The sequence below is a fragment of the Pedobacter sp. AW31-3R genome, assembly GCF_052180285.1.
In the GTDB taxonomy this organism is placed as follows: domain Bacteria; phylum Bacteroidota; class Bacteroidia; order Sphingobacteriales; family Sphingobacteriaceae; genus Pedobacter.
In genome coordinates, this window is the sequence record NZ_CP197475.1 from 2,825,906 (window position 1) to 2,883,576 (window position 57,671).

The 57,671-nt window shown below is 41.5% G+C and carries 49 protein-coding genes and 1 pseudogene (1 of these 50 cut by a window edge); 37 read left to right on the forward strand and 13 right to left on the reverse strand.

What is annotated here, in order from left to right; translation table 11 throughout:
- Positions 1-1,280: the 5' portion of a TonB-dependent receptor plug domain-containing protein gene (locus tag ACSBL2_RS11570; protein WP_442591856.1), read on the reverse strand. 586 nt of this gene lie to the left of the window's left edge; only the first 1,280 of its 1,866 coding nucleotides appear in the window; it begins with the start codon at positions 1,278-1,280; the stop codon falls past the left edge of the window.
- A gap of 64 nt (positions 1,281-1,344) precedes the next feature.
- Here ACSBL2_RS11570 and ACSBL2_RS11575 point away from each other — a divergent pair, with 64 nt between their 5' ends.
- From ACSBL2_RS11575 to ACSBL2_RS11635, 13 genes are all read left to right on the forward strand, one after another.
- On the forward strand, positions 1,345-2,853 hold the full coding sequence (locus ACSBL2_RS11575) for an aminotransferase-like domain-containing protein (RefSeq protein WP_442591857.1): 1,509 nt from the start codon (positions 1,345-1,347) through the stop codon (positions 2,851-2,853).
- Positions 2,854-2,864: 11 nt separating this feature from the next.
- The gene (locus tag ACSBL2_RS11580) at positions 2,865-3,437 is read left to right on the forward strand and encodes a Crp/Fnr family transcriptional regulator (RefSeq protein ID WP_442591858.1); all 573 of its coding nucleotides are present in this window, start codon (positions 2,865-2,867) and stop codon (positions 3,435-3,437) included.
- A gap of 66 nt (positions 3,438-3,503) precedes the next feature.
- The gene (locus ACSBL2_RS11585) at positions 3,504-4,475 is read left to right on the forward strand and encodes a quinone oxidoreductase family protein (RefSeq protein ID WP_442591859.1); all 972 of its coding nucleotides are present in this window, start codon (positions 3,504-3,506) and stop codon (positions 4,473-4,475) included.
- Positions 4,476-4,565: 90 nt separating this feature from the next.
- A complete protein-coding gene (locus tag ACSBL2_RS11590; RefSeq protein WP_442591860.1) occupies positions 4,566-5,192 on the forward strand; it encodes an RNA polymerase sigma factor in 627 nt (208 codons plus the stop codon).
- A gap of 61 nt (positions 5,193-5,253) precedes the next feature.
- On the forward strand, positions 5,254-6,348 hold the full coding sequence (locus ACSBL2_RS11595) for a FecR family protein (RefSeq protein WP_442591861.1): 1,095 nt from the start codon (positions 5,254-5,256) through the stop codon (positions 6,346-6,348).
- Between the two features lie 114 nt (positions 6,349-6,462).
- Positions 6,463-9,777, forward strand: a complete 3,315-nt coding sequence (locus ACSBL2_RS11600) for a SusC/RagA family TonB-linked outer membrane protein (protein ID WP_442591862.1) — start codon at positions 6,463-6,465, stop codon at positions 9,775-9,777.
- Positions 9,778-9,786: 9 nt separating this feature from the next.
- A complete protein-coding gene (locus ACSBL2_RS11605; protein ID WP_442591863.1) occupies positions 9,787-11,181 on the forward strand; it encodes a RagB/SusD family nutrient uptake outer membrane protein in 1,395 nt (464 codons plus the stop codon).
- Between the two features lie 231 nt (positions 11,182-11,412).
- Positions 11,413-12,372, forward strand: coding sequence for a TlpA family protein disulfide reductase (locus ACSBL2_RS11610; protein WP_442591864.1), 960 nt, complete (start codon positions 11,413-11,415; stop codon positions 12,370-12,372).
- A gap of 16 nt (positions 12,373-12,388) precedes the next feature.
- The gene (locus tag ACSBL2_RS11615) at positions 12,389-13,060 is read left to right on the forward strand and encodes a hypothetical protein (RefSeq protein ID WP_442591865.1); all 672 of its coding nucleotides are present in this window, start codon (positions 12,389-12,391) and stop codon (positions 13,058-13,060) included.
- Entirely contained in the window at positions 13,047-14,468 is a 1,422-nt protein-coding gene (locus ACSBL2_RS11620) for a trypsin-like peptidase domain-containing protein (protein ID WP_442591866.1), read from the forward strand. The genes ACSBL2_RS11615 and ACSBL2_RS11620 overlap by 14 nt, the downstream gene beginning before the upstream one ends.
- A gap of 373 nt (positions 14,469-14,841) precedes the next feature.
- Complete coding sequence (locus tag ACSBL2_RS11625) at positions 14,842-17,379, forward strand: ATP-binding protein (protein ID WP_442591867.1); 2,538 nt, start codon at positions 14,842-14,844, stop codon at positions 17,377-17,379.
- Positions 17,380-17,459: 80 nt separating this feature from the next.
- Entirely contained in the window at positions 17,460-17,831 is a 372-nt protein-coding gene (locus ACSBL2_RS11630) for a response regulator (protein WP_442591868.1), read from the forward strand.
- A 133-nt stretch (positions 17,832-17,964) separates the two neighbouring features.
- A complete protein-coding gene (locus tag ACSBL2_RS11635) occupies positions 17,965-18,609 on the forward strand; it encodes a hypothetical protein (RefSeq protein ID WP_442591869.1) in 645 nt (214 codons plus the stop codon).
- 109 nt (positions 18,610-18,718) lie between these two features.
- On the opposite strand, the gene ACSBL2_RS11640 is transcribed toward ACSBL2_RS11635, so the two are convergent.
- A complete protein-coding gene (locus ACSBL2_RS11640) occupies positions 18,719-19,153 on the reverse strand; it encodes a VOC family protein (RefSeq protein ID WP_442591870.1) in 435 nt (144 codons plus the stop codon).
- A 365-nt stretch (positions 19,154-19,518) separates the two neighbouring features.
- Here ACSBL2_RS11640 and ACSBL2_RS11645 point away from each other — a divergent pair, with 365 nt between their 5' ends.
- The gene (locus ACSBL2_RS11645) at positions 19,519-20,085 is read left to right on the forward strand and encodes a Crp/Fnr family transcriptional regulator (RefSeq protein ID WP_442591871.1); all 567 of its coding nucleotides are present in this window, start codon (positions 19,519-19,521) and stop codon (positions 20,083-20,085) included.
- A 68-nt stretch (positions 20,086-20,153) separates the two neighbouring features.
- Complete coding sequence (locus ACSBL2_RS11650; RefSeq protein WP_442591872.1) at positions 20,154-20,606, forward strand: carboxymuconolactone decarboxylase family protein; 453 nt, start codon at positions 20,154-20,156, stop codon at positions 20,604-20,606.
- Between the two features lie 154 nt (positions 20,607-20,760).
- Here the strand turns inward: ACSBL2_RS11650 and ACSBL2_RS11655 are convergent, their stop codons facing one another.
- Together ACSBL2_RS11655 and ACSBL2_RS11660 are read right to left on the reverse strand one after the other, a co-directional pair.
- Positions 20,761-21,810 (reverse strand): NAD(P)-dependent alcohol dehydrogenase, encoded by a 1,050-nt coding sequence (locus ACSBL2_RS11655; protein WP_442591873.1) that lies wholly within the window; start codon positions 21,808-21,810, stop codon positions 20,761-20,763.
- Positions 21,811-21,817: 7 nt separating this feature from the next.
- Positions 21,818-22,336 carry a (R)-mandelonitrile lyase gene (locus tag ACSBL2_RS11660; RefSeq protein WP_442591874.1) on the reverse strand — a complete coding sequence of 173 codons (519 nt, stop codon included), beginning with the start codon at positions 22,334-22,336 and terminating at the stop codon, positions 21,818-21,820.
- 150 nt (positions 22,337-22,486) lie between these two features.
- Here ACSBL2_RS11660 and ACSBL2_RS11665 point away from each other — a divergent pair, with 150 nt between their 5' ends.
- The 3 genes from ACSBL2_RS11665 to ACSBL2_RS11675 all read left to right on the forward strand — a co-directional run bounded on the left by ACSBL2_RS11665 (position 22,487) and on the right by ACSBL2_RS11675 (position 25,659).
- Positions 22,487-23,383: a helix-turn-helix domain-containing protein gene (locus tag ACSBL2_RS11665; protein ID WP_442591875.1), complete on the forward strand. Its 897-nt coding sequence runs from the start codon at positions 22,487-22,489 to the stop codon at positions 23,381-23,383.
- Positions 23,384-23,582: 199 nt separating this feature from the next.
- A complete protein-coding gene (locus ACSBL2_RS11670; RefSeq protein WP_442591876.1) occupies positions 23,583-24,632 on the forward strand; it encodes an NADP-dependent oxidoreductase in 1,050 nt (349 codons plus the stop codon).
- Between the two features lie 115 nt (positions 24,633-24,747).
- Entirely contained in the window at positions 24,748-25,659 is a 912-nt protein-coding gene (locus ACSBL2_RS11675) for a helix-turn-helix domain-containing protein (protein ID WP_442591877.1), read from the forward strand.
- Positions 25,660-25,736: 77 nt separating this feature from the next.
- On the opposite strand, the gene ACSBL2_RS11680 is transcribed toward ACSBL2_RS11675, so the two are convergent.
- On the reverse strand, positions 25,737-26,750 hold the full coding sequence (locus ACSBL2_RS11680; RefSeq protein WP_442591878.1) for a zinc-dependent alcohol dehydrogenase family protein: 1,014 nt from the start codon (positions 26,748-26,750) through the stop codon (positions 25,737-25,739).
- A 130-nt stretch (positions 26,751-26,880) separates the two neighbouring features.
- Here ACSBL2_RS11680 and ACSBL2_RS11685 point away from each other — a divergent pair, with 130 nt between their 5' ends.
- On the forward strand, positions 26,881-27,723 hold the full coding sequence (locus ACSBL2_RS11685) for an AraC family transcriptional regulator (RefSeq protein ID WP_442591879.1): 843 nt from the start codon (positions 26,881-26,883) through the stop codon (positions 27,721-27,723).
- Positions 27,724-27,826: 103 nt separating this feature from the next.
- Here ACSBL2_RS11685 and ACSBL2_RS11690 read toward each other — a convergent pair whose 3' ends face one another.
- The 3 genes from ACSBL2_RS11690 to ACSBL2_RS11700 form a co-directional block, all read right to left on the reverse strand.
- Positions 27,827-28,306 (reverse strand): hypothetical protein, encoded by a 480-nt coding sequence (locus ACSBL2_RS11690; protein WP_442591880.1) that lies wholly within the window; start codon positions 28,304-28,306, stop codon positions 27,827-27,829.
- 8 nt (positions 28,307-28,314) lie between these two features.
- Entirely contained in the window at positions 28,315-29,175 is an 861-nt protein-coding gene (locus ACSBL2_RS11695) for an AraC family transcriptional regulator (protein ID WP_442591881.1), read from the reverse strand.
- A gap of 336 nt (positions 29,176-29,511) precedes the next feature.
- Positions 29,512-30,267 carry a LuxR C-terminal-related transcriptional regulator gene (locus tag ACSBL2_RS11700; protein WP_442591882.1) on the reverse strand — a complete coding sequence of 252 codons (756 nt, stop codon included), beginning with the start codon at positions 30,265-30,267 and terminating at the stop codon, positions 29,512-29,514.
- Positions 30,268-30,629: 362 nt separating this feature from the next.
- Here ACSBL2_RS11700 and ACSBL2_RS11705 point away from each other — a divergent pair, with 362 nt between their 5' ends.
- Positions 30,630-32,225 carry a hypothetical protein gene (locus ACSBL2_RS11705; RefSeq protein WP_442591883.1) on the forward strand — a complete coding sequence of 532 codons (1,596 nt, stop codon included), beginning with the start codon at positions 30,630-30,632 and terminating at the stop codon, positions 32,223-32,225.
- Positions 32,226-32,271: 46 nt separating this feature from the next.
- On the opposite strand, the gene ACSBL2_RS11710 is transcribed toward ACSBL2_RS11705, so the two are convergent.
- Positions 32,272-33,099: a hypothetical protein gene (locus ACSBL2_RS11710; protein WP_442591884.1), complete on the reverse strand. Its 828-nt coding sequence runs from the start codon at positions 33,097-33,099 to the stop codon at positions 32,272-32,274.
- Positions 33,100-35,493: 2,394 nt separating this feature from the next.
- Here ACSBL2_RS11710 and ACSBL2_RS11715 point away from each other — a divergent pair.
- A complete protein-coding gene (locus tag ACSBL2_RS11715; protein ID WP_442591885.1) occupies positions 35,494-35,886 on the forward strand; it encodes a hypothetical protein in 393 nt (130 codons plus the stop codon).
- Positions 35,887-36,602: 716 nt separating this feature from the next.
- A complete protein-coding gene (locus ACSBL2_RS11720; RefSeq protein WP_442591886.1) occupies positions 36,603-37,019 on the forward strand; it encodes a hypothetical protein in 417 nt (138 codons plus the stop codon).
- A 58-nt stretch (positions 37,020-37,077) separates the two neighbouring features.
- On the opposite strand, the gene ACSBL2_RS11725 is transcribed toward ACSBL2_RS11720, so the two are convergent.
- Positions 37,078-37,752 (reverse strand): hypothetical protein, encoded by a 675-nt coding sequence (locus tag ACSBL2_RS11725; protein ID WP_442591887.1) that lies wholly within the window; start codon positions 37,750-37,752, stop codon positions 37,078-37,080.
- A 591-nt stretch (positions 37,753-38,343) separates the two neighbouring features.
- On the opposite strand from ACSBL2_RS11725, the gene ACSBL2_RS11730 reads away from it, so the two are divergent.
- From ACSBL2_RS11730 to ACSBL2_RS11785, 12 genes are all read left to right on the forward strand, one after another.
- Entirely contained in the window at positions 38,344-38,535 is a 192-nt protein-coding gene (locus ACSBL2_RS11730; RefSeq protein ID WP_442591888.1) for a hypothetical protein, read from the forward strand.
- A gap of 188 nt (positions 38,536-38,723) precedes the next feature.
- A complete protein-coding gene (locus ACSBL2_RS11735; RefSeq protein ID WP_442591889.1) occupies positions 38,724-38,978 on the forward strand; it encodes a RidA family protein in 255 nt (84 codons plus the stop codon).
- A gap of 217 nt (positions 38,979-39,195) precedes the next feature.
- On the forward strand, positions 39,196-39,798 hold the full coding sequence (locus ACSBL2_RS11740; protein ID WP_442591890.1) for an RNA polymerase sigma-70 factor: 603 nt from the start codon (positions 39,196-39,198) through the stop codon (positions 39,796-39,798).
- Between the two features lie 77 nt (positions 39,799-39,875).
- Positions 39,876-41,027, forward strand: coding sequence for a FecR family protein (locus ACSBL2_RS11745; protein WP_442591891.1), 1,152 nt, complete (start codon positions 39,876-39,878; stop codon positions 41,025-41,027).
- A gap of 215 nt (positions 41,028-41,242) precedes the next feature.
- Complete coding sequence (locus ACSBL2_RS11750) at positions 41,243-44,569, forward strand: SusC/RagA family TonB-linked outer membrane protein (RefSeq protein WP_442591892.1); 3,327 nt, start codon at positions 41,243-41,245, stop codon at positions 44,567-44,569.
- An 11-nt stretch (positions 44,570-44,580) separates the two neighbouring features.
- The gene (locus tag ACSBL2_RS11755) at positions 44,581-46,023 is read left to right on the forward strand and encodes a RagB/SusD family nutrient uptake outer membrane protein (RefSeq protein WP_442591893.1); all 1,443 of its coding nucleotides are present in this window, start codon (positions 44,581-44,583) and stop codon (positions 46,021-46,023) included.
- 34 nt (positions 46,024-46,057) lie between these two features.
- Positions 46,058-46,822: a DUF4843 domain-containing protein gene (locus ACSBL2_RS11760; protein WP_442591894.1), complete on the forward strand. Its 765-nt coding sequence runs from the start codon at positions 46,058-46,060 to the stop codon at positions 46,820-46,822.
- Between the two features lie 8 nt (positions 46,823-46,830).
- Positions 46,831-48,300, forward strand: a complete 1,470-nt coding sequence (locus tag ACSBL2_RS11765; RefSeq protein WP_442591895.1) for a PKD-like family lipoprotein — start codon at positions 46,831-46,833, stop codon at positions 48,298-48,300.
- Positions 48,301-48,304: 4 nt separating this feature from the next.
- A complete protein-coding gene (locus ACSBL2_RS11770; protein WP_442591896.1) occupies positions 48,305-49,615 on the forward strand; it encodes a TlpA family protein disulfide reductase in 1,311 nt (436 codons plus the stop codon).
- Positions 49,612-50,871: a thioredoxin family protein gene (locus tag ACSBL2_RS11775; protein WP_442591897.1), complete on the forward strand. Its 1,260-nt coding sequence runs from the start codon at positions 49,612-49,614 to the stop codon at positions 50,869-50,871. The genes ACSBL2_RS11770 and ACSBL2_RS11775 overlap by 4 nt, the downstream gene beginning before the upstream one ends.
- A gap of 66 nt (positions 50,872-50,937) precedes the next feature.
- A complete protein-coding gene (locus tag ACSBL2_RS11780) occupies positions 50,938-52,029 on the forward strand; it encodes a redoxin domain-containing protein (protein ID WP_442591898.1) in 1,092 nt (363 codons plus the stop codon).
- A 25-nt stretch (positions 52,030-52,054) separates the two neighbouring features.
- Positions 52,055-53,734, forward strand: a complete 1,680-nt coding sequence (locus ACSBL2_RS11785) for a trypsin-like peptidase domain-containing protein (protein WP_442591899.1) — start codon at positions 52,055-52,057, stop codon at positions 53,732-53,734.
- A gap of 101 nt (positions 53,735-53,835) precedes the next feature.
- Here ACSBL2_RS11785 and ACSBL2_RS11790 read toward each other — a convergent pair whose 3' ends face one another.
- Both ACSBL2_RS11790 and ACSBL2_RS11795 read right to left on the reverse strand, forming a co-directional pair.
- The gene (locus ACSBL2_RS11790; protein WP_442591900.1) at positions 53,836-54,495 is read right to left on the reverse strand and encodes an HAD family hydrolase; all 660 of its coding nucleotides are present in this window, start codon (positions 54,493-54,495) and stop codon (positions 53,836-53,838) included.
- Positions 54,495-55,091 (reverse strand): sugar O-acetyltransferase, encoded by a 597-nt coding sequence (locus ACSBL2_RS11795; RefSeq protein WP_442591901.1) that lies wholly within the window; start codon positions 55,089-55,091, stop codon positions 54,495-54,497. The genes ACSBL2_RS11790 and ACSBL2_RS11795 overlap by 1 nt, the downstream gene beginning before the upstream one ends.
- Positions 55,092-55,224: 133 nt before the next feature.
- Between ACSBL2_RS11795 and ACSBL2_RS11800 the strand changes: the two genes are divergently transcribed.
- Positions 55,225-55,431: a hypothetical protein gene (locus ACSBL2_RS11800; protein WP_442591902.1), complete on the forward strand. Its 207-nt coding sequence runs from the start codon at positions 55,225-55,227 to the stop codon at positions 55,429-55,431.
- 124 nt (positions 55,432-55,555) lie between these two features.
- Here ACSBL2_RS11800 and ACSBL2_RS11805 read toward each other — a convergent pair whose 3' ends face one another.
- Positions 55,556-56,611 carry an SDR family oxidoreductase gene (locus ACSBL2_RS11805; protein WP_442591903.1) on the reverse strand — a complete coding sequence of 352 codons (1,056 nt, stop codon included), beginning with the start codon at positions 56,609-56,611 and terminating at the stop codon, positions 55,556-55,558.
- Between the two features lie 150 nt (positions 56,612-56,761).
- Between ACSBL2_RS11805 and ACSBL2_RS11810 the strand changes: the two are divergent.
- Positions 56,762-56,920, forward strand: a pseudogene (locus tag ACSBL2_RS11810) (AraC family transcriptional regulator); the annotation flags it as partial.
- Between the two features lie 69 nt (positions 56,921-56,989).
- Positions 56,990-57,553, forward strand: a complete 564-nt coding sequence (locus ACSBL2_RS11815) for a hypothetical protein (protein ID WP_442592269.1) — start codon at positions 56,990-56,992, stop codon at positions 57,551-57,553.
- Positions 57,554-57,671: the final 118 nt, after the last annotated feature.

Sequence of the window (57,671 nt, forward strand, 5' to 3'; positions counted from 1 at the left end):
CTTTGGTTCAGGTACAGGTCTGTAAAGGAAGGCAGCCGCTGACTGGTTCCAATATTACCAACAATCTTTAATCCCTCAGTAAGGGCATAGCTGGCATCAAGTCCCGGATAGACCTGCCATTTGTAATCTGAATTGTAATTGACATAAGTACCGATATTGACATTCAGGTTTTCCGTTAAATAAGTTCTGTATTGTCCGAAGATGCCCAGGTTCCGGCGGTCGTGCTCTCCAATATTCGATGAATTGATCTCATCGTTCCGTACTTCTGCACCGAAGCCCAATTCTCCGCTGTTCATTTTATATGTGGAGTTGATTTCCGCAGCAAGGGAATTGGTAAAATGGCGGCTTCTTCCTGCATTTGGATTTGTGGAGCCAAAATAACGGTAGTCATCATCATTATACCGGTAGCTCAGTCTTGGCATGAGCGTCCATTTATCCGACAACATATGTTTTGACTGAACAGCAGCAATGGTCGTCTGTATGCTTTCCGTTGAATTTCTGTCGCCCGGAGCAGCATAGAACCCATTGGCTCCAAAAGTATTGTTGATATAACCAAATGAGGTCATGATTTCATCTGAGGCACCCAGCTGATAGTTTCCCTGGTAAAACAATTTATTGTTCTCAAACTGTGTGTTGTAGCGATAGCCATTGCTCTTGTCATGCGATCCGAAAATCGAATGCTGCTGTTGTTTTTTGCTCAATGCCGCGCCAAGCTGAACACCCCTGCCATAAAAGGTATCACCCGTACCTTCGGTATCTTTCTTGAAATTAGAACCTCCGTAGGCATTCACTAAGAATCCCGATTGTTCCGGTTTTTTGGTGATGATATTAATGGCACCTGTCAGGCTGTTAATCCCGTAGATCCTGGCTGCCGGTCCGCGGATAATTTCAATCCGCTCAATGGCCTCCACCGGGATGGGCATATTTAACATGTTATGCGCAGTTTGGTTATCGATGATTTTTGTGCCGTTCAGCAACACTACCGTTTGCTCAAAACTTCCTCCATCGATGCTGATGTCTACCTGGCTTCCGAAAGGACCTCTTTGTCTTAAATCCACCCCGTTAGCATATTGTAATATTTCCTGGAGTGACCTTGCCGGTAACTTGGCGATCATCTTTTTATCGATGACATATACATTTCTATTCTGTTTAGAGATGGGGGTGCTGAACCGGTTCTCGTTGATGACCACCTCATCTATCGTGATGGCGGTGTCACGACCATCCTGAGCGCTTGCTTTTGTGCACACTAAAACCAAAAGCATAAAAAAGATTATTCTCATTATTTTCAAATTTTGCCAAAAGTAGTATCTTGCCGTACCACTAAGGTATACCAGTTTTTATATAATGGATAGTCCGGTTCAAATTCCCTTTAAAAGTTTTATCCATCTCAAACCAGAGGAGCCCACGGCACTCTATCTCCAGTTGGTCTTTGAATTTATCAAAGCGATACAAACGGGCAGACTTCCTGAAGGTACAAAACTTCCGGGAACGCGCGTATTGTGCCGTTTATTGTCCATCAATAGAAATACACTGATCAAGGCATTCGAAGACCTGTCCCTGCAGGGGTATGTGGAAATCAGGGCCAATATCGGTACTTTTATATTAGCTGGCCAGCAGCAGAGAAATGGGATCAAAGCCGGTCAGTCAGATGGGCAGCCCGGTTCAGGAGGCCTTACTGCATTCGATTTCCGGCGTTCATCCTTATTGGATGACCCCATAGAAGCCAGTGACCTTCCACTTCAGTTTAATGATGGGTTGCCGGATTTGCGCCTGGTCTATACGGATGTGCTCGCCAGGCTTTACACCTCAAAACTAAAGAAAAGAAAAAATGCCGGAAGCTGGGAACAGATCCAAAGTTATGCGCATTCAAATTTCAAAAACCACTTTTCGAATTTTCTGAACTTGACGCGTTGCCTGCGGATTTCAACCTCAAACCTGCTCACAGCCAGCAGTCATGAAATCAGTCTTTTTCTGGTGACGAGGCTGCTGATTGCTAAAGGTGATCGGGTGGTTGTGGCTTCCCCCGGATATTATCGTTCCAATATGACCTTGTCGGATACGGGTGCACAAATCATTCCTGTCGCTGTGGACGGGGATGGGATGAATACAGATCAGCTGAGGCAAATTTGCGAAAAACATAAAATCAGCGTAGTGTACCTGACCTCCAACTATCATTATCCTGCAACTATTGCCCTGAGTGCAAAAAGAAGGGTAGAGATGCTGAAACTGGCCAATCAGTATGGGTTTGTTATTGTGGAAGACGACTACGATTTCGATTTCCATTATGACAACAATCCGGGTCTTCCCCTGGCTGCATTTGATAACCATGAAAGGGTGGTCTATATCGGATCATTTGGGAAATCCCTGCCATCAGGCTTCGGATATGGCTTTATTGTTGCGCCTGCAGCATTTATCAGAGAGTTGGAGAAACACCGGAACTTCCTGGAGCCGGGAACAGATGTCGTCAAAGAACAGGTGCTCACCGATTGGATTGAGGATGGTGAAGTACACCGGCTTTCCAAGAAAAATAAAAAAATCTACAGGGAGCGGAGAGATCTTTTTGTGTCCTTGCTGCATACCCATCTGAAAGCTCACATCAGGTTCCGGGTTCCAAACCGTGGACTTGCCGTTTATGTAGAATGGCTGGATCCTTTCAACCTGATCAATCTGCAGAAGGCTTGTGCTGCAAATGGACTGTTTCTTCCCAAAACTATTTTATACCAGACAAAAACCAGCACGGCTACGCGTTTAGGATTCGGGCATCTTGACCAGGAAGAAATGAAAAAAGCAGTTGAAATTCTGGCGCTGTCGTTGCATAGGGTATTGACTGGTGATGATCATTCACTTCAATAAATGGGATACCGATGATTGAACAATTCAGAAATCAGTTTCAACTGGAGGACAGTAAATTTGATGCTTATGCAAGCTGCTTTAACCGAATTGAAGTCCCGGCCAAAACCACGCTGCTAAATGAAGGTGAAATCTCAAAAAGGATGTTCTTTATAGAAAAGGGCTGCATTCGTGAGTGGTTTAACAATGACGGAAAAGATATCACCTGTCAGTTCTTCTTCGAGCAACAGGCCGTAGGGGCTATTGAAAGTTTCAAAAAAAATATTCCTGCGCTCACTACCATTGAAACGATCGAGCCCAGCGTATTGTGGTGGATTCATCAGCAAGATGCCTATATGATCATCGCAGAAATTAAGGAGATACCCCATCTGCGAGATCTGTTTATTGATAAAATATTTGAGCGTACGTTCGATTACATGAAGTACTTCTTCTCGGTTATCAAAGATAGTCCTCAGGAACGCTATCTGCGCTTATTGGCGGAAAGACCAGAATTGATCAGGCGGGTGCCCCAACACTATATTGCCTCTTACATGGGCATCTCTACTGTTCATCTGAGCCGGATAAAAAGCAAACTGTCAAGGTCATAAATTTGATAACAAATGTTATCGTCGCCAGCAGCTACCCGGCTGTAGTTTTGTGTAAAATTTAACAGCATGAAAGCAGCAGTAGTATTTCAAAAAGGCGAAATGCCAAAATATGTAGAAGATTTTGTAGTTCCAGCATTGCAAAATGAAAATGAGTTGTTGATTTCGGTAAAGGCATCAGCCGTCAAAAACCTGGATAAAATGCAGGCTGCCGGAAAACATTATTCCACGGAAAATAAAGAATGGAAACCCAAAATAGTGGGTGGAGATGGTGTGGGATTACTGGCAGACGACACAAGGGTGTATGCGATTGGGGTAAGTGGTATGGTGGCCGAAAAGGCAATTGTCAGAAAAGACCGGATGGTTAAACTGCCTGAGGGGATTGACGACGCTACTGCTGCTGCACTACCGAATGCGGTAATGGGCTCGGCTTTAGCACTGCGTTTCCGCGCGCAGCTGCAGAAGGGCGAAACGGTTTTAATCAACGGCGCCACTGGTGTAACCGGAAAAATTGCCGTACAGATCGCCAAACATTATGGGGCAAAAAAAGTAATTGCAACGGGTAGAAACCAAGAGGCACTGGAGGAATTATTAATGCTGGGTGCCGATGAAATCATACTTCTTCATCCAAATGAGGAGTTTGTGTCCCGGATAAAACACATCCACCATCAGACTCCGGTGGATGTCGTGATGGATTACCTGTGGGGACAAAGTGCGGAGTGTATTTTAACGGCATTGAAAGGAGATGGTGGATTTTCGCAGCGCACGCGTTATGTGACCATTGGTGGCATGAGCAGTGATACCATCACCTTATCTTCCTCTATTTTGCGCGGCACGGATATCCAGATTTCCGGTTCGGGATTAGGGAGCTGGACACCGGCAGAATTGGGTTTGTTGATTACAGAAATACTTCCTGAAATGTTTCAGCTTGCTGCTGATGGTCGACTGAAATTAGCTACTATGGCCGTCAATTTGGAGGATATTGAAAGTGTTTGGCAGCATAAACCGGATGGAGGCAAACGTTTGGTTATTTTGATTTGACCGAACAAACCTTTAAAGCAGGCTAATGAATTTTAGGGAAACAGTAGCTGAACCATCCCTCTATTTCATTTTAAATATTATATTTGGTTGATGGCGCAAAAGACAAACACCGAGGTTTGGAAAGACTTTATTGCTGGGGATGGAAGTGGACTTGTTCAACTATACGAGCAAAATTATGTCGGCCTTATGAATTACGGACTCAGGTTGATCAACAACCGTGATGAAGTAAACGACCATATCATGGAAATGCTGCTTCATTTATTTGAAAGGCGTAACCATCTTCCTGCTCTCCAAAATGTGCGGTCCTATCTTTTAACCTGTCTGCGCAGAAAGATCCTGAACCGGACAAAACAAGAGATGTGGGAAGACCTGGCCGAAAAACCTGTTGAAGAAATTGAAGAGGAGCAAAGTTCCTATGAAGATCAGCTGATCAGGATACAAAGTAACCAGCAACTCACAAAGAAATTGATGAAAAGCTTTGAAAAGTTAACCGCGCGGCAGAAGGAAATGTTACAATTAAAGTTTTTTGAAGACCTGAGCTATGATGAAATTGCTGAAAAATGTAATGTCACCAAACGTACGGCCTATAATATTGTACACGATGGGCTAAAAGTACTCAGGGACGATTTAAGTGACGACCAAAACCACTTTTCTTTCTATCAGATCGGTTTAATTCTGTCCAGTATTTCATTCGTATTGGAAACAGCACAGAAATAATTCTATTTTTCATAGTAAATGCAGATGGTTAGCCCCTCTATAGTATATAAACAGGGAGAAAATGGAAAGATCCATCTATACTATAGAAGATTTAGCAGCAAATGAAAGCTTTCAGCAGTACTGTACCGGTCGTAATTTGCGGGATGTCGACTATTGGAAAGCCTATTTCGAAAAATATCCTGAACAAAGGCCTACTGCTGAGGCGGCAAAAAAGCTTTACCTCGCGCTGTCTGGAAACCACCGGGCTGAACAATATGAAAAACACCTGCACCTCTTTTTATCAAAGATACCTGCGCATGATCTGCGGGTAGCACACCGCAGCGCGCATCCTAAAATCCTACAGCGAAAGCTTTGGTATGCTGCTGCGGCCTGTATAGTGCTGATGGGTATTTTTATGCTGCTGCTGCTGTTCCGGAATCAATACTTTCAGAAAGGAATATTTGCTGCAGATCCAGCCGGCATCTCCTTTAGCAGCAAAGCCGGAGAAAAGAAAACCTTTACACTGAAGGATGGTACAATCATCACCCTCAATGGTGCAACAACGATCACGCTTGACCCGGAATTTAATGTTAAAAATAGAAAGCTCAGCCTGAAGGGCGAAGCTTATTTTACGGTAAAACATGATGAGAAAATGCCTTTCCAGGTGGAAACTTCCCTCTTGTCTATAAAAGATCTGGGAACCATCTTTAATGTCAGGGCATTTCCCGAAGATCCGTTCACGGAAACCACCGTGATAGAAGGAAGTGTTGAAGTCTCTGCTTTGACCCAGCCCGAAAAACAGGTGATCCTGAAACCGAGCTATAAGCTTAAATTCAGAAATGCAGTTCCGCAAGCTGCTGCCTCCGTATCTCCCGGTCGTATCGATACCACCTCATTTATCGTCACGGAGCTGAAAATCAATACCGGAGCCAAAACATTCATGGAAACAGAATGGGTGCAGAACCGGCTTGCCTTCAATGATGAAAGCTTTGCGGTTATCGCCCTCAAACTGGAACGCTGGTACAATGTGAAAATTGAATTCGAAAATGAAAGGGTAAAAGCCTATAAGTTTGTGGGGACTTTTGAGAACCAATCCCTTCAGGAAGTCCTGGATATACTTCAAATTTCCCGTCACTTTAACTATAGAAAGGAGGGAATGCGTATGATTATTTACTAATACTAAAATTGAAGGGGATAGATGAATACCCCCTTCAGATAGATTTAAACCATAAGCAGGTGTCAATTGGCGTTGGATCCTGCTCATTTCAACTTCTAAACCTAAACCACAAATATGCAAAAAAATATAGTGGGTGGCTGTCCTATGCGCAGCTATCCGGCGATTAAATATTTGGTAATTATGAAATTATCCATTGTGTTCCTCATGGCTACTGCATTACACGTTTCTGCCGCTGCATTTTCGCAGGACAAACTCATGAGCATAGACATCAACAATGAATCTATCCGTAACGCATTTAAGCAGATTGAGCTGAAGACCGACTACCGGTTTATTTACAGTTCCGATCTCTTTCCGGCGGATATGCCTGTGAATGCGCATTTTAAAAATACCCCGGTATCAACCATTCTTAACCACCTGTTGAGCCGTACCAACTTTACATACGACTACCTTAAAGGCAACACCATTGTGCTCCATGCCAGAAAGCGAAAGGAGGACTATATAACCATCAGAGGCAAGATCACCGATGTCAATGGCAAACCAATCCCCGGAACAACAATCAATGTGAAAGGAACGGGGATCAGTGAAATTGCCAATAGCGATGGTGGTTATGAAATCATTGCCGATGAAAACAGTATCCTGAACTATTATTTCATAGGTTTCAAAAGAGTAGAAGTTCCGGTGAAAGGGCGTGAGGTGATTAATGTCACGCTGGAGGAAGACATTTCCAAAATGGATGAAGTGGTGATTATCGGTTATGGTACAACCACGCAACGTTTAAATACAGGTTCTGTCAGCAGGATTACTGCTGCAGACATCGCAAAACAACCCGTAGGAAATATCCTGCAGGCTTTAATGGGGAAAATTCCGGGAGTGGAGATCTCCCAGTCCTCAGGATATGCCAGCGGTAACTTTAATCTCAATATACGGGGGCAAAAAAACCTCCTGAACCAGGGCAATGCCACACCGCCATTGTACATTGTTGATGGGGTGCCGATTTCTGTCAGTACCGGCGACCTCAATAATTCCGGATTAAATCAGAATGGCTTTCTCGGCAGTAACTCAGGCCAGAGTCCATTGTATCACATTAACCCTTCAGATATTGAAAGCATTGAAGTGCTAAAGGATGCTGATGCCACAGCCATCTACGGATCAAGGGCAGCCAATGGTGTGATCCTGATCACAACCAAAAAAGGAAAGACCGGTACCGCTGCGTTCGACCTGAATTTTTATACAGGACTCACCACCAATCCGGGGAAGATGAAGCTGCTGAATACAGCACAATACCTGGAAATGAGAAAGGAAGCCTTTGCAAATGATGGGATTACTCCTGACGAGTTTAATGCACCCGACCTCGTGAAATGGGACCAGAACAGGTATACTGACTGGCAGAAAGAACTTGGGCGTTCCGCGCGTACCTATGATATGCAGCTGGGGTATTCCGGTGGTAATGAGTTTACCACCTTCCGTTTTAGCGGTGGTTACCATAGGGATAGTCCCCCGGTACCTGAGGCTTTTTCCGGAGATTTCAGGGATCAGCGAATTTCCAGTATGTTAAGTGTAGACCACAGCTCTAAAGACAGGCGACTGAAAACCACTTTCATGGTCAACTATGGCCTCACTTCCAGTAAACTGCCGGGAGCTTCTCTTTACGAATTCGGCCTGGCACCCAATGCCCCGGCATTATTGAACAGTGCAGGGCAACTTAATTTCGAAGAATATGGCGTTGACATGCCTGATGTCATACGCGGATTTTTCCAGGGATACAAAGCGAATACCAGTACCTTTAACAGTAACATCTCCCTGAGCTATCAGTTGCTTAAAAGTCTAAGTTTTACAGCGAACTTTGGTTACACGGAATCCAGGATGGATCAGTTGCAAACTATTCCAAAATTTACCCAGGGGCCGAATCCCAATGACTATACGGGAATTGCCCGGTATGGAAAGAATAATACCAGGGGCTGGATCACTGAACCAAGGATAAACTACAGTACGGAACTTGGGAAGGGTAACCTTCAGTTGTTATTGGGGGCAACGCTGCAAAGCAATACCATCACAGGGGAAGATACCGATGGCCGCGGGTTTGTCAATGACAACCTGCTGGAAGACCTCCGGTATGCGCAGTCTGTTTTCTCTATGTATAAGTTTCAGGAATACAAATTCCAGGGATATTTCAGCCGTATCAACTATAACCTGGGCAACAGGTATATCTTTAACCTGTCAGGAAGGCGTGATGGTTCTTCCCGTTTCAGGGGTGGCGACCAGATGGGGAATTTTTGGTCTGCCGGCGCGGCCTGGGTTTTTTCTGAAACGGAATTCATCAAAGATCATCTGCCTTTCCTGAGCTTTGGTAAGTTAAGGGGAAGTATTGGAACCACTGGCAGTGCCGCAGCCGGTGATTACCAGTATTTAAAGTTATGGCAATCGTCCCAGGGCGGCGGTGGTTATGACGGTTCCCCAATAATCAATCTCATCCAGCCTGAAAATCCGGGATTTAAATGGCAGGTGAATAAAAAGATGGAGGCGGCACTGGAAATCGGCTTGCTTGACGACCGTCTGTCGCTGATTGCAGGGGTTTATCAGGAACGAAATCATGATATGCTGGTGAACAATGCCTTGCCGGGATACACCGGTTTTCAATCTGTTGTTGCTAATATCCCGGGTGTTCTTCAGAACAGAGGATTTGAGCTCAGCTTAAACACCGTGAATATCAGGAGGGGAACATTCAACTGGACCACTTCTTTTAACTTCAGTCTCAACAGAAACAAATTGCTGTCTTTTCCGGGGCTTGAAAACTCTTCCTATGCCGACCAGTATCTAATCGGACAGCCTTCCAATATCTACCAGTTACTTCGTTACACCGGACTGGATGCACAAACCGGCTTATACACTTTTGAGGATAAAAATGGTAATGGGATGATTGAAGGGTATGGTGTCAACTCAGACAGGTATGCGTTTAACCTCAACCCCGATTTCATGGGAGCCATGCAGCATACCATTTCCTGGGCGAACTGGTCGCTCGCTTTTTCACTGGATTATAAGAAACAGAAAGGTTTTTATCCGGCTTTTAATCGCGTGCCCGGTGGTTTGTACAACCAGCCAGTGGAGGTACTGTCAAGATGGAGAACACCAGGAGACCTCAGTCAGACACACCGGTATACAACAAATAGTTTTGACCTCAGCGATTACAGGAACTCCGATGCCAGTATCACTGATGCCAGTTATGTGAGGTTGCAAAATGTTTCCCTATCCTACAACCTGCCACAGAAGGTTGCAGATAAAATCAAAGCAAAAGGTCTCCGTATTTATGCGCAGGGACAAAATTTGGTGACGTTTACCAGCTATAAAGGGCAGGACGCCACCAACCCGTCGTTGGATTATGGTTTTATCCCGCAGCGGATATTCACCTCAGGTTTACAGCTCACTTTTTAATTTAAGACTATGTTATCAAACGTATATAAAAATACAATTTGGCTGGCAATCATCCTGTTGCTGGCTTCCTGTAAGAAGTTTACAGAAGTTGACCCTCCAAAAAATGCCATTGGAACGGAACAGGTCTTTGCAGACGACCAAAGTGCGAATTCTGCTGTGCTTGGCATATACACCACACTGAACAGTGTAGGTTTCGGATATGGAAATGTAACGTTATACCCTGGTATTTCTGCTGATGAGCTGATTCGCCTTGATCCGCCACAGGATGAACAGCAGCTCATGGACAACCAGATTCTGCCTTCCAATGAAGCCATTGCCGGTCTGTGGTCCGATGCCTTTAAAGTAATTGCCCAGGCCAATGCCTGTATAGAAGGGTTGAACGCTCAAAATGGGGTGACAGCAGTAAAGAAGACAGAGTTGTTGGCGGAATCGAGGTTCCTGAGGGCTTTCTGTTACCATTACCTGATCAATTTGTATGGTAAAGTACCGCTGATCACCACCAGTAACTGGATATTGACGAAGCATGTGGTGAGGACTGAAGTGGAGGAGCTGGATCAGCTGATTATGGAAGACCTGCAGTTTGCCTATGCCAACCTTCCCGCAGCCTATGCTTCAGGAACCACTGCCAGAGCTGGTAAATGGGCTGCCGCGGCCATGCTGGCCAGGGTAAACCTTTACAACAGGAACTGGGGGGAAGCGGAAAAATATGCGAATAGTGTACTTGATGAATCTGGTCTATTCCAGGGGGAATTGCCAGAGTTGGAAGGTGTATTTTTAATTGGCAGTGCGGAAGCGATTTGGCAGATGGCAGTCCCAGCATACTGGATAAATACCTATGAAGGAACGGCATTCAACAACTTTGGATTCCTGCAATACGTGATCAGTGATGACCTGAAATCGACTTTTGAATCCGGAGACCGAAGGGCAGCAGCCTGGCTGGATATCATCAACTCAAACGGGATAGATTATGCTATACCCGCCAAATATAAGGCAAATACATATGCAGGTGTTCCAACGGAAAGATATGTAATGTTAAGGCTGGCCGAACAGTTGCTGATCCGTGCGGAAGCCGAAGTCATGTCCAACAATAATGCTGGTGCCATTGCTGATCTGAACATGATTCGTAGCCGTGCCGGACTGACCCTGCTGGACACAGGTCTATCGGCTGCGGAAATCCTCGCCGCCATAGAAAAGGAAAACAGGATAGAATTTTTCGCCGAATGGGGTCACCGTTGGTTCGATCTGAAACGCCGGCCGGCACTGACAGGAGCAGGCAACCGAGTGGATGAAGTGCTTTCTGCCTTCAAACCCGGAAAATGGCAACCCGCAGATGCCCTGTACCCGGTCCCTCAAAAGGAAATTTCACTTAACCCTAATCTCGCACCCAATAATCCAGGTTATTGAGTTTTAAGACCTTTAAAAAGCAATTAAATAGATGATGAAACCATCATAAGCCTATCGCTTACAACGAGCTAATGAAAAACCGAGTTTTCGAGTTCTTGAATGCAAATGAAGAACAATAAGAGCTAATGAAAAACCGAGCATGCGAGTTCTTGAATGCAAATGAAGAACAATAAGAGCTAATGAAAAATGTTTATGACAGCTTCATCACCTTTAAATAACAAATAAATACATATGAAAAATAACAATTTGATAGGTGCTTTCCTGGCACTTACAGGAATCCTTTGTCTTAATTTTAGCGTAAAGGCGCAATTTCCAGGGGATATGGAGGAAGCTCCACAACCACTTGGCTGGGATGATACCTTTTACGGAAAGCCAGTCGTTCCCTTTAAAATGGTCACTCCTGGGGGACTGACTTTAAGCAGTGATGAACTGAAAGGCAAAATTATTGTGCTCGACTTCTGGGCTACCTGGTGTAAGCCCTGTCATCTGCTTACGCATGAACTGGACAGTGCGCTTAAAAAATACAGTTCAGACCAGGTCCTCCTGATCGGTGTGAACCACCAGGAGGAAAAAATCAAAGGTGGAAATCCGCTGCAGTACTGGAAAGACAAAGGATATCAATTTCCGATGACGCTGCACAATGATGATTATGGCAAGGCTGTAAATGCAGGATTCCCATCAGTCATGGTCGTGGATCGCGAAGGTATCGTAGCTGGTAACTTCAGCTCCTGGACACCCACAAGGGCAGGTGAAGTAGATATCCTGATCTGGGAGATGCTCGAAAAGCCTAAGGCCGATCGTACGGAATTTATGAAACTGTTGCGTTTGGGAGAACCCTTAAAAGCACTGTACATCTACGAAAAACTGATCAAAGCGCATCCCGGCCTGAAAGCGGAATTACAGCAGGAGCACCTTTACGCTACCTTTCTCACCAGTCCCTGGAATGGCGTCAACCTGTCAAAATCCTGGATAAAAGGTGCTGGAGAGACTGAAGAAGTCCTCTTTACCATAGGGAAATTTATTGTGGCTTCAAAAACAACCGAACAGGGGGTAAATGAATATGGTGTCGGGGTACTTAAAACGCTGATGGCGAAGTATCCGGCCTACAGATCAAATAAAGAAGTCAGTGCTTTCCTGCTTAGCCTGGCCAAAAGAATTAACGAAGCAGCAGTTGTCCATTCTTCACATTAATCAATTATAAAAAATCATGAACAAACACACAAAACTTACAGCAATGGCATTCGCCATCTTTTTAACCAGTACTGCATCCTTTTCATATGCTAAATCATCCGCTGATCATCAGGTTCATGCGGGCCTTCACTGTACAACTGATTTGATAAATGGGCAGGTAGTATTCTCTGCACAGGATTCATTAACTCTTCAGGATGCCATTAACCTCAACAGAAGTAAGAAATATGCGGAAGCCTACAAAATCAGCAGTAAACTGACTGCAACAACAGGGGAAGATCTCAATAATCTCGTACAGGTACAGGTGGAATCTTTGCTGTTTATCGACCAGAAAAAAGCGGTGGAAATGGTAAAAAAACGATTGGTGGAGAACGATTACGATTATGGTTTTTTATCGAATATTGCTGCTGACATCGCAGAAACTCAGACCCTGGATAAAGCTACCTATCTGTATGGGGCAACGCTTTTTACTAAACTTCTGGAAGGTACACAGGAAACACCTGGTGGATTTTTAATCATCTATGACCTGGGTGGACGCTGTTATTACAGGGGAGGTGAAGTATCCAAGGCAATAGACTATGCTGAAAAGTCGCTGGCGGATGCAAAGGCAGCTAATTCTGCTCCTGAAACGATCACTTATCTGGAAGGTGTGCTGCAGGCATATAAAGCGGGAACCTATGGTAAAAATTAAATGGAGAACTCTCCGAACAACTTTGTGCCTGTTCCTTTTTTCTTTTCCTGTCTTCAGTCAGACCAAAAACACCGCACTCTTGCAGCAAAGCATCAACTTGGCTATCGCAAAGGCATATGCTGCAACGGTGAAGATTGTAGCATTTGATACCTTGACGGCTACTGCGGGCGAGGGCTTCTTTACCGGAGTCGTGGTGAGTAAGGATGGAAAGATCCTTACTGCCGCCCATGCGGTAAGCACCAAAAATGTTTACCAGGTCATCTTTGCCGATGGTAAAACCGTCACAGCGAGATGCATGGGCAGGATCGGTGCATATGATGCTGCACTGCTCAGCATCATTCAGAAAAACAATTATCCTTTTGCCGAGCTGGGCTGGTCTTATCCTTTGAAAAGGGATCAGCCCTGTATCAGCATGGGCTTTCCATTTGAACTGAAACTACAGCGTAATCCATTTATTCGTTTTGGATACGTCATCAATCCTTCGGGATATGGCGGATACATTCAATCCTCCTGCCTGATGGAGCCGGGAGATTCAGGAGGGCCATTGTTTGATCTTCATGGCAGGGTGATCGGCATTCATTCCTATATCACCGATAGTGAAAAAGACAATTTTGACATCCCGATAGACCTGTTCCGGAAACACTGGACCATGCTGGCTAAAAAAGGCAATCATTTTAAAAGTGACCTGAGCGATACACTGCCGCTGGGAAAAGATCCACTGGAGTACAAATTATCCGGTTATCCATCAATGGCAAATCTGGCTGAGGCATTTCAGTCGGTGCAAACACAGTTCAAGGCGGCGATTGTTCCCGTTAACAGTCAGATTGACAATGAAGAAGTACAGGTCAGCGGAACCATCATTCAACTGAATGGGATTTTTGGACATCCGGAAACAGATGGTACAGGATATGTGCTGAGCAAAAGTTCGATGGTAGGCTCCCGGCCCTTTGTCAGGGGCCGGAATGGGCAGTCTCTGGCTGCCAATATCATAGCCAGGGAGGTAAAAAGCGATTTGGTATTGTTATCCGTAAAGGGATTGATGCCGGTAAGGGCCTTGAAAGGAGAAATCACTGCGGTTGATATTAGCCCCCGTCAGCATGCTCATCCAGCACAGTTGGGGGCTTTTATGGTGAGTTTATCAGGATATCATCCATCAGCTGTTGTAAGTGTTGCAGGTACCCAGTCTTTCCACATGGAAACTACAGCATTAAGCGGAGGCCCTGCTATTTTTCTTCATGATGCCATCCTGAGGAAAGAAGATTTAGGTGCTGCCGTATTCAATGCATCTGGAGTATTCATAGGCATAAACATCGCAAAGCCGAGCAGAACAAGTGTGATTGCCGTTCCTGCAGATGCGGTTAACCGGTTTGTAAGAAAAGCAATTCAAACAGCTGCTGCTACAAAATAGACATTTGTGAATGGGTACGGCACAAATTTGATGGATGTTTGATTTGAACTGATCCGTTAACCCCGTAATTTGCAAGCTCCTGTAAGTTATTCCTTATTTTGGATAACCTACAGGGGCTTTTTGCATAGAAGAGTTAAACATTTGAGATAACCTATTTTTAAGTCTTTCAAGGCTTAAATCAATTATTCCAGGGTATATGTTGATTGGAGATATAATAGCATGAGTGATCTTTAATTGTTATGGGTGTGTGCATATAGCCATTGATATCTCTTCATTGATCCGTAATTGACCTTTATTTTTTAGCTACGGAAGCTTTGTTGCTTTGGATTTACTTCATTATGAACTATATTTGGAGTTATTCCCTTTACTATTTATGAATGCACCTGATTTTATCCGGGCAGAAGAATTACTTCAGGTACTTTTTCAATCACCAAATGCAACTGCTGTCTATTCCGGTGAATCCATCACTATACTCAGTGTAAATGCCGCCATGTTGTCCCTCTGGGGTAAAGATAAAACGGTGGTTGGCAAATCTTTTCGGGAGGCTATTCCTGAACTTGCCGATCAGCCTTTCTTTGGGATTTTGCAGCGGGTCTGGAGATCTGGAGAGACCTACGTGGACAGGGATCAGCCTGCCTCACTAAATATAGATGGCAACATCCAGCTTTTATATTTTGATTTTGAATACAAGGCCATATTGGATGAGAATGGAAAAACCAAATATATTCTCCATACTGCTTTCGAGGTTTCCCAGCGCAGGAAAGCATGGAAACTGGCGGAAGAAAAATCTATAGCCGAACAAAAACTGAGTGAAGAACTTACAGCAATCAACGAAGAGTTTCAGACAGCCAATGAAGATCTTTCGGCGCTCAATGAGGAGTATCATGCTGCTAATGAGAACCTCGCTGCACTCAATGAGGAATATCAGGTAAGCAATGAGGAATTGCAGCGCACCCAGGAGCAGTTGCAAAAACTGAACCATCACCTGACAGAAAGTGAAGAGAAATTCCGGTCCCTCGTGGAGCTGGCACCAGTTGCCATTGCGATCTATACGGGACCGGACATGATTATAGAGCAGGCCAACGAACAGATGTTAAAGATCTGGGGACAGGACAAAGGCGCGATTGGCCAGCCGTTGCTGGTGGCCAGACCAGAATTAATCGGACATGAATACATCGCTATTATACGAAATGTAATTACGAGTGGGAATTCGCATATCGCTTATGGGGTAAAAGGACCTGTGACAATCAACAGGGAAGTCGTTGATGGTTATTTCGATGTCATTTATAAACCATTCCTTGTCAAAGCTGGCAACATACCAGGAATAATTGTTGTGGCCAGCGATGTCACTGAGCAGACATTGGCGAGAATGCGGGAGGAAGAAATTAATGAGGAAATTACGGCTATCAATGAAGAGCTGACTGCTTCCAATGAAGAGCTTATAGAATCGCAGCAACGTTTGATGGAATTAAACGACTCGTTGAACCTGAGTGAGCAGCGTTTCAGGAAAATGGTGGAACACTCCCCCGTAGCTATGGCCTCATTGAAAGGGAGTGATTTTGAAGTAGATGTAGTCAATGAAATGGTACTGGAAATCTGGGGGAAAGACCATTCCGTTCTCGGCAAACCACTGGAACAAGCCCTTCCTGAACTGGATGGTCAGCAGTTTATAGGTTTGCTTCGTGAGGTTTTTGATACCGGGATTCCTTTTTATGGAAAAGAGCTCAAGGCCATCATTAACACACAGGGAACATTAAAAGACCGGTATCTGAATTTTGTCTACCAACCCGTAGCCGGGAGTGACGGAATGACTGACTCAATTCTCATCGTTGCCAACGACGTAACCGATCAGTTCCTCGCAAGAAAATCTGTCGATGACCTTAACACCAGGCTGGAGATTGCCCTGGATGCCAGTAAACTGGGATCTACTGAAGTCGTAGTTTCGACAGGGAAAATGGAGAGTACTGCGCAGTTCAAGCGCAACTATGGTTATGAACCTGAAGAGGACTTCAGTTATGCCGATCTGTTTGCCTCGATGTTTCCTGAACACCATGAAAGAGTAAGGGGACTGGTGAGGGAGGCTATGGCAACCAATGGTGTATACAAAACTGAATATCCTATCCGTTGGCGTGATGGCTCTGTACACTGGATACAGGCACATGGACGTCCGAGATATGACGAAAATGGAAAGGCCGACAGAATGGTAGGAATGACGCTGGATATCACCGAGGCCAAGCTTTTTGAGCAGCGAAAAGATGACTTCTTAAGTATCGCCAGTCATGAACTTAAGACTCCCATCACTTCCCTTAAGGCCTCTATTCAATTATTAGACAGAATAAAGGACAAGCCCTTTTCTGATATGCACATCAGGCTAATAGAGCAAGCCAATAAAAGTGTGCATAAGATGAGTTTCCTGGTTGGCGAATTATTAAACTTAAGCAGGCTTAGCGGAGATCAGCTCAATCTGGAAAGGACAAGTTTCAACCTTCATGACATGATGACGATGTGTTGCAGCCATGTGAGGCTGGAAGGAAAATATAAGCTGATACTTAAGGGAGAAAATGAGCTTTGTGTATATGCTGATGAGCACAGAATTGACCAGGTCATCGTGAACTTCGTCAATAATGCAGTGAAGTATGCTCCTGAATCGCTTGAAATCCATATGCAAATAAGTTCACTGGGCAACGCTGCGAAGGTTTCGGTAACTGATTTTGGTCAGGGAATTGATGAGAAGATCCTGCCAAATCTCTTTGACCGGTATTACAGGGTAGATCGTTCCGAGAAATCATACAACGGGCTCGGACTGGGACTTTACATCTGCAAGGAGATTATTGAGAAACATGGCGGAGAGATTGGAGTGGAGAGTACTATTGGTCAGGGGAGTACATTTTGGTTCACCTTACCACTATAACAGCAGAATAACATTTAATTATTTTTTCAAATTTAAACAAAGATCGATTTTAAGCGTTGTCTTTCATACCTCTATAACTAATGGATTCAATAATAAAAAGAATATGTGTACTGGAAGACGATGAGTCCATAAGGGAAGTGCTGGAAATTTTGCTTACAGAAGAAAACTATCAGGTGAATGGATTTGCCTCTGTGTCTGATTTTCTGAAAGGTAATAAGGGCAATGAGCCAGACCTGTTTCTACTGGACATCATGTTGCCGGATGGAAACGGAATCGACCTTTGCAGTATGCTAAAATCGTCTGAGCGAACCAGGAATATTCCCGTGCTGATGATGAGTGCACATTCAAATCAAATGAAGGTTGAAGAAACCTGCAGTGCCGAGGGCTTTGTAAAAAAACCTTTTGATATCTATGATCTGCTGCTAAAGGTGGAATCAGTCCTGGCGGGTTAGTCTTTTCTTTTGTAACAAGCTTATATCATCTATTAAATATGATATTCTTTATTTACTAGATCTATGATTTTAAAAAACAATGTTCTTTAGAAAAAGTAGTATATTGAAATTGTTGTATCATAGATGTATAAAAATGAAAAGAGTTATCTCTAAAATCACAGCTTCCTTTTTTATCTGTTTTCTTTTTTTGGGACTATCTCAGCCTGTACAAGCGCAAACTCAACCTACAAAATTCAGGGTAGTCAACAGAACGCTTAGTCTGGACAAAAACTTAAAAGTAATCCGCCTGAACGAAATTGATAGTGTTGGCATAGCCTGGATCCTGAATGAGGAATTCTCCAGGGGTGAAATTGAATTTGATGTAAAAGGGATCGATAAATATCAGGGCAGTTTTTTAGGATTGGCATTTCATGGGGCAGATGATAGAACTTATGAAGCAGTCTATTTCAGGCCTTTTAATTTTAGGGCAAGCGATACGCTGAGAAAATCACATGCGGTACAATACATGTCCAATCCGAACTATGACTGGCCAGTTTTACGTGAAGGCTTTCCAGGTAAATATGAGAAGGAGATGCCGGGTAATGTGGATCCAAATGGATGGTTCCATGTGAAGTTGGTGATATTAGCTGAATCAGTGCGTGTTTATATCAATAACAGTAAAGTTCCGGTTCTGGTGACCACCCCGCTGGGTAATATGCAGGGAAAGATGATCGGCTATTGGGTTGGAAATGGTTCCGGTGGGGAATGGAAAAACCTCCATATCAAAAAACAGAAATAATAGCCTAATCATCTTTCCATATATATTCCTACTTTTGCCGGCAAATGTGGAACAGGGATTCCAATCGGATTCAGCAACATCTGGGAGGTCAATATTTCTTTGATTAAACTTACCCGGTGTAATTTGGGTCAAATTCCACAATCCATTCAATCCCATATTTATCCCTAAACATTCCGGCGTAGGTACCCCAGGGACTGTCGCCAATAGGCCCTTCAACCTCTCCGCCTGCTGATAGTCCGTTAAAAATCTGGTCTGCTTCTTCCCGACTTTCTGCACTAATTGATATTTTGGACCTGTTTTCGTTTTCACTTACCTGTCCCATAAATTCCGGAACATCATTGGCCATTAACACATTGTGTTTTCCTACAGGCAAAGCAATGGTCATTATTTTATTTGCTTCTTTTTCATCTATCGGAAATTCAGGGCATGACAGGTCTTTGAAACGAATGATTTTTATGAAATCTCCGCCAAAAACTGATTTGTAAAAAGTGAATGCTTCTTCAGCATTTCCATTGAAGTTGATCCAGGGGTTGATTGTTCTCATGGTATTATTTTTAAGGTTCTATTTTTCTTCTTGTATTTTCTGTGATAAAGTGGTGAACAGCTAGGCAGCCTGTGTGTTGTACAAATATATATTCCTAACCGTATCATTTTCAAATAATTATAATGAATTTACACGGGCTCTTTATGAACAAAAGATAATTTAAAGAGAAACACCCTTTTCAGGACAATAATTGAGCAGTCTATTTTATGCAAAATAAAGGATCTTAGTCTTCTTGTATAAGTAACTTATTTTATAATACTAATTTTATTATCTTCTTATGTAATACTTTAAATTTTACCAATACATTTGGTGGTGTTTTTATGTTTACCTAGTAAAAGGTCGGGTGGTGATAAGGTTAAAAACGAATGATGAAAGAAATTTTAGACTACTTAAACAAAGTGATGCCACTTGATACACTGGCAACCGAAGACTTTTTAAATGCATTTGAACTTAAAATTTTCAAAAAAGGCGATCTTATTCTGCGAGCAGATCAAGTTTGCAGGCATTTTTATTTTATAAAGGAAGGGCTTACTAAATCCCATTTTTACAACGATGGAAAAGAGTTTATCATGACTTTTTTTAAAGAAAATACGTTATTTACAGAAATAAGCAGTTACGTCAACGAGCAACCTTCAAAATACATGATTATGGCTTTAGAGGACACCACTGTATATTCCATAAGCAAAGTTAAAGTTCTATTGTTGTGCAAAAAACATCACGTAATTGAAACATTGTTTAGCAAACTGTTTTCGTTTGCTACTTTGGGCATGATGAAACGTATAAGCGAAATGCTTGAAGAAGATGCCACCAAACGCTACAATAATTTTATCAGGGAGAATAATCAAGTGCTTCAACGCATTAGTCTGGGAGACCTCTCCAGCTACTTGGGTATCACCCAAGTATCATTAAGCAGGATCAGAGCAAAAAAATGATTATTTATCATATGTTAAAAGAAGTCTTTCCTTCCGAAAATATCTTTGATCTATAAAAAGATCAAAACATGGAATCAAGAATGAAAAACCCCGCGCTGGTCCTGGGTGTAAATCCAGCCATCCAATCAGTTATGGGTGCAATTTACCAAAGTGGCTTGTCTTATGAATTGCTCGAATACGTCGGTTTAAGAGTAGGGCAAATGACAAGCTGTGAATTATGTATAGGCGAAGCCTTGGTAAAAGCCCAAAGTAATCCGGTGACAAGAGACAGAATTGAACACGTATTGACCTGGAGAGAATCAAATGTGTTTGACGAATTAGAGCAGACCGCTCTCGAACTTACCGAGGTTGTTACCCGGTTAGAAGCCAAATATGAATCCGTCTCAGACGAACTTTGGCTTAAGGTTGAAAGTTATTTTGGTGAAAAGGAGAGAGCAGCATTGGTCCTCTTCATTTCTATCATGAATATGTTTACCCGTATTAATGTTTCTACAAGGCAGTTAACTGCGGAATGGGCTTAATAATAGTAGCGTCTTCATCTAACCACCGGCAAAATCACGAATGAACCCTTTAGTGATGAAATCCTATAAATCCACAAGCCCATTGAAAGATGAGCTTGTGGATCGGTGAACCTGCTGTGCTTATTCACTTACATTCTTGATTAATATGTAGGTATTATGCGGTTAATGTTTTCATATCAATTACAAAACGATACTTGACATCACCTTTCTCCAGTCTGTCGAACGCCTCATTGATTTGACTTGCCTGAATCAGTTCGATATCGGCCGTTACCTGATGCTCAGCGCAGAAATCTAATACTTCCTGTGTTTCGGCGATGCCACCAATATTGGAACCCGAGAAACTTTTGCGACCATTAACCACATTAAAGGCACCAATTTCTAAGGGTTGGTTTGGCAAACCTACAATGACCACAGCGCCATCAACTTTTAGTAAATTGAGATAAGCATTCACATCATGCTTTGCAGAAACGGTATCCAAAATCATATCCTGTTTTGGACAGTTACTCATTTGTGCCACATCGGTAGATAAAACTACATGGTCTGCTCCCAGGCGGTTGGCATCATCAGCCTTGCTTTGTGTCGTTGTAAAAACGGTAACCTCAGCACCCATGGCTTTGGCAATTTTAATCGCCATATGTCCCAATCCGCCGATACCAATAATACCTATTTTTTTGTGGGGACCTGCACCCCAATGTTTCAATGGTGAATAAACGGTAATGCCTGCGCACAGGATAGGCGCCGCACTGGCCAGGTCTAAGGTGTCCGGGACTTTAACCACATAGTTTTCATCAACAACTATAGCTTCAGAAAAACCGCCGTAGGTAGTGCCTCCGTATTTTTGGTCTGGCGAATTGAATACCACCGTCCAACCGTTTTCACAGTATTGCTCATCACCATGATGGCAGTGGTCGCAGTCGCGGCAACTGTCTACAATACAGCCAACGCCTGCTAAGTCGCCAACTTTAAATTTGCTTACCTTGCTGCCTGTTTTTTTAATCCTGCCTACGATTTCGTGGCCTGGAACCAAAGGATAGGTAGAACCGCCCCAATCATTACGGGCAGCGTGTAAATCTGAATGGCAGATACCGCAGTAAAGGATTTCTATTTCCACATCATTTGGCGAAAGATTTCTGCGTTCGATGCTTATGGGTTTTAATGGAGCTTCGGCAGCTTTGGTGCCAAAGGCTTTGGTTATGTTCATCATTTGTTGTTTATTTTGCTGTTTGGTTAGCACTTAAGAATTCGCTTTCTTTAACGGGCTCCAGCCAAACTACGTTCGTATCGTCCTGATAATTTGTTAAAGCAATATGTACCATTTTGCTTGTCGCATTGGCACCGTGCCAGTGCTCCTTATTTGCTGGAATATTTACCACATCGCCTTTGCGAATGATTTTGGCAGGATGCCCTTTTTCCTGATACAGGCCTTCGCCTTCGGTAACTATCAAAACCTGACCCTTTGGATGCGTATGCCAGTTGGTTCTTGCGCCGGGTTCGAACGTAACGCTGCCCATTACAAAGTCATTGTTCTTGTCTCTCGTTACCATGATATGTAAGAAAGCATTGCCGGTAAAATATTCGGCAGGTGTTTTGTCTCCCTGAGGAAATAAGGTGTTGGTTGGTGTATTTTCCATAACTTGAACTGATGCTGTGCGGTTGCAGGCAGTAGCGCCGAATAAAAGCGACGTTAAGGCGAGCAAACGGAATGGTGATATTGAAAAAATGTTTTTCATTGCGATTGAGGTAACCCTACAAAATTCGTGCATGTAATTGGGTTTCGTTTTATATAGAATACGGAAGTTTTTACCACTTTTACTTATTTGCCCTATAGCATTGCAGAAAGCCTGCAGGCATTAGTAAATTTGTTTCACAATCAACTGGATATGGAACAGATTAAGAGGATCGATACGGTAAAACAATACAATGAACATATTGGGGTAGATACCTTACACCCCTTGGTCAGTGTGGTCAATTTTAATGAAATACCGAAAGTGATTCATTTTAAGATGTACATCGGATTATACATCATTTTTTTCAAGAATATCAAATGTGGAGATATGATGTATGGTTGCCAATCTTACGATTATGACGAGGGTACTTTGGTCTTCATCTCACCTGGACAAGTCTATGGAATCGACAGCAAGGGCGTAGCCATGAAACCGTCCGGGTACGCATTGGTTTTCCACCCTGATTTGATTAAAGGAACCTCATTGGCCAAGACTATACAACAATACACCTTCTTCTCCTATGCCGTAAATGAGGCATTGCACTTATCCAAAAAAGAACGAAGTACCGTCATTGACAGCTTGAAAAAAATAGCTGAGGAAATCGATCAGCATATCGACAAACACAGCAAAACCTTAATTGTCTCAAATATTGAATTGTTTCTGAATTATGCCATGCGATTTTATGACCGGCAATTCATCACCAGAAGTAATGAGAATAAAGACATTCTGATGAAGTTTGAAGCTTTGCTACAGGATTATTTTGAATCGGATAAAGCGCGGCAGTATGGTTTGCCAAGTGTAGCCTGGTGTGCGAATGAGTTGAACTTGTCTGCCAATTATTTCGGTGACTTGATTAAAAAAGAAACGGGGAATACGGCTTTGGATTATATTCAATCGAAACTGATTAACGAAGCGACAACCAGGATATTCGACCCGACCAAATCAATTAGTGAAATTGCAGCTGAACTGGGATATAAATACCAGCAACATTTCACCCGTTTATTTAAGCAAAAGCTTGGGGTTACACCAAATGAGTACAGGAATTTGAATTAATCTGTTGCTTTTCCATTTCGCGAGTTTTTTTGGCTACATTTTTTACAGATTGGGCTAATTTTTGGTTCTGCTCTTTCATGAACTTTGTACCCATAGGAAAGAAGTTTTAAGGGAAAAAACCTGAAGATACAATCCAGTTCCTTGGGTATCCTGATAATTTCATTCTTCCATAAAATCTTATAAGATAAATGATCACAAGATGAATCAATTTGAAAAAATGGACAATAGCGAAGGTGTATCAATGATGAAGGCTATACGACAATATGCCTTCGGTGGCCCGGAGGTATTGCGTTACGAAGATGCACCGGTTCCTGAGCTTAAGTCTGGGGAGGTACGTGTTCGTGTTCACGCGGTTGGCATCAATCCGCCAGACTGGTATTTGCGGGACGGTTATAAGGCATTACCTCCGGAATGGCAGCCAAAGGTGAATTTTCCCGTTATTCTGGGCACAGATATTTCGGGTGTTATCGACGCTGTAGCTGATGATGTCAGTGAATTTTCTGTTGGAGACGAAGTTTACTCAATGGTTCGCTTTCCGACAGGAATGATGGGTGACAGTAAGGCTTATGCTGAGTATGTAAGCGTTCCAGTTTCTGAAGTTGCTCTTAAACCTGCGGGTATTGATCACCTGCATGCTTCCGGAGCCCCAATGTCGCTGCTTACTGCATGGCAGTTCCTGATTGATCTGGGGCATCATGAACCGAATGGACTTCAGCCGGCTCAACATCAACCTGTGTCGCTCAAAGGCAGGAAAGTACTCATTAATGGTGCGGGAGGTGGTGTTGGACACTTTGCTGTTCAGCTGGCAAAATGGAAAGGTGCATATGTTATTGCTGTGGCATCTGGTAAGCATGAATCATTGCTGCGGGAGCTTGGGGCCGATGAATTCATAGATTATACAAAGACTGCCGCAGAGGACGCTGTACATGACATTGATTTGGTTTTGGATGCCGTTGGGGGATCAGCAACAGGTCGTTTCCTGCATACACTCAAGCGGGGAGGTGCTTTATTCCCAGTATTTCCTCTGGGTTTCTCTGCTACCGAGGCAGCAGAGAAACTAGGTGTCACCGTTTCAGCAACACAGGTTCGCTCAAGCGGTGCACAGCTGGCAGAGATCGCTCCACTGTTGAATGACGGAACAGTTCGGGTAATCATTGACAGCATATTTCCACTTGCGGAAGCCCATAAAGCCCACGAACGTGCCGCTCTAGGAAATATTCAAGGCAAGATCGTTCTGGTCGTAAGTTAAAAGGACGGAGGCTAATCGCCAGCAGTGCCTGAACTTTCGACTGGGGTGGGAGAAAGGAGAACCGTGTGAGAAGGTAACAGGCACTATGTTAAGAATTAATGGTAAATTAGCGTAAATGATGAAAGCTAAATTGCAGCCAACCGTATTCAAAGGCATTTCAGCGTATATGCGGGATATGGGAATGCCCAAGCCTCTGCATCCTTTGGTCGCGCTGGTCAAATATGATAATGATCAAATAAGCCGTGCAAATGCCGGCCGGAGTTTTCTGGTCGACTTCTACAAGGTTTCCTTTAAAGAGGCCTTCAGCGGTCAGGTGAAATATGGACAGGGTTATTATGACTTTGAAGAAGGTGGCCTGGCTTTTTTCGCGCCAAACCAACTCATCACCATGTCAACAGAGGAAAGCTGTTATGAAGACGGGTACAACCTGTATTTTCATGCCGATCTGATCCGAAATTATCAACTGGGAAAGAATATTCATCAGTATGGTTTCTTCGCTTATGGGGTGAATGAAGCACTGCTGGTTTCAGATAAAGAAAAAAAGGTTCTTTTGGGATTGTTTGAAAACATTGCCTCAGAACTCGATCATCCTACAGATTCATTTAGTCAGGATGTGCTCGTCTCGCAGATAGAATTGTTGCTCAATTACAGTAACCGTTTTTATAACAGGCAATTTCTTACCAGAAAGGCCATTCATCACGATCTGATCAGCCAAATGGATAGCTATCTGGCTGATCAGATTGCAAAACAACCGGGAGGCATCCCTACGGTGCTAGAGGTGGCCAACCATCTCAACGTTTCCCCAAGATATCTTACAGATATGCTAAAATCGTTGACCGGACAAAGTGCACAACAACATATCCATGATAAATTAATTGAAACAGCCAAGACGGTATTGAACACCACAAGGTTGACCATTGCAGAAATTGCTTATTTACTGGGTTTTGAGCACCCACAGTCTTTTAACAAGCTATTTAAACGCTACACCAATCTATCACCTAATGCCTTTAGAAAATCTTTTGATTAATTCATCTCTGGATCACATGACAAGCGTAATGCCTTTAAAAAATCTTTAAAAACTATATTTGGTATTGCAGACACCCCTCAGACTGATAAAACAATCTTTCCCATGTGTTTTCCTTCTTCGAGTCGTTCGTAAGCCTCCTGTACCCGGTCTAACGAAAAAATACTGTCTATGACCGGGTGTATGTCATTCACTTCGATAGCGCGGTTTAGCGCAGTAAAACTTTCGGCACTGCCCACCGCAAGACCTTGTATGCGCAAAAAAGACATATTGATCTTTTGATCATGGATATTTAGCGGCAGGTCGGCTCCTGAAATGAATCCAGCTGTTCCTACAAATCCATTTTCTTTGACAGAGCGCAGTGAACGGACGATGGTCCTGGTTCCGGCTACGTCCAGGGTAATGTCTACACCTTCACCACCTGTCAATGACTGTACGCTTTCATGCCAATCGGGGTATTCGTTATAATTGATCACTGCATCAGCTCCCAGGGCGATCAGCCGTTCCGCTTTATCCTTATTGCTGGTCGTAGCGATCACCCTTGCCCCGGCAGCTTTTGCAATTTGCAGGGCGAAGAGGGATACACCACCCGTTCCCTGTGTAAGCACTGTTTGTCCGGGACGAAGGTTTGCCTGGTTGATCAGGCCTTGCCATGCCGTTAACGCGGCGATGGGCAAGGTTGCTGTCTCTTCATTACTTAGATTTGCAGGAGCCCTAACTACCCCATGCGCTGGCAGACAAACGTACTCTGCCATCACACCCGGCGTTTGCCAGGCTACCCGGACAGCATTGCTATTTTTGTCGATTAACCCTTTTGTCCAATTCTGTACATATTGTACAGCAACTCTGTCTCCTGCTTTCCATTGGGTCACATCACTGCCTATGGCTTCTATAATTCCTGCGCCGTCAGATGCCGGGATGTAGGGGAAAGACAGGTCTTTGTGAAAACTTCCATTCGCCAATATGGTATCCAGGTAATTTAAGGACACCGCTTTAATGTTCACTAATACTTCATTTGCCCTGGGTGTAGGTTTTTCGATTTCAGCGACCCGGAAATTCCTGATCCCGAAATTAGTCAGTTGAACTGCTTTCATATTTTTTAAATGTCTGATTGTCTTACAAATTTCGATTTCCCGAGGCTTCAGGAGCGGTCATCAGATCTGAAAAAACGGTATTATGATTGGATTAGGTTGATCTAAGCCCTTGAATAATTATGTTTGTAACATGGAACATCTGCATGACGTATTTGCCCTTGAAGTTGCCGAATTCCAGGAATGGAAAGAAAGAAGCAGGAAAAACAATTTCTTTGAGATTGTCTATGTGCTGGATGGCAGCGGCAGCCAGAGCGTGAATTACGTACAGTATCCTTATCGGAAAAACGATACTTTTCTACTGCCAACTGCAAAATGCCACCAGTATATTATCAAAGAGCCCACAAAGTTCTTATTTGTCCGCTTTACTGCCAGCTATTTTGTCCCCGCAGTGAATGATCGGGTGGATTACAGCCAGTGGTTCAGCAGGTTGAATTTCATCATCGGCAATCACCACCATCATCCCGGTGAACTGATCGATGATCCCCATGACAGGACACAGGTTAAAAGACTCCTGGACGTGATCCTGATGGAATATGAATCAAGAGATATCTGCTCTGCCTTTATTATACAGAATACGCTGGTATCTATTCTGGGGGTGATCTGCCGTAATATCCAGCGGAAGGTGTTAAAGGGGCGAAGGTTTACAGATAGCAAATTTGCTGATCTGCTCAACTTCATCAGCTTTAATATTCTGGATGCAGATAAATTATCTGTTCCCTATTTATCGGAAAAGTTCCATATCGCGGAGAGTTACTTTAGCGAGTACTTCCGGAGAAATGCTTCAGAAAGCTTCCAGGACTATGTCATCAAATCGAAGCTCAGGATTGCAGAATCGAGGGCGAGGTATACTGAATTACCTTTGAAGCAGATTGCTTTGGAATTGGGTTTTACAGACAGTAGTCACCTGAATAAATTGATGAAAAAGCACTTTGGAAAAGGGATGCGTGAAATTAGAAGTGGAAAAAATGAATAAGCGTTTTTAAATCTGTTATAAGTTGAACAAAAAGAGGAAATCATCACTGAACTTGGGCATAATACCATGGTTGTAGCCTTGGTCATAAATTCCAACTTTAAGTTTACGTCATTTGTAATACTCTCATTACGTCTTCAGCGTGTGTCCTGCAATAATATTGTACATAAGAGATATAAGGGATGAAGCAAATCACACTGATGAGCAGACTTTTGAAAAATTCTTTATAATCCGACACTTTGACAGCGAGATAGATCACATATAAAAGATTCAATGTCATTACAACGTGAGATAGTTGTGCAAATAGGTTGTTTCCCTCCCAGGAGAAATTGAAAATCCCCATCGTTCCGAAGAAATACATGGGTACCACGCCAATTAATAGAAACGTATTTTTCTTTTTCAACACCCATAGTGAAATGCCTATAATGTGTAGAATACTGGAGGGAGCACAGGCATTGTATATCATCCATTCCAAGGCACTTATTTTTAGTACATGTAAGAAATAGAATGAACTGCTAATTACTGCAAATCCTAAAAGTATCAATAACGATAGGCCTGTAATTTTATCTGTCTTCGTTAGTTCCATAATCTGGGTCATTTAATAGGGATATATATTTCTGTCTTTAATTTCGACTCGATTGTACGATTTGGGTTATTTAAGTATTTTTCTATGATTGGTGACTCCCTTAACTCATATCCGCTTTGAAGAAGCCATCTTGAAAAAATGGTATCATATACGACGGAGAGCTGATGATAAGGGCCTTGATACAGGAATACTGCAAATGATCCTCCTTCTAAATCTTTTACGCCTATATGGCTACTGGGCACGGGTTCCTTGTGGATGACGAGGCAAGCTTCATAACGACAATTCTCTGCATCTGTCACTTTAGGATCGTCATAACTGATCCCAATATTTTCGATTCCGGCGCTGAATAGTTTATTTGCTTTTACGTAATTCCACAACTGAGTCCATGCCGTGTCATAGTCGTTAGTAGAATAGTTGCCCCACAATCGTGTATAAATGACTTTTCGGGTCGGCAGCTCTTTTATGACTGGTCTTTTCAATTTCAAATTGTCATCGATAAGGGCTTTTCTCTTAATGGTAAATTCTTTGTTTTGCCTATATTCAGCCGGAGAAATTCCGAAGGCTTGTTTAAAAGCCTTTGATAGGGAAGAGGGTACTTCATATCCTGTCTTATAGGCAATCTCTTGAACTGATAGTTGAGAATAGCGAAGATAACGGGCAGCAGTCTCCAAACGAATACGGCTGATGTAGCCATAAAGTGGTTCTTTTAAAAAGGCCCTCATGATTTTGTGGAAATGAAATCTTGAAAAACAAGATATCTCGGCCAATGTTTTTATATCTAAAGATGATTCCAGGTGCTGGTTGATATATTCCACCACTTTATTTACCCTTTGCATGTAAATGTCGTTTGTACTTGTTTTCTTATGCATCTTGTTGTTTGTCTGGAGGTAAAGGTATTGAGTTTTTGGTGTGCCGACTTTTCCAAACTTGCTAAGTTATTCTCTACAGGGATCCCAAGAGCTAAGCTCACAGTTCCTTATATCATCATCCCGGGAGAAAGGCACAAAAAATTAAATTCCCCTTTCTTTCCAGAATTCTAAACGTTTTTTGTACATGAAAAAAATAAAATGGAAAAGGGGGGATTAGCTTTGATAACTATCCTGAAAATACATCAAAATAAGTTTTTTTGTCCTGAACATATCCTGTCGAATTGGTATTGGAGTGTGCCGCAACTGTTAGGAGCTGTAGTCGTTCATCTGTACGTATCAAATCAGTCCCTGTCTGGTACATTCGTTGATAAGCTGCGTAATGTTTTTACAATCTGTTTTTTCTAAAATGTTCTGTCTGTGTTTTTTAACAGTTGCGGCGGCTATAAATAGTTTTTCCGATATTTCATTACTGCTGAGGCCTTGTGAGACAAGCTTAAGAATCTGTTTTTCTCTTTTTGAAAAATATGGCAGAGGTTTTATTACCTCCTCCAGGCTCATATTCATATAAGAAGCTTCACCATTAAGACCAATGAGGGATATTTTACGTGTATTCAAATTGCTTAGGTGGTCAATGCGTGTATGAATATTCAGTGATTTACCTGATCTTCCGTCATCATCTAAACTAAGCAAAATTGCCTGATGGTTAAGCAGCACATATTCTCCGTTTGCCATCCGGCTTCGGAAAATATAGTTCATTTTGTAACTCAGGAGTTTTTCACGGGAAATCCGCTCGCGAAAGAATTTGGTAATAAATGCCTCTGCATCGGCTACAAAACTAACATCATCGGGATGGATGGTATTCAACACCTCATTAAACGTTACTTTTTCAGGATCCAGACCATGTATATACTCGATAGCAGGACTTACATGGGACAAAGACATATCGTAAAAATCAATGACATAAAAATAAAACGGGCCAACGCTAACAATAGCGTTTGTTAGCTCATCAAAACCAATCCTGGGAAAATCAGTGTTATGAAAAGCTCTGCTTTCCTGCCATATGGTATGCAGTTTTTGTAAATCTGTAGTCATGAGATGCGGTTAAAGATAGGATACGAATTAAATGAATAATCTCCACTATTCAAATAGGTAATTACCGTCCTTTTCTGTGTGTATAGGCAGGTTTTCCTGTTGAGGGACAGCTTGTTTCAAAATAGCTGAACAATTGAAGCAACATGCTGTGTGTACTATCCCTCCGCTTATTCTATACGATCGGCAAACACATCCGGATCTGGGCTCTTGTAAGAAAGATGAAATGCCAGTTGTAGGACTGGGGTATAAATGTTGGTTTATTAACCATAAAAATACTTACTTGTAAGTATTTTAGATCATAAGCTATAGCTGTAGATTAGGCCGTTAAAATAATCCTGCAACTTCCTTTATTACGCGACCATATGAAAAATATAATACTGCTGATGCTGGCAAATGCGTTTGCTTCAAGTGCCCAACAAAAACTCAGTGGAGCGATTGGCCCTATTTCCAGAGCGGGGTTAAGCCACTACACCCATGTAAACTGGGAAGTCTCGTATAAATTTGAAAAGCGAAATGATGACATTTATTTTGTGTATTACAACCCAAGGGTGAGCGTACCCAGTCATGCTTCTTATGCTACACCACAAAAGACCTACACCAAAGGAGATTTGGGACTGTCTGCCTGGCCACAAACCAATTTGCCACCCGCATCACTTAATGTACAAATCAATTGCATAACCCCAAATGGAACAACGGAACTGATAGGAGTTGCCATATCATACGCAAGTGAAGGAACCTATGGAACTAGGGTTTCTGCAGCGAAACTAGGCGGTAAAGAAATAGACCTCTCCGCGTTCAAACTTACCATAACCAAGGCCTATTACAGTCCGCAGCCCATACCAGAACTTGATAATATCATCAACCAAAAGAAAACCAGTAATACAACATCCGCAAACGCTCCGTCCTCAAACAATTTAAATAATTCCCAAAATACCAATAGTACCGCTACCTCCAGGACACAACCTGTGGCAACAGGACTACCCGCAAACACTTCAGGCAACGATCCTCTTGCAAACTATACACCTTCAAATGCCTATGCCGGATCAACTAAAACCGAAGTCTATATTCAGGCAGGTGCGACGATCCTGGGGAGTCTGGTAGAGCAGGTCAACGCAAACTACGAAAAGAAAATGGCGAGATGGCAAGCAGAATCTGACGCAAATTCGAAACGTATACAGGCCGCGCTAGAAAAGCGGCAGCAAATTAAATTTGTAACGGAATTTCTGCCATTGATTGAACAAGCCCAAAAAGGAGATGAAAATGTGAAAATGCTGCTGTATTTCGCAAGTAATGACCTGGCAAGTACCGCATATGTCCCTCAAGGGGAAGAATGGTTCAACGCAGCACTGGCCAATAATAATACAGATGCACTGTTACACAAGGCAAATTTAGTTTCCGGAAAGGTTGGCCATAGTGGTTATAATTTCGAAAATGCCATTCCATACTTGAAACAGGCCGGAGCCTTGGGCAGTGCTGATGCTTACGTAATTTTAGGCATGTATTACGATCTGTCATACAATCCAGGTAATGAATCCGCAATAGACTATTTCAAGAAGGCAGCTGAATTGGGAAGCCCCAATGCGATGTATTATTTAGGGATGATCTACAAGTATGGTCAAACTAATGACAATAAATCTTTGAAAAAAGTTTTTCGTAAGCACAACATTGTTCTTGATGAAAATATCTCGGTAGATTGGTTCAAAAAAGCATATGATGTGAGAAAAACGTTTAAGCAATCTCTATATTCAAGAAGTTCTGTTGTTGGTGGTTTGTATTTTTATGGCGGAGCTTCGTTGTACCTCCCTGACACATATGACCAACTTAAACAACTATATACAAAGGGCAAGGTTGTGAAAGATCTGGTCAAAGCTGCTGAATTGACGGCCTCGTATTCCGGAATTCCAAAAGTTAATATTATCGAATATGAAAAATTTGATAATATTAACAGATACCCCTGATGAAATGGAGTACAGCTTTCGGTAAACATGATGGATTCTTCCCATATTACCAATACGCGAATCTGCTTTCTGACTGAAAATTACCGGGATATTGAGTATTTGTGCTTTTCTCCGGATAGCCAGTTGCAGAATAGGTATAGGTTGATAAATATGTGTAAATAGGTGAGCCATCAATAGTAACAAGCATTTTTGTTCTATTATACTTATTAAAAAATGATAAGGGAGTAAATGTATACAAGACTTTATTATTTACGAACTCTACATCGAGCCAAGGCAATTTATAGAACGGATTATTGTTATGGTCAAATTCGTAAACGACTTGGGGTGCAGGCAGGTTCGGAACATTCCACCTTTCTCCGTAATCAGTATGGAGGTCAATAATCCTGAAAGGATACGACATGATATCATTATAGCTATATTCATTAATTATTTTATTGAAGAATTGGAGTTTAACCTTAACCGGTGTCTCGTCATTACCATATTCAAACGAATATTTAGCAGGTTGTGAAGGGAAAACATTCAAAGCCGGCTGGATAGAAATCTCTGAAAGTTTATTGTTGACATAGGTAAATTTCACATCTGATGCTGAATCATAACTATTGCCAGATAAACTCTTTACGTAACTTTTAGCACCCGTTAAGATGCCTGCTTCATAGATGTATTCGAAATAACTTTGTAATACGCCACCGGAGTATTTTTTCGCACTTTTTAAGTTACCCTTTTGGTCATAATCAAAAGTAACTTTCTGATCAAGCCCCGAGGAGTTTGTGGTAGTTGCCATTTTTAGTTTCAACGAGAGAAGGGATTCTTCTTCCTCTTTTTTACAGGCCGCAAAAGCTATTGAAATAATACAGAATAATAGTAGTTTTTTCATCGTATGTATAAGATTTAAAGTAGTATGACTAGGTGCGATTTCCTTATAAAAGATAGGTGTAAAATATACAGCTCTTGTCCTATTATGTACGGGGCTTGCCTAAGAACGGTATGGGGAAATAATCTTAGGTTTGACCTACAGCTGTCCGACATATTGAGAGTACTTCACATAAAAAGTAGGTCATACAAATCGCTAAGTTCATAAGTTTATTGTTATTATTTACATGGGTAGATGGAAAGAATTTAGTCCTACATTTGAGTAGTAATGATATCCAAATTAACTACAAAGGCAAAATGGTATCTCTAAATATTTATATTAACAATAATGGCTATACAATGAAAAGAGTGCCAAACCCACCATATTTTCCAATTTTTAAAGGTACATGGAAATGAGAAGCAAAAAAAACAAATTTATAAGATATAAAGTGCTCGCAACATTTGTTGCTATTTCAATTTTACTATTTATTATTGGAAGAATAATTACAGGAACTATTTATGCTGGCAACAGCTTCGATAACCCTTTAGCTGGAATGCTATTTGGTATCGATCTTGTAAATGGTTTCTTATGTATGTATTTATTTATTCTATTTTTTTTAGCAATAATAGGATTACATAGATCCAAGATTACAGCCAGAACTGAATATATTAAAGGTTTTAAGCTTTCAATAATGTTTTGTATTGTACTATCGGTATTTTATTTGATATTTCTATTGTCCTCGTATGGATAAGAGTAATGATGTTAAGTTTTGTGAGTGGCAATCGAAGAAGATTAAAGTGGTTGTCTTATGATTTATTATGTATAAGATTTAAAGTAGTATGGCTAGGCGCGATTTCCTTATAGAAGATAGGTGTAAAATATACAGCTCTTGTCCTATTATGTACGGGGCTTGCCTAAGAGCGGTATGGAGAAGGAGAGACAATACGCCCTATCAAACTTGAATTAGTTTTATCTTATCGACGCTGATGTGTTTATCGATAATAGTTTTTCTAAAATATCAATATGTGGTTTGATAATGATAATATGTGGTGAGTTTTGTTTTTTATTGATAAATATATTTGATTTATAAAATGAATCTCTATCCGGTTAAATTCTTTTTTATCCACTATTGGTTAAAAAAGAATTTCTGATTTTAGATGTGTTTACCGGAATGCACTAAAATTTTGATGGTAGAAATTTATAGAATTTGTTTTGAGCTCAATATCTTATTGCGTAACCTATTGTGGGTTAACTTATTTCTTTCTAAAACAAGAAATAAGACTAGGTTACTTTGTGGTAGCTCCTTTACTTGTTTTGATCGGGGTAAATTACTTGATACTTTATAATGGAAAAAGGTAGTTTGTAGTTATTATGAAATACCATTCAGGGGGGACTGAGCCATTGTCGATAGTCTTAGGATTAATCTTTACCTGGACATTAGGTACAGGAGATGATTATAGAACATTTAATAATGACTAATAATGAGGCTGTTTCAAATTCATTTCAAGATGCCCGGGTTGTTAATCAAGCAAGAGAATATTGGCATCAACAAGTTAATGCTTGTAACAAGGCGATTTATGATGGCTTGACTAAACTTCTTAGGTAAAAAGGTTTGGAGTGGTGGGCCACTTACAGGAGGGTTTGCATTAGGCAATGGGATTATAGAACCTGGATCCTGGCTATATAATGATAAATCAATTGAACAAAATGTATTTGACGAATAAGAACTAAGCTAAATGATTATAGATTTTATAACTTTTATTACGAATAGATTTTTGATTATAGTAAATAAAGCAGAAGATGACATCAAGAATAGATGTATCAATTTGGTGTGCATTAATACTTTTAATTATCTGATTTTTGTATTTTCAATATTTTATATGTGGTTGATTAGTAGTCTCATAATTGAATACAATAAGCTTTTTTTTTCTTTATTTGTAATTCTATTATTTTTTTTGATTTTTTTAATGCTAAGGCGTAGGTACATGGTGAGTTATGGATCAGTAATTGAAAAATATAAAAACAAGTATAGTTTTAATAACCACATAATTAGTTTCCTATTCATAATAATCTTTTTCACTCCGATTTTTGGAATAGGCTTTGGAATGGTAATTCTCAGAGATTTACTATATCATAGTTAAAATTTGTGTTTCGGTTTTAAGAATTTCTGTGACACAGATCTTTTTATCTATTCCTTAAACCAGATATAAAGCAGCGATGGGATAAATTTTATTTTTACTATCCAAAATACAACCAGGTTTAAATTATTAATGTATGGTTTTGCAACAGATTGGAATCGTTCAACATGGGACCCAGTGGGTAATCTAGCCACCCATTTTTTTACTAAACCAATAAACTTTAATAGAATTGATATATTAGAATAAACATATGAAAGTTTTTATAAACATGCTCCATTTTATGATGATAGTTACCCTATGTTTCGGCTGCGGTCGTGAAGCATATTATAAAGATCTCAATGGTGGCTATTATATATCAGCGACTGGTGTAGACGAAGATATGTCGTTAGGGTATCAAGATGGTGAATATGGTATTGGAGTAATAGATGCTACAGTATTTGCAGTTGGTCAAAATAATAGTTTTATAGTTGTAAAGCAACACCCAAGAAGTTTTCCCGATAAGCCAGATAAAGGAGTTATTAATTACTATATTATTCCTTTAAAAACTAAACTCACTAAATCGGCTGATAAAAGTTTTTACGGTCCCCTAAATTTAAGTGAATTTGAAAAAAAAGAACAAGATCTGAATATTAAAGATCTTGTTTTTACACATGTTTTCAAAGATCTTGAATGATAACAAATTGGGCCATACCACCTTCGCTTTTGCTTTTAAGTGCGGTTATGATTTTTATGACGAACAGACAGCTGATTAGCTGTAGATTATTCTAAATGTGTATTTGTTAGTGTGTGTGTTATATCTTTTTCAATTCAAAATACTATAAGTCTTAAATCGATAATGTATAATTTTATTTTTAACTGGATTTATCGATACCATGAAAAAGGTGGTAATACTGTGAATAGAGAAACAGCCTCTGGAGCAGTAGCCTTGACTATTCTCATACACGTATTTCTGATACTAAAAATTATTGAAATTTGTTTTGAAGTGAATTTCTCCTATAATTTGACTGATAGCTATTCTACCAATAAAATTTTATTGTTCCCTTTTGGGTTGGTTTATTTTTCTTTATTTTCCTGGTTTTATACAAAAAAACGGGCTATTAGAATAGTTAAGAACTATAAGGAAAATTATCAGTTGTATACCGTGATAAATTTCATGTGGCTATGCATTATGGTGGTCGTGCCATTGGTACTACTTATATGTTTAACTAATAACCATTTGAAGTAAAGTGATCATTTTTAGTTAATAGCAATAGCTAGTCACTAAAAAGTTTATGTAACAACTTGGAATGGAAATGGGGTTGGGCTTGGTGATTATTTCACTCCTGATTCTCCTGCTAAATTAACGAATGCACACCTTTGTATTTTTTCACAATAGTATAATATGTAGTCATGAAAGTTTTTATAGTAAGTTTGGCACTTCTTTTATTTAGTACTCATCACCGATCTAATAAGTCTCTTATAGAAAGGATTAAGATTGGGAAATTTTCATTTCTAATTTATAAGGAAGGTTTCTACTCACATGATGATGACTGGCATGCAGAATATTTTGTTGTTAGAAAACCAGGACAGTTGAAAGAATTATGTAGTTCGTATATGACAGCGAAACGAAATGATTCCACTTTTATAGAGGGAAGATATCGGGTGTTCAATGGTAAATTAGAATTTACAGAATGTTATTATTTTAGTAGAAATACTGTTTCATTGGATTCATTGAAATTAACATTTATTCCAACCAAAAATGGGACGTTGCGACTAGCGCAAACTGTTGAATTTAAGGGTGGTAAGTCAGTGGTAGCCTTTCCCTGACATAAAAACATGAGAGGCAATCACTTGTACCTTGGACAAATTCTAGGATGCTGTGCTTCTATTTTTGGTCTTCCACTTTCGTTTTCTTTCTCCTGGCAATGGTTTTAGCCAATTGTTTTTCTGTGATTTCCCGAAGTTCCGCAAGACTCTTTTTCAAATCAATGATCAATTCAATGAGCAATTGTACATGGAGGTCGTCTGTATTTAACAGTCTGAAACACTGGTCATCGGGTAGATTAAACTGTTTTCTCAATATAGATGGTACCCTATAGCTTTGAGCCGTTAATACACAGGCGTAGGTGAACAAACACTTTATAGTTTCCACTAACAAGCGTTCATAATACTGCCTTAGTTTTTTATAACTTTTTGATTTTTTGTACATCAGGTAATAGGGTTTATACCTGTCGCCTTCATTGTCTAATACTTCATCATTAAAGTCATGAATCTCGTCAATGTTGAGGATGTTTATCAACTTCAATTTATAGGCTACCAGTTTGCCATTCGCTTCAGCACAATTGGTCACATATAGATCTCCGGTATTTTGGAAAAATGCCAAATCCAGCACTGGTACCTCATCCGGATCATGAAATTCTTTGCTGTACATTTTCATAGATCGTTTGAAGGTTAAAACATAGGCATATTCGTAAACATCATCTATTATCAGGGAAATCATATTGCCCAGGCCTCTTAGGCAAATATCAACGTCGAATGGGTCATTTACAGAAGTTTTCATCGTGGTCTGTTTTCTAGGTTAGCAGTGGTGTTCTCTTCTCAGTTTCTACAATTGATTTGTTGGACGAATGTATTTCAAATTACTGAAAATTCCACATATTTTATCCGGCGTGTCTTTGTTTGTCTTCATTTGTCAGGTGTGAACAGGACAAATGAAGACAAACCACTTAAGGTATCTGGCCATCGGTCATATTTTGAAATTATTCTCCAGTTGATTAAACACAGCATCTCAAATTGGATCCAGGTTCGTGAAATTCATCCGGATTATTGATGTGCTGGTTAATAATGCCGAGGTACGTGTTCTTGAACGATTCGGTACGTCCTCGGGCAGGGTGCCATTCAAATCCGAGTTAGGTAAGGTCTACGAGCGTTTTTTTTTACTAGTTGTTTTTGGTGGCACCTAGACCTTACCTGAGGCTCAGTTGAAACGTACCTTCCCCGAACAGTTCTACAGCACTTACCCTACAGTTCAGGAGGAATCTTTGAATTAGCCCAGTAGTTGTTTTAATTCACTGTTGCTGTTTTTACCCTACGGCATCAGGAGAACTATAAAGGCTAATAATCTCAGCTTAAACATCTTTAAAATTTAGAAATGAAACACGAAAGAAAGATGGCAATGGTAGTTAACGAGGTAAGGAGGGAAGACGAAGATAGTCTTGATGTTTTATTTTGGCTAAGTAAAACTGCTTCTGAAAGGCTTTTTGAAGTAAGTAGTTTACGAAGAAATTATTTCACATGGACGGACGGTCTTTTTTCTGATACAATGCTAAAAATAAGTGGCTGACTGTAAATACCGTGGGTAAAAAAATAAAGGTATTCATGACCTGTATTTTCTTTTCGAAGGTGCCAAAGATGATTCATTTGATTTTGATTGGTGGAAATTCATTAGATAATTTCTGCTCATGTCAGCAGGTAGTGGTACGGAAAACAAATTGGCAGTTCAAGGAATGGTTTTGATATCAGATGGTTACCATGCTGAACATCATTGCAATCCTGAAGGAAGCGACTGGTGGAGATTTGAACAGCGTAAAACGTTGTGTACAGCTTATCGGTACATTTAGCACCAGTGATTCTTATACCAATCACGCTGTATTGATGAATGCTGCCTCGGATTTGACCGTAGAAATATTTGGGGAGAAAGGAAAACACACGCGAAACACCAGTAGGGTATACTCTTTACCATTGAACTCATCCGTTTCCATCCAGGCTATTTTTGAGATAGAATGATGAACTGTTTTTTTTAAATTTAATGTGATCCCTCCCGCTTGGCGCGAAAATAAGATTTCAAGTAATATTTAACGTTGAGCACATTTAAGTAATGGATGCTGCGGTTTTTTCAATTTAGTTGGGATGCGCTAAGACCAATAAAACAGCATCCTGCTACATTTAATATTAAAATAAATCCGCATATTGCCTTCACTGATTTTGCAGTAATGGGTTGGCAATGGAAATGACGAACGCGCTTGATGATAGGTATTGGATGGAAGAATGGACAAAGGCCAATGAGAAAGCATTATCCCATTTTTTTAAGCGATACGCCAAATCCCTGGTTTTTTTTACCAACCGCCTTTTAAATGACCGGCAGGAAGCTGAAGACATTGTGTCGGGATGTTTTGCCAAACTTTGGGAACGGCGTAACAGTTTTCAGACGGCAGAGAATATCAAGGCCTTTCTCTATCTCAGTTGTCGTAATGCTTGCTTAAACAGACTCAGGCATTTAAAAGTGAGGACGATGGCTCAGCAGGAGTATTACGACCAACTTCTGGATTCGAAGGAGAATGTGCTCCTGCAAATGGTTAAAGCGGAAATTCTTGAGGAGTTAAACAGGGAGATTGAATTGTTGCCGGAGAATTACCGGCAGGTTTTTAAGCTGATTTATTTCAACCAGGAGAAAACCGACCAGATCGCCGCACGACTGGGACTCTCTGTCCAAACGGTGAGGAATTACAAAACCCGGGCAGTTGAACTGCTGAAAACTGCCATGCTGAAAAAGGGATTGTCGGCTACCGGACTACTCGCGTTGATGTACTATTTAGACGGCCAGTAAAATAAATTCATTTTTTTGGGTTGTTCTGTTAGCTCAGGTGTTTCTATAGAAATTGACACAGAAAATCAATTCCAGCTATGTTCGAGAACCAATTCCATATATCACAACTTATTACCGGTTATCTTAGGGGGACACTGGACGCGAAGCAACAACATGAATTGACTGATTGGATCCACAGTTCTGACGAAAATCAATCTTTTTTTCTTGATTTTTTAACCGAAGAAAACCTAAGTACTGCGCTGAAAGAATACAATTCCCTAGATGAGGAGGTATTATGGGAAAATACAATCAGCAAAATTCATCACTATAAAACACCAACAAAATATAATTACTGGCTGGCAGCAGCTGCGATGGTTCTGGTTATTTTTAGTGTGGGCTTGGTTCATTATATGTCCACCCAACAGGTAAAGGTAAACACAATAGCGCATCATAATCACATTCAACCTGGTAAGCAAGCTGCCACCCTTGTACTCGCCAACGGGCAAAAAATACTCATCAATGATGTTTCGAGCGGAAACATTGCTACCCAGTCTGGAGTCAGAATTTCTAAAACTGCCAACGGACAGATACTGTACGAAGTGATGGACCGCAAGAATGACAAGCTTGAATACAATACTTTATATACTGCCAATGGACAGCAGACCCAGATCCGTCTGCCCGATGGATCCATTGTATTTTTGAATGCTGCTTCATCTTTGAAATATCCTACAAGTTTCAAAAACCTGAATAAAAGGGAAGTTCAGCTCAGTGGTGAAGGTTATTTCGAAATCTCAAAAGACAAATCCAAACCATTTACAGTAAGGAGTAAGGGGCAAAAGATTGAGGTACTGGGAACACATTTTAATATCAATGCTTACATCGAAGAAGCTGTAGTAAAAACAACTTTACTGGAAGGCGCTTTAAAAATAAACAACCGGGCTGTACTGAAGCCGGGGCAGCAGTCTGTGGTTCAGGATGATAAGATTGAGATCCGGGAAGCTGATCTTGAAGAAGCGGTTGCCTGGAAGAATGGTTATTTTATTTTCAATCCCGAAAATTTCGAGAATACGATGAATATGATCGCCCGTTGGTACGATGTGGAGATTGTGTACGACTACAAACCAGTCAATCTGCATCTTGCTGCGAGCATTTCCAGAAACCGTAATCTCGCAGATGTATTGAAAATAATCCAGAATACAGAAGATGTTAAATTTAAAATCGAAGGAAGGAGGATACGGGTGATCAAATAGCTACTATCTCAGATGACCCTCTTAAAAACCGGATTCCGATGGCCATCGGAATCCGGAAGAATAATTGGCGTCAGATAATTAACCATAACAGACAATATCAACTAACGTATGATCTCTTGACCGGAGCTACGTTTAAACCAATCAACTAAATGTATAAAATTTTTACCAACTATTTTGGTAGGCAAACCTGCTATGCCAAAAAAGTCCTTTTAATTATGAAGGTATTTGTTGTCATCATCCTTGCCACTATTCTGCAGGTCAAAGCCGGAACCACTTTTGCCCAGAAAATAAATCTGAATGAAAAAGATGCTTCTCTGGTCAGTCTCATTAAAAAAATCAGGCAGCAAAGTGGCTATGATTTTATTTACAATGTCGATCTGATCGGAAATGTCAGGGGGCTGGATGTCAAAATCAGCAATGGGACCATTGCCCAGACACTGGATCTCAGCTTGAAAAATACCAATCTGACCTACACGATAGCCGATGGGGTAATTTATATTAAACGTTCTGTTCCTGCTGTTAAAACACCTCCCGATGCCTTGGCCGATTCCCTGGTGAGCGGGCGTGTGATCAATGCAATGACCAGCACGCCGATAGCAGGAGTCAGTGTAGCTGTCAAGAACAGGAAACGTGGGGTAAAAACGAACGAGAAAGGCGAGTTCAGCATTCCTGTGGAACGCGGAGGTACCATCATGTTCAGCTTCGTCGGTTTTCAGTCAATTGAAGTACTGGTATCTGATTTCAAACGGCCACTCACAATCAGTATGGAAGAAACTGTAAATGAGATGAAGGACGTCATTGTCATGGGTATGTTTACCCGGAAAGCCAGTACATATACTGGATCAACTTCAAGTTTTAAGCAAGAGGAACTACTCAAAGCAGGAAACCAGAACCTGATTAAAAGTTTGGCAAACCTGGATCCTTCCTTCAACGTGCAGACGAATATGCAGTTTGGTTCAGATCCCAACCGCATACCGGATATTCAGATCCGGGGGCAGTCGGGATTGCCAGACCTGAATGGTGAATATAAATCCAATCCGAATTTGCCTCTATTTATCCTGGATGGGTTTGAAACCACTATTGATAAAATTATTGACCTGGATATGTACCGTGTGCGTAGTGTAACCATTTTGAAGGATGCAGCCTCTAAAGCGATTTATGGTTCCAGGGCAGCGAATGGGGTGGTGGTGATCGAGACATTACGACCTGTAGCCGGAAAACTCAGGATATCTTATAATGCAAATTTTAACCTGGAAACGCCAGACCTGAGCAGTTACAATATGGTGAATGCAAGGGAAAAACTGGAAGTGGAACGCGCCGCAGGATTATATGATTCGCCAAATCCACTGGTTCAAGCCGGTCTGATCAGCGCTTACAGCGAGAACCTGAAAGCTGTGGAAAGCGGAGTTAATACCGATTGGCTTGCCCAACCTGTGAGAAACGGGTTTGGACAAAGGCACTCTTTACGCTTAGATGGCGGTGAGGAATCATTCCGGTATGGAATTGATCTGATGCAAAATAATGTTGCCGGCGTGATGAAAGGATCTGGCAGGTCTACTTCCTCAGGGGCGATTACCATGATTTACCGCGTGGGCAAATTTGCATTTAATAATATTCTGACGGTCTCAGGAAATAAGGCAACTAATTCTCCTTATGGAAGCTTTGAACAGTATACGCGGATAAATCCGTATGTTACACCGTTTGACCAGTTTGGAAGAGTGAAGAAAATCGCCAATTACTACTCGGCTGAACCAGCTATAGGCGATGTGTTGCAATCTGGTCAGCTTCGCGCGATCAGAAGTGTTTTCAATCCTTTGTGGAATGGGGAAATCGGCACCTCGGATATATCCAGGTATACAGATATCACCAACAATTTTAATGCAGACTGGCGGATATTGGACGAGTTGAGATTGAATGCCCGGATCAGTTTTACCAGACAGATCACTGAATCTGATGTTTTCCTTCCGGCAGAACATACGAGTTTTGCGAATTATACTGACGTAACCAGAAAAGGTAGCTATGCGAAGGGAAATGGTAAAGTAGGTAATTTACTAGCTAATATTTCTGCCAGCTATACCAAACAGCTGGGTTTACACTACCTCACGCTGAATGCGGGTATGGATATGAACAGTTATAAAACTTCCAGCCTTTTGTATACAGTAGAGGGTTTTATGAATGAGCAGCTTAACTACCCCTCACTTGGACTTCAATTTGCTGAAGGCTCGAAACTTTCAGGAGCAGAGGATATTACCAGGGACATGGGTGGTTTTGGTTCATTTAACTACTCTTATGATGATCGTTTTCTGGCCGACTTCTCTTACCGGTTAACGGCTTCTTCACAGTTCGGTACCAATGAGCGTTTGGGAAGTTTCTGGTCTGCAGGCCTGGGGTGGAATTTACATAATGAATCTTTTATCAAGTCTTTAAATTATATTAATGAATTAAAAGTCAGGGCCTCTACTGGCTTTACGGGATCCCAAAATTTCAATTCCTTTCTAAGTCTGACTACATTCAATTACATCACCGACAACAATTACATTAACAGTAATGGTGCCTACGTGTTGGCATTGTCAAACCCGGATTTGAGGTGGCAGCGCCGATCTGATCAAAACGCAGGGCTTGATTTGAGACTTTTTGACAACAGGTTCAGTCTCGTATTTGACTATTACCTGAGCAATACCGACGGCTTATTGACAGACGTTAGTCTTCCCCCATCCTCAGGCTTTGATACCTATAAGGCCAATCTTGGAAAGGTCAGGAATACAGGATTTGATACCCGAGTCAATTACCGGGTATACAACAATACAAAAAACGGGAACTATGTTAATGTATATGCCACAATGGGCAGAAACAAATCCACATTAATCGAGATTTCCAGCTCTCTGAAAGCGCTGAATGACAAACAGGACGAAATGGAAATTAATTCTCCAGGCACCCGCTTCGTTGAAGGTTATTCCGTAAATACCATATGGGCGGTCAGGTCATTAGGTATAGACCCTTCCAACGGGAAAGAGTTGTACCTGACCAAAGATGGCGAACAAACTTATGTTTGGGATGCTGCCGACCAGATTGCAGCAGGCGATAACCTGCCTAAATTTATTGGAAATGTTGGCTTTGACCTAAGAAAGGGTGGATGGCAGTTCAATGCTTCTTTTGCTTATCGGCTAGGTGGTCAGATGTACAATCAGACTTTGGTAGATAAGGTTGAAAATGCCAATCCAGCGTTCAATGTAGACAGGCGTGTACTAACCGGACGTTGGAGACAGCCGGGGGACCTGAGCTTTTTTAAAGACATTGCAAATACGGAACTTACGCGGCCCAGTACGCGTTTTGTGGAAAATCTGAACGAAATCAGATTGGCAGCAGTTGGTTTTTCCTATGAACTGGATCGCATCACTGCCGTTAAATCGATTGGCATTGAACGGCTAAGAGTTGGTGTCAATAGTAATGAAGTTTTTGTGGCTTCATCCATGAGGACCGAGCGGGGAACTATTTATCCATTTGCGCGGACAATTTCATTAACCTTACAGGCCAGTTTTTAATAACGTACATCATGAAACACACTAAAATATATCAATTTATCTTGCTGTCTTCCTTCCTGTTTTTTTGCCTGTCATGCAAAAAATGGACAGATGTAAATCCAAGTACCCGTATTAAAGAAGAAGAATTCTTCTCCAAAGAATCGGGATTTAAGGATTTGCTGGCGGGTATATACATTAAAATGGGGGATCCTTCCACGTATGGAAGGGAAACGACTTTCGGCTTTATTGATGTCATTGGACAGCAATACGATCTTTCTACCAACCCCGCCTTGGATCAGACCTATCCGAAAGCAGAAAAGGCAGGTTACACTGATGTGGACGTACAGCGGCTGATTAATGCGATCTGGAGCAATAACTACAATTGCATTGCAAACACCAACTTGCTGTTACAGGGCTTGAATTCCGCAGACCAAAGTATCTTCCAGGCGGGTAACTTTAATATCATCAAAGGGGAAGCTTTAGGTTTGAGGGCCTTTTTACATTTTGATCTGCTCCGCCTGTTCGGAACGACTTATCCGGCAGGGGGCGCAAATTTAAGCGCCATACCTTATGTGACGAAATATGGCAATGACATTCCGAAAAGGATAACAGCGGCAGAGGTCATCGCTTTAATTCTGGCCGACCTTGATGAAGCAGAATCATTGTTAAAGGAAGACCCCATTGCAACTGGCAGGACTGTGAGTGGGAATGAGGACAATGGTTATTTACTGAACAGGAAACTAAAATTCAACTATTATGCTGTATTGGCACTGAAAGCAAGAGTTTATCTTTGGGCCGGCCAGTCGGCAAAAGCGCTGGAAGCAGCGAAAAAGGTAATTGAAAAAGCTGAAGTTACCTTTCCCTGGGTGCTGAATACTGCGCTGACAGGTTCCGATACGAATAAAGACCGCACATTCACTACTGAATATATCTTCGGCCTTTATCAGAACCAGATGCTGGCCAATACAACAGGGTTTATTACAGACAATTCACAACGTGGCCTCACCATCACAGCGGGTACGTTGAATAGTATATATCCCAGGGTTGATGACATCAGAAGATCCTATCTGATCAGGTCCAATTCTTTTGGAATTTATTCTGATAAACTTTTTCAGCCAAGTACCAACCCTGATCCGAACCTGACCAAACGTATGCCCATCATCAGGATTCCGGAGATGTATTACATTGCGGCAGAGGCTGTATTAGAAATAGATAAAGCCCAGGCATTGACCTATCTCAACAAGGTGCGTAATATAAGGGGAGAAAACGGTATAATTCAGCCTACTGCCAACACCACAGAAATCATGTCAGAAATCAGTAAGGAATACCGCAAGGAGTTTTTCTCTGAAGGTCAGTTTTTTTATTACAACAAGCGCCTAAATAATACTGCAGTACCTGGGTTTGAGGGAGTTTACGACACGCGTAACTATGTGTTGCCTCTGCCACCAAATGAGATTCAATTTGGTAGTAAATAAGCGGTTATAATAGTCAATATTTAAATAAAAGAATATGAAATATTTAATGCAAATTTTAACGGTGGCATTATTGAGCTGCCTTGTATGCATTTCCTGTAAAAAAACAGATCAGTCGCCTTACTTTGAAGGCAGATCTGCGATAGCGATATCCGGTGATTTAAAACAGGGGGTGCTGAGTGATTCTTTGGCATTCTCCTTCGGTACCATCAATTCCGCAATTGAAGATACGTTAATCCGGATCGTGGTGAGAGCCGTCGGAGAGACTTCAAATCAGGAAAGGGCTTTCAAACTTGGTATAAATCAACAGTTATCCAATGCTTTGCCTGCTGAATATGAACTCCCTACAAGCTTCGTTATTCCTGCCAACAGCACTGGAACTACACTTCGGCTGAAGATTAAAAAAACGGAACGGCTGAAAGATGCCGTTGCCAGGTTGGTATTGGAGGTAGAAGCAAACGATCAGTTTATTCCGGCACCGAGACTGGAACTGAAGGATATGCCGGTTTCCGGACCAAGATTTACGCTGAGCTGGACTTCTTTACTGACCAAACCGGCGGCATGGGATAGTTTTCCTCCTGGTGCAGGATTCATTTTTGTGTTCGGAGAGTACAGCAGGACGAAACACCAGCTGATTATTGATGCCACCGGAATTGCCACTTACGATGACGTGACCTTCTTCTCCAGTGAATGGACTTACATCTATCACAAAGCCAGTGCCTGGTTGAACGCGTACAATGCTGCACATCCGGGAGCCCCATTAAGAGATGAGAATGGGTTAGTTGAGTTTACAGATTTTTAATAAGTAAGATGATGAGAAAAAGATTATTAAATATCCTACTGATCATGGCAGTGGTATCCATGGTGTTTTCTGCCTGTAAAAAAGACAGAGGAAATTACGACTATACCGAATTGCCGGAATTTAAAATTGACACAGTAGGAAGTGGAATTACAAAAGAAGTAACCCAGTTCGAAGCTTTGGCGATTCAACCAAAGATAAACTTTGCAGGGGATGAGGCTAATTTATCTTACTTGTGGAGAATTTTCCGGACTGAAGGAAATACAACAGTTGATACCTTATCGACTGAAAAGAACCTGGACAAAGTGATTCAAAACCTACCAGGAGCATATTTTGTGGAACTGCAGGTACGGCAGGCACCCAGTGGAATTACCGAGGTTGTTACTTATCGTGTAAATGTCACGGAAAAAGATGCCCTTCCCCGCGGATTAATGGTTTTTGAAGAACATGCAGATCGAACAGACCTGAGTCTGGTAACTTCAGCAACTTTCCTTACTGGAGCTGCCGTTCAGGAAAGCATTCTTAGAGACATCTTCTCTGCCAGCAACAGTGATCCGTTGACAGGAAAACCTGTCCAGGTTCAGATGAACGGCAGTCTGGTTTATTTGCTCAGTACAAATGACATGAAAGAAGTAGATGCCAGCAGATTTCAGCTCACACGAAGTTTCAATGGCTTTTTCTTCGACCTGCCTTCATTTGAGAAACTGCCTGAAACTATTGCACAGAACGGGAAGGCTTTCATAAATAACAAGGATGTATTTACCGGCAATGGCACCTCTTTTACGGCCCCGATTTTCGCGGCTGATGGTAAACCTTATGAAGCGGCTCCTTATATCATGCCTACGCGCTATAGCTTTATGTTTTATGACCAGCTGAATACCCGCTACTTGCTCGCTCCTGAACTGTCAAACAAGGCAACAGTTTATACAAACATGGGTAACAAAGGGTTATTTAATCCAGCCGCGACAGGTAAGAAGATGGTCTTACAGGGAATGGGATTTCCGATCAATACTGTTGGGACGGCCTACAAATCATCATGGGGAATTTTTAAAAATCCTATAGCGGATAACATCCGGGAACTGATGATCATTAATGAGCCAAATGGCCCGCAGGCGAGAATAGACATTTCATCCGCACCTGACATTTTAAACGCTACAACCTTTGCAGCCGGGGAACTCAATGCCTTTTGTCTATACGGGGCAAACCATAAACTCTATAGAATTCAGGCAGACCTTGTTTCCGGAAATACCTCAACAAACTCTGAAGCCGGTTTCGTTGCCCCTTCAGATGAAGTTATCACTGCAATTGATATTTTAAGAACGACCAATAAAATGATATTCGTTGCCACTTGGAGCCAGACGAAAGGTACCGGGAAACTTTATTTATTGAATTTGAACGAGGTCAACGGAAGTGTGTCATCCATTGTGAAAGAGTGGGATGGTTTTGGGAAAATTGTAAGCATGAACCTGAAGAACATTTAAGTATATGAAATTAAAACAAGTGATTACTTCGGTTTTGTTTTTTATAAACTTTACCACCAGCGCGCAGTCTGTAAATGAAACGCCAGAACTAGGCATTGGAAGTCAGGTTTCGGAATATCCGAACGTGACCTGGCTGAAGGGCGAGGCGGTCAGCCATTTTGATAAGAATAAAACTTACATCATAGAATGCTGGGCCACCTGGTGCGGACCATGTATGGGAGCCATTCCGCACCTCAATGAATTGCACAGGAAATATAAGGATCAGATTACCATAATCGGACAGGGGGTGATGGAGAATGACCTGACCAAGGTTCGCAAGTTTGTAAGGGCAAAAGGGGATGAAATGTCTTATGCTGTTGCTTTTGCAGGCGGATCAAATAGCGATTTTGCAAAAAAATGGCTGGTGCCTGCCGGGGTAAAAGGGATTCCTCAAACTTTTGTGATCCAGAATAATCAGATTGTGTGGACGCCTTCTCCTGTCGAACTGACGGAGGAGGCCATTGAACTGTTGATCGGTAGAAAGTTCTCGTTGGAGAACCTCAAAGCTGCACAGAAGACAAGCGAAATCAACATCGCAAAAGATCTTTTGCTTTCAGGTAAGTTCGAAGAATCTCTATCCATTCTCCATCAACTGATTCTGAAAAATCCGGACAACGGTGGAGCCTTGCTGATGAAATATAATGTATTGGAGAAAATGGGCAGGGCCGAAGAAGCTGCCGCATTTTTGGAGGCCAGACATCAGGAAAAACTTCATCCGGAAATATTTCTGTCCTATTACAGGAGTTTAAATAAAAGAAACGAGCAGGATAAGCTGCTGCAGGTTTTAGAAGCCGATATTGACAGATGCCTGGCCGATGACAATACGCTGATAGCTGATGTGATAATGGAGGCCTATAAAACCTATTATGACAGAAAGGACTATCCAGGTCTGAGGGCTTTTATCCAACGGATAATTGCAAAGAGTACGACTTCGCGTCCGCTATTTTCCGTCGCAGCTATTAGTCAATATTATCCTATTGCATCTCCTGTTGAGGCTAAGCCTGTGAATGCAGCCGTATTTACTGCCACGATGAAATTGTTGGAAATGAGTCAAATGGAATTTCATTATCTGATCGGGAGCATTAAAATGTTCTGGAACCAGAACGAAAGGAAATATGCTGTTAAACTGGTTCAAAGTGCTATATCTGCTGCTAAAAGAGATAAACAGCCACAGAATAGCCTCGAGGCGCTTATGAAAATTGCTGACAGTTTAAGAGAAGGAACATTACCATCAGATAAACAATTTCAGCAGCTTGAGGAGGATGCGAAAAAATGAAGTATAAACTCTTGATTTTATTGTGGCTGCCCTTGGGTGCCTTTGGGCAGCAGGGTATTCATTTTCTGGAGGACACTGCCTGGGAGAAAGTGGTTGCGATAGCTAAGCAGCAAAATAAAATGATCTTTGTAGACTGTTATGCCAGTTGGTGTATACCCTGTAAAGTTATTGATCAGGCGGTATTTCAAACCGCAATTGCCGGGGATTATTTTAACCAGAATTTCATCAGCTATAAGGTTCAGATGGATACCGCAAAAACTGATGGTCCTGAAAGAATAAAGTATTATCCGGATGCCAGCAAGCTGAAAGTAATTGCAGAGGTAGTCAACTTCCCGACATACGCTTTTTTTAATCCGGATGCTGAACTCCTGCACCGTTTTGTAGGTGGTACACAAGATCCGGAGCGATTTATTGCGATGGCAGCTGAAGCGCTGGATCCTGAACGACAATTTTATACCTTGAAACATCAACTTGAGAATACAAGTGATCCTGACAGGGAATTGTTGAAACATGCTGCAATTGCCTATCAAAGAAATGCCGATTCTAAAAATGGCTATGAGGAGAAATCCAGATCTTTGGCCAGCGACTACATTAAAAAGAGCGGTACTGCCGAATTGCTGACGAAAGAAAACATTGATCTGATAATGAGATATACTTCCAGCACAGCACACAGCGGTTTTACTTTTGTTCTGGATCATGTGGAAGAAATTGACGCCATTGCTGGTAATGACATAGCTATGGGGCTGATTGAGCGTTGTGTTTTTAAATCGGTCATTGACCCTGCTTTATCAAATGATGAGGCCCTGGACTGGCGCAGGCTGAAAGAAAATTTAACAGGTTTATACCCTGCGTACGCAACGGCATTGCTTGGTAAAGCTAAAATCTCTTATTATTCCAAAAAAGATAACTGGCCTGCTTACATCCTGGCGGTAAATCAGATGATCAATTCGGGATCAGAGTGGGATACTGAAAACAACCTGGCTAATTATGCCTTTGAAGTATATACCCATACCGGCAATAAAAATTGTCTTCGGGAAGCCTTAAAATGGTCTGATCGTTCACTGAAGAAAGATCCGGTGAGTGAGGAAAGACTCATCATTAATGCCAGTATATTATATGCACTGGGGGCTCAGAAGAAGGCTGTGGAGGTATTACACCGAGCGGAAGAAATGGCTTCGGATCCCGAAATTAAGGCATATATCGTTGCCACTTTGAAAAAAGTACGTTCAAATTTACCCTTACTGGAAAGGAATTAACAAATATTAAACGGGTTTTATGCAGTAGGATGCTCCTGGTGCATAAGCCTCATTATGTGAAAAAATATGAAGATCATCAGCATCATGCTGTTCCTTGCTGTGTTATCAGCAGAGGGATTCAGCCAAAAAAACAACCATAAATATGAAGTAACCGGAACACTTCCCGGTTATCAAAAAAGCTTCATCTATCTGCGCAAAGGTCCTGTAATCGTTGATTCTGTTAAAGTGGATGATGGAACATTTACTTTCACCGGTACAGTCTCCGAGCCCATGCAGGCCAACCTGTTTGATAAGGCAGGGGAGATCAATGCATTTCTCCTTGAAAATGAAAATTACAGGCTAATTGGAGAGAATTCAAAAATCACCCAGGCAAAGTTGAGCGGTGGAGGACCCAATGAACTGGATAGGAGAAAGGTGGAAGCCCTTAAAGAACCTGTTTATCAACAAAAAGATAACTTAGGTGCAGCGTATGAAGGTTTTTATAATCGTAAAGACACTGCGGGTATGGCTTCGGTAATTAAGCAATCAAAACTGCTGAGCAGTAAGGTGGATGAAATCAGCATGACTTATATCAAAGCCAACCCACGGAGCTTTTTAAGTTTCTTTCTCATCTGGGAGCTTTACCAGTCAAGCGGTGTTGAACTGGCACAGCGTCTTTATGATCAACTGGATGTCTCTGTAAGAAATTCTGCAGTGGGGCTACGCGGTAAAAAAGCATTTGATGCTGAAAAGCCACATGCTGTTGGTCAAATGGCTATGGATTTTACCCAGAATGATACCGGTGGCAAGCCTTTAAAGCTGTCAGATTTTAGGGGGAAATATCTGTTGCTGGACTTTTGGGCAAGCTGGTGTGGACCCTGCAGGGCTGAAAATCCGAATTTGCTCCATGCCTATCAATTATATCATGCCCGGGGATTTGACATCCTTGGGGTTTCGCTTGACAACAATCAGGCTTCCTGGAAAAAGGCAATAGCAGAGGATAAGTTGCCATGGAGGCAGGTGACCGATCTCAAAGGGATGAATAATGAGGTAGCAATAGCTTATGGCGTTTCTGCCATACCCCGAAATTTTTTAATTGATCCAAGCGGTAAGATCATTGCAATTGACCTGATGCGCGCTGAACTCAGTGAGAAGTTGTCAGAAATATTTTCTAAATAATAGCTATTCATCATACCAAACTGAAATGAAAACTAATTGTATTAAATTCTTTGTGTGTCTTTTGCTATTGTTACCTGGTGGTATAAAGGGACAGGGTATCAACACGTCAAAATTGCAGTTGAAGGTGCAAAATTGTATAAAGCTGGTCAGGGAGAGCAGTGTTTGTTTATATGAGTTTGATACGCTTGCAAACAGGATCATCGGACCGCAATTTAGCGGTGTTGTGGTCAGCGGTGACGGCATGATCTTGACGGCAGCACATGCCTGTGAGCCCTTGAAAGTCTATCTGGTCACTTTTCCTGGCGGTTTACAACAGATCGCTAAGGGGTTGGGGAGTATCCAGCCCATCGATGCTGCAGCACTTAAAATTATCAAACCGGGGGTATACCCTTTTGCCAGAATAGGAAGATCTTCGTCACTGCGGGTAAATCAGCCATGTTTCAGCATTGCCTATCCTGGAAGTTTTCCAGAAAAGATGGCTGTAGTTCGATTTGGATATGTTGCCGATGTATTGGATGCAGAAAGAGAGATGGTCAGAACGACCTGTCTGATGGAACCAGGTGATTCCGGAGGTCCCGTGTTTGATATGGATGGCACAGTGATCGGAATTCGCAGTAGTATTGACCAGAGTCTGGAAAATAATTATGAAGTTCCCATTGATATGTTTAGAAAATACTGGTCGGCGCTAAATAAGCCTCTGGATTATGTTAAGCTGCCAAAGCAAGATTCCATACCCTTTGAGCCAGCAATGACAAATGTGCCATTGGTAAATTCAATGATGGTGACATCTGAGGCCGCTAGGCTTAAACACAAACTGGATGATTATGCCGTTCTGCTCACCAATGATGCTGATGGGTCAAATGCGCTGGGTACACTGGTTGAGTTTAATACCCCTGATTCGCCCCGGCCAGAAAGAATACATGTTATCAGTAAGAGTTCTTTGGTTCAAAACCAAATATCGGCTATTGATCATACCGGACAAAAACTGTCCCTAAGGGTAATATTCAGGGATGAGCGCCAGGACCTGGTTTTACTGGAAATGTCAGGGAACTTCGGTCGTGGGCTAAGGAAAGTGCATTTTTCAAAATCGACGTTTGCCAATGTTCAAATCGGTAAATTTCTACTGTCACCTTATCCGGCAAAGGCGGGTGAAATCAGTGTCGTTGGTACTTTGGAAACCAATCTCAAAGCAACCTTTAATATTGGGTATTTGGGTGCTGGTGCAGACTTGCGGCAGGGGCGTAACCGGATCTCTTTTGTACAGGATAAATCACCAGCGCAGATTGCAGGTCTTCTTGAAGGTGATGAAATATTAAGTGTAAATGGTGTGACGGTTTCGACCCCGGATATGTTTGTGGATGAAGTGCAGAGAAATAAGGCTCAGGATATGATTTCTTTAGTATTAAATCGTAATGGAGATCGGATGATTTTAAATATCAAACTTGGGGTTCGGCCATTGGTCACGAGTACTCATGTTGCTGAACGCTTTGAGGGTGGTAGAAGTCAACGTCGGGATGGATTTGAACATGTATTTGTTCATGATGCCAAATTGCGGCCATCTGCATGTGGGGGACCTTTGTTTGATTTTGAGGGGAATTTTATGGGAATTAATATGGCGAGATATAGCAGAACCAGCAGTATTGCCCTATCTGCTCTTGGAGTTCAGACTTTCATAGAGAAGGCCATTTTGCAACTTGTTAATTAAGTTTGTCTATTGACGATGTAATAGCAGGATTAGAACTGTCGAATGTATATGAACGTATTACCCTGTCATTAAATTAAAAAAATAGATGCAAATGTACTTATTTAATCCATAGATATAGTTGACCCTGTACGTAACCAGGTTTTGAAATCTTCAATGTTTAGAAACAACGCGTCGGGGCGCATAGCTTGTAATATTTCCGGTTCTGCACTGTCTGCCCAGGCCGCGGCCACAACTGGGATACCCACCTGCCGGCAGGCGGTGATGTCACTTGGGGCATCACCAATATAAACAACTTCGCTTTTATGTATATCACTCCATTGATGAAGAACAGACTCAATCCCCTGGACTTTCCTGGGACCTGATGTAGAGCCTGTTTCAATGATGGAAAAATATTTGGTGAGTGAGAAATGCCTGAGAGAGATTTCCGTACTATGTTTCCCTTTTCCGGTAACCATAGCAATTGGAATACCTTTATTTGTCAATTCATCTAATATATTCCGGATGCCATCAAATGGCGCGGGACAGTTTTTATGGAGATCTTCATAGTTTCGCAGATAAGATGCGATTCCTTCATCATAAAAATCCGGTGCTAAGGCCATTATGGTACCTTCTTCAGAGGGGCCGAAAGTAGTTATGATTTCCGTGTCAGACAGTGACCGCTGAATCAATGGTTCTATAGATGCCCTGAATGCGGAAATACAGAGGGGAAGCGTATCGGCAATTGTACCGTCAAGATCAAATATTAAGGCTTTAACTGTCATTATTTATTAATTGAACGTACAACACGGCAGGGATTACCAAACGCAAGACTATTTTCAGGGATCGATTTTGTGACCACACTTCCGGCACCAATTACAGTATTTTTACCGATGGTTACTCCGGGTAATATGATGACGCCTCCGCCTATCCACACATTGTCTTCTATTTTAACAGGGAGCGCAAAAGTACGGAAAAAGGGTAGGTCTGATACCTCAGTCCATTCTTTCTCTACTAATCTATCTTTCATTTCTACAGGGTGCGTAGCGGTATAGATTTGTACGTTGGAAGCGATCAGTACATTGTTGCCGATCTCAATTTTATTGCAATCAACGAATGTACAGTTGATATTGATGATGACATTACTCCCTATGGAAATGTGTTTTCCGTAGTCGCAGTAAAATGGTGTGTCAATATTTACATTACTTCCAATCTGGCCAAAAAGTGTCGATAATAATTCACGGCGCTTTGCATCCTCACTGCTGTTGGTATTATTATATTCTTTGGTAACAGTTCTTGCCCGGTGAATTATGGTCTGGATTTCCGGATCTGAGGTATTGAACTGCTCCCCAGCAAGACATTTTTCTAGTTCTGATTTCATACTGTGTTTTGATCAATCAAATTTAGTAATAAGCTACGGAAGATCTTTTAATCTATCTTAAAATAGAACATCAGCCCTTAGGTTACTGGGATATTGTTGTGTGATTCCAAGAAAGGCATTCAAACTAAACGGATTGTCATTTGTATTCGATGTTCCAAAGGGCTGTCTGGCAGTACTTTCTGTTACAATGGAATATTACCACAGGAAACATCCTATTGGCAATACCAGTTTGAATATTGGTGGGATTTGTTATGCTGAGCTGGTAGCAGAAGAACATGAGGAAGGCAGTAAATTTCTATGGGCAGCACATGAATTGTATTTTGAGGTGGCCGGGGGATAATAGCAGGTTAGCCATTTCATTTCAGCGGGTGGATCGTACAAATGACCACCCGCTGCCTGATAAATATTAAAATTCTTATTTTTCAGCGGTACGAATCTTTACATACTTGCCAAAAACATCAATCTTAAGGGATCACTTGATTCATTTTAAGTTCATCAAAAAGATTAAAGAACATTTGCTCAGAATCAATATAATCATGGAAGCCCATCCGTCTGGATTTGGTACTGTCAGAAAAGAAATCATAATCCCAGGAGAAAACAAAATCACCAAAAGCCCAGGCAGACACTTCCGTATAATCGTGCTTTCTCAAGTTGTATTTGTCTTGTATTTGCTCCCATATCACTGCTTTGTCGGACATAATGGATGCTAAAGGTAAATGCAATGGAGGGGCCATATCCATCTCAAAATAAGCAGCAATCTTAGGCCAAAGCTCATTCCAGCGAATTAAATCTCCATTAGTAATATTAAAGGCCTGATTTTTACAGCCAGGGTTTGTAGAAGCCCAAACGGTTGCTTTGGCTAATAGTCCAGCATCAGTTAAATCCATTAATTTATCATAGGCTCCTGCTTTGCCGGGAAAGCGTAGAGGTAAACCCAGCTCCTTAGAAATTGTTGCATACACAGCTATCACTAAAGCAAGATTCATAGGATTTCCTAAGGCTGTACTACCCACAACCGAAGGCCGAAGTGCCGACCAACTCCAATCTTTACCTAATTGTTGCTTTTCTAAATATTGTTGTTGGTCTACATTGAATTCCGGAGGCATATGTCCACCATCGTTTTCTTTTGCCGGGGTTTTAAATGGGCCATAATGTGCGCCATAAACTTTGTATCCCTGCATTAAGCTAATATGCTGTAATTTTGGAGCTACACGCTCAACTACACTAACCACATTGACAAGCATTTTTAGATTTGGTGCAACCAATTCTTTCCAGGAAGGTTTGTCCTGATACGCGGCATAAAAAATATGTGTTACGTTTGTTAGGGATTTCAGCTGCTCATTGCTATTCTCCGTATCGAGTAAATCGACTGATAGGTATTGCGTTTTGCCTGTATTTTTCCCGCCTCTTCTTGACAAGCCAATAATCTCCCAATTATCCAGTGTTTCGAGATACTGAATGAGGTTGCTTCCAATCACTCCGTTTGCACCAACTACCAGTGCTGTATTTTTTTCTGTCATATTTTATTTAGTTTGTATTCACCACCATCATATTGTGGTGAGTTATCCGGTTCAGCTGTTAGATCATGATCTAACGTATTCGGATCACAAAGATGCAGGCGATTTAGAGCTTGGTTTTTGTATAAAACTATGATAAGTTTGTACTTATCTATGATTAAGCGGTACAAGCAATTTCAACCCATCCTAATTTCAGATTTTGAGGCTGTAACCTGGGAACACCCCATCCACAATCATAATCACTATGAAATTATTTATATCCGTAATGGATATGGAAAACATATCATCAAGTCTATTTCGGTTGATTATCGGGCGGGGGATGTTTTCTTATTAGGACCAGAGGAATACCATCATTTTGAAATCGAGGAAAAAACATACTTCATGTATTTAAAATTTACTGATGTTTATATCCATCAGGCGAATGGTGGCTTCGATGCCATTAAAAGTCTCGAGTACCTTATCAAGAGCCGGGAAACTCATCATTCGGGCTTTGCTCTTTCAGCTGCAGATCGAATAACTGTTAATTCATTATTTGAGGTGATCAGTTCGCTCAGAGAAGATTTGATGAAAAATGAACATATTATTTGGATGCAGATTCTTGTACTTTCCGAAATTTTGCAGCGGAATATGCCTGAGATGAAAATCACGCAAAACCGAGGACGTGATATGCAGGCAATCTTTTGTTATATTCATAAATTCATCTACAGTCCTGGAAAATTGAAGGCCGAGGTCATGGCGAGCCATTTTAACCTGAGATATGAATATTTGGGACCTTACTTCAAAAGAAATGCTGGCATTACCCTCAGGGATTATATTGGTACGTATCGTCATAAATTGTTAAGTCAGCGATTCGAAAGTGGCCAGTTTACCCTTAAACAACTGGCTATGGAGTTCGGCTTAACTGACGAGAGTCATGTAAGCAAATTGCTCAATCGCAGGTATTGAGCTAATACATAAAAGAATAGATTATCATCTTTCTGCAGAAATTCAACATAGGTTTGAGCATATTAAAATTTATGATAGATAAAGGTATAGGTGGATTGAGTAAGACCATAATGGGGTA

Coding starts and splice junctions, on each gene's coding strand:
- ACSBL2_RS11665 (WP_442591875.1), top strand. CDS start 22,487: ATGGAACAGATTAAGAGGATCGATACGGTAAAACAATACAATGAACAT.
- ACSBL2_RS11760 (WP_442591894.1), top strand. CDS start 46,058: ATGAAATATTTAATGCAAATTTTAACGGTGGCATTATTGAGCTGCCTT.
- ACSBL2_RS11745 (WP_442591891.1), top strand. CDS start 39,876: ATGTTCGAGAACCAATTCCATATATCACAACTTATTACCGGTTATCTT.
- ACSBL2_RS11610 (WP_442591864.1), top strand. CDS start 11,413: ATGAAAAATAACAATTTGATAGGTGCTTTCCTGGCACTTACAGGAATC.
- ACSBL2_RS11685 (WP_442591879.1), top strand. CDS start 26,881: ATGGAACATCTGCATGACGTATTTGCCCTTGAAGTTGCCGAATTCCAG.
- ACSBL2_RS11635 (WP_442591869.1), top strand. CDS start 17,965: ATGAAAAGAGTTATCTCTAAAATCACAGCTTCCTTTTTTATCTGTTTT.
- ACSBL2_RS11625 (WP_442591867.1), top strand. CDS start 14,842: ATGAATGCACCTGATTTTATCCGGGCAGAAGAATTACTTCAGGTACTT.
- ACSBL2_RS11715 (WP_442591885.1), top strand. CDS start 35,494: ATGATGATAGTTACCCTATGTTTCGGCTGCGGTCGTGAAGCATATTAT.
- ACSBL2_RS11670 (WP_442591876.1), top strand. CDS start 23,583: ATGAATCAATTTGAAAAAATGGACAATAGCGAAGGTGTATCAATGATG.
- ACSBL2_RS11630 (WP_442591868.1), top strand. CDS start 17,460: ATGGATTCAATAATAAAAAGAATATGTGTACTGGAAGACGATGAGTCC.
- ACSBL2_RS11735 (WP_442591889.1), top strand. CDS start 38,724: ATGCTGAACATCATTGCAATCCTGAAGGAAGCGACTGGTGGAGATTTG.
- ACSBL2_RS11680 (WP_442591878.1), bottom strand. CDS start 26,750: ATGAAAGCAGTTCAACTGACTAATTTCGGGATCAGGAATTTCCGGGTC.
- ACSBL2_RS11695 (WP_442591881.1), bottom strand. CDS start 29,175: ATGCATAAGAAAACAAGTACAAACGACATTTACATGCAAAGGGTAAAT.
- ACSBL2_RS11750 (WP_442591892.1), top strand. CDS start 41,243: ATGAAGGTATTTGTTGTCATCATCCTTGCCACTATTCTGCAGGTCAAA.
- ACSBL2_RS11710 (WP_442591884.1), bottom strand. CDS start 33,099: ATGAAAAAACTACTATTATTCTGTATTATTTCAATAGCTTTTGCGGCC.
- ACSBL2_RS11815 (WP_442592269.1), top strand. CDS start 56,990: ATGTATTTAAAATTTACTGATGTTTATATCCATCAGGCGAATGGTGGC.
- ACSBL2_RS11650 (WP_442591872.1), top strand. CDS start 20,154: ATGGAATCAAGAATGAAAAACCCCGCGCTGGTCCTGGGTGTAAATCCA.
- ACSBL2_RS11615 (WP_442591865.1), top strand. CDS start 12,389: ATGAACAAACACACAAAACTTACAGCAATGGCATTCGCCATCTTTTTA.
- ACSBL2_RS11655 (WP_442591873.1), bottom strand. CDS start 21,810: ATGATGAACATAACCAAAGCCTTTGGCACCAAAGCTGCCGAAGCTCCA.
- ACSBL2_RS11660 (WP_442591874.1), bottom strand. CDS start 22,336: ATGAAAAACATTTTTTCAATATCACCATTCCGTTTGCTCGCCTTAACG.
- ACSBL2_RS11700 (WP_442591882.1), bottom strand. CDS start 30,267: ATGACTACAGATTTACAAAAACTGCATACCATATGGCAGGAAAGCAGA.
- ACSBL2_RS11730 (WP_442591888.1), top strand. CDS start 38,344: ATGAAACACGAAAGAAAGATGGCAATGGTAGTTAACGAGGTAAGGAGG.
- ACSBL2_RS11725 (WP_442591887.1), bottom strand. CDS start 37,752: ATGAAAACTTCTGTAAATGACCCATTCGACGTTGATATTTGCCTAAGA.
- ACSBL2_RS11765 (WP_442591895.1), top strand. CDS start 46,831: ATGATGAGAAAAAGATTATTAAATATCCTACTGATCATGGCAGTGGTA.
- ACSBL2_RS11580 (WP_442591858.1), top strand. CDS start 2,865: ATGATTGAACAATTCAGAAATCAGTTTCAACTGGAGGACAGTAAATTT.
- ACSBL2_RS11755 (WP_442591893.1), top strand. CDS start 44,581: ATGAAACACACTAAAATATATCAATTTATCTTGCTGTCTTCCTTCCTG.
- ACSBL2_RS11790 (WP_442591900.1), bottom strand. CDS start 54,495: ATGACAGTTAAAGCCTTAATATTTGATCTTGACGGTACAATTGCCGAT.
- ACSBL2_RS11795 (WP_442591901.1), bottom strand. CDS start 55,091: ATGAAATCAGAACTAGAAAAATGTCTTGCTGGGGAGCAGTTCAATACC.
- ACSBL2_RS11775 (WP_442591897.1), top strand. CDS start 49,612: ATGAAGTATAAACTCTTGATTTTATTGTGGCTGCCCTTGGGTGCCTTT.
- ACSBL2_RS11740 (WP_442591890.1), top strand. CDS start 39,196: ATGGAAATGACGAACGCGCTTGATGATAGGTATTGGATGGAAGAATGG.
- ACSBL2_RS11585 (WP_442591859.1), top strand. CDS start 3,504: ATGAAAGCAGCAGTAGTATTTCAAAAAGGCGAAATGCCAAAATATGTA.
- ACSBL2_RS11605 (WP_442591863.1), top strand. CDS start 9,787: ATGTTATCAAACGTATATAAAAATACAATTTGGCTGGCAATCATCCTG.
- ACSBL2_RS11720 (WP_442591886.1), top strand. CDS start 36,603: ATGAAAGTTTTTATAGTAAGTTTGGCACTTCTTTTATTTAGTACTCAT.
- ACSBL2_RS11780 (WP_442591898.1), top strand. CDS start 50,938: ATGAAGATCATCAGCATCATGCTGTTCCTTGCTGTGTTATCAGCAGAG.
- ACSBL2_RS11640 (WP_442591870.1), bottom strand. CDS start 19,153: ATGAGAACAATCAACCCCTGGATCAACTTCAATGGAAATGCTGAAGAA.
- ACSBL2_RS11595 (WP_442591861.1), top strand. CDS start 5,254: ATGGAAAGATCCATCTATACTATAGAAGATTTAGCAGCAAATGAAAGC.
- ACSBL2_RS11590 (WP_442591860.1), top strand. CDS start 4,566: ATGGCGCAAAAGACAAACACCGAGGTTTGGAAAGACTTTATTGCTGGG.
- ACSBL2_RS11805 (WP_442591903.1), bottom strand. CDS start 56,611: ATGACAGAAAAAAATACAGCACTGGTAGTTGGTGCAAACGGAGTGATT.
- ACSBL2_RS11575 (WP_442591857.1), top strand. CDS start 1,345: ATGGATAGTCCGGTTCAAATTCCCTTTAAAAGTTTTATCCATCTCAAA.
- ACSBL2_RS11600 (WP_442591862.1), top strand. CDS start 6,463: ATGCAAAAAAATATAGTGGGTGGCTGTCCTATGCGCAGCTATCCGGCG.
- ACSBL2_RS11690 (WP_442591880.1), bottom strand. CDS start 28,306: ATGGAACTAACGAAGACAGATAAAATTACAGGCCTATCGTTATTGATA.
- ACSBL2_RS11620 (WP_442591866.1), top strand. CDS start 13,047: ATGGTAAAAATTAAATGGAGAACTCTCCGAACAACTTTGTGCCTGTTC.
- ACSBL2_RS11645 (WP_442591871.1), top strand. CDS start 19,519: ATGATGAAAGAAATTTTAGACTACTTAAACAAAGTGATGCCACTTGAT.
- ACSBL2_RS11675 (WP_442591877.1), top strand. CDS start 24,748: ATGATGAAAGCTAAATTGCAGCCAACCGTATTCAAAGGCATTTCAGCG.
- ACSBL2_RS11785 (WP_442591899.1), top strand. CDS start 52,055: ATGAAAACTAATTGTATTAAATTCTTTGTGTGTCTTTTGCTATTGTTA.
- ACSBL2_RS11705 (WP_442591883.1), top strand. CDS start 30,630: ATGAAAAATATAATACTGCTGATGCTGGCAAATGCGTTTGCTTCAAGT.
- ACSBL2_RS11770 (WP_442591896.1), top strand. CDS start 48,305: ATGAAATTAAAACAAGTGATTACTTCGGTTTTGTTTTTTATAAACTTT.